Consider the following 55,904-nt stretch of genomic DNA (forward strand, 5'->3'; position numbering starts at 1 on the left):
CCGGCGCCGGGGCCGCTGCCGAAGCCGCCGCTCTGGCGGCCGGGCTGGCGGCTGCTCCACTGGCTGCCCCAGGCCGGGGGCTGCTGCCGCTGATCGTCCTGGGAGCCCCGCCCGGCGCCGTTGTCCTCGCCGTCTCCGCTCCTGCCGTCATTGCCGTCGTCGGGCCGGTGCCGGGGCTGCCAGGGCTGGTCCGGCCTGCCCTCGGGCGGCGGCGCGAACGGATTGTCCTCGTGCCGTTCCTCGCCGTGCCGGTCCCCGGGGCCGTGCTGGTCCCCGGGCGAGGCGGAGGAGGACGAGGGGGACGAGGAGGACGACGGTGACTGCTGCTCGCGCAGCAGCGGCGTCGTACGCGACGTGCGGGCGCGCCTCATCGCCGCCCCCCGGTGCGAGTGGGGGTCGGAGTGAGGTGAGGTGCCGCGCGGCGGCGTCGGTCCGGCATCTGGAATGTGTCTTCCCCTTGTGTCGTCGTCCTGCACACCCGGTCCGGTTACGGCTCCTGCCGCACGGCTCGGCCGGGGCGGGCGCGACGGTCTTTCCCACGGCGTCAGTTGGATTCGCAGTCCAGACGCTACCTCCCGTGCCCGCCCCCGTCCCCCGGGGGCCGCTTCGTGTGCCGGTATCGTTGCTGACGGTCGGCGGCTTCGTAGAGTTCCCCGAATTCCACGGGCCATGACCTTGTACGACCACACAAACGGCAGCACCGCCCGCGAGAAAGAGCCCCGCCGTGGCCTCCCCGCCCCTCCCCGCCCGTTCCGGGTCCCCTGCCCGCCTCGTCGTTCTCGTCTCCGGCTCCGGTACGAACCTGCAGGCGCTCCTCGACGCCATCGCCGACGACGGCGCTGCGGCGTACGGCGCCCAGGTCGTGGCCGTCGGCGCCGACCGCGGCGACATCGCCGGTCTGGAGCGCGCCGAGCGCGCCGGCATCCCCACCTTCGTCTGCCGCGTCAAGGACTACGCGAGCCGCGCCGAGTGGGACGCGGCGCTGGCGCGGGAGACGGCCGCGTACGCACCGGACCTGGTGGTCTCGGCGGGGTTCATGAAGATCCTGGGCAAGGAGTTCCTGGCCCGTTTCGGCGGCCGGTGTGTCAACACCCACCCGGCCCTGCTGCCCAGCTTTCCCGGTGCCCACGGGGTGCGCGACGCGCTCGCGTACGGCGTGAAGGCGACCGGGTGCACCGTCCACTTCGTCGACGACGGAGTCGACACCGGCCCGATCATCGCCCAGGGCGTGGTCGAGGTACGGGACGAGGACGACGAGTCCGCTCTGCATGAGCGGATCAAGGAAGTCGAGCGCTCGCTGCTCGTCGAGGTCGTGGGGCGTCTGGCCCGTCACGGCTACCGCATTGAGGGACGAAAGGTAAGGATCCCGTGACCGCCGAAGGTACCAAGCGGCCCATCCGCCGCGCGCTGGTCAGCGTGTACGACAAGACGGGTCTTGAGGAGCTGGCCCAAGGGCTGCACGCGGCGGGTGTCCAGCTCGTCTCGACCGGCTCGACGGCCGCGAAGATCGCGGCGGCGGGCGTTCCGGTGACCAAGGTCGAGGAGCTGACCGGCTTCCCGGAGTGTCTGGACGGACGCGTCAAGACCCTGCACCCGCGCGTCCACGCGGGCATCCTCGCCGACCAGCGCCTCGACGCGCACCGCGATCAGCTCGCCGAGCTGGGCGTCGAGCCGTTCGAGCTGGTCGTCGTGAACCTCTACCCGTTCCGCGAGACGGTCGCCTCGGGCGCCTCGCCCGACGAGTGCGTCGAGCAGATCGACATCGGCGGCCCGTCGATGGTCCGCGCCGCCGCCAAGAACCACCCCTCCGTGGCGGTCGTCGTCAACCCGGCCGCCTACGGGGACGTCCTCAAGGCCGCCGCCGACGGCGGCTTCGACCTGGAGCGGCGCAAGCGCCTGGCGGCCGAGGCGTTCCAGCACACCGCGGCGTACGACGTGGCCGTGGCCAACTGGTTCGCGGAGGGCTACGCGGCCGACGAGGGCGACTGGCCGGACTTCACCGGCGCGACCTTCACCCGGAAGCAGGTCCTGCGCTACGGCGAGAACCCGCACCAGCCCGCCGCGCTCTACAGCGACGGCAGCGGCACGGGTCTCGCGCACGCGGAGCAGCTGCACGGCAAGGAGATGTCGTACAACAACTACGTCGACACCGAGGCCGCCCGGCGCGCCGCCCACGACCACACCGACCCGTGCGTCGCGATCATCAAGCACGCCAACCCCTGCGGGATCGCGACCGGCGCGGACGTCGCCGAAGCGCACCGCAAGGCGCACGCGTGCGATTCGCTGTCGGCGTTCGGCGGCGTGATCGCCGTCAACCGTCCCGTGACGGTCGCCATGGCGGAGCAGGTGGCCGAGATCTTCACCGAGGTCATCGTCGCCCCCGCGTACGAGGACGGCGCGGTCGAGGTGCTGGCCCGCAAGAAGAACATCCGCGTGCTGCGCTGCGCCGACGCCCCCGCGGCCGTCACCGAGCAGCGTCCCATCGAGGGCGGCACCCTGGTCCAGGCGAAGGACCGGTTCCAGGCCGAGGGCGACGACCCGGCCCACTGGACCCTGGCGACCGGTGAGGCGCTGGACGCCGACGGCCTCGCCGAGCTGGCCTTCGCCTGGCGCGCCTGCCGGGCGGTCAAGTCCAACGCGATCCTGCTCGCCAAGGACAACGCCACGGTCGGCGTCGGCATGGGCCAGGTCAACCGCGTCGACTCGGCGAAGCTGGCCGTGGCCCGGGCGGGCGAGGAGCGGGCGGCCGGTTCGTACGCCGCCTCCGACGCCTTCTTCCCGTTCCCGGACGGCTTCGAGGTGCTGGCCGAGGCGGGCGTCAGGGCCGTGGTGCAGCCGGGCGGCTCGGTCCGCGACGAGCAGGTGATCGAGGCGGCCGAGAAGGCGGGCGTGACCATGTACTTCACCGGTACGCGGCACTTCTTCCACTGACCCGCCCCGCGCGACGTACGACACCGGAGGCCGCACCCCGAGACCCTGGGGTGCGGCCTCCGCCGCCCACTCCCGCTCCGCGCCCCCGAAGGGCCCTGAGTGGAATCGATGTCCCCGCATCCGGGAGGATGAAGCCATGACCGCCCAGATTCTCGATGGCAAGGCAACCGCCGCCGCGATCAAGTCCGATCTCGTCAGCCGCGTGGAGGCGCTGAAGGCCAAGGGCGTCCATCCCGGCCTCGGAACCCTGCTCGTCGGCGACGACCCGGGCAGCAAGTGGTACGTCGCGGGCAAGCACCGCGACTGCGCGCAGGTGGGCATCGCCTCCATCCGCCGCGACCTGCCCGACACCGCCACCCAGGAGGAGATCGAGGCGGCGGTCCGCGAGCTGAACGAGGACCCGTCCTGCACGGGCTACATCGTCCAGCTGCCGCTGCCCAAGGGCATCGACACCAACCGGGTGCTGGAGCTGATCGACCCGGCCAAGGACGCCGACGGGCTGCACCCGATGAGCCTCGGCAAGCTGGTGCTGAACGAGACCGCGCCGCTGCCGTGCACCCCGCAGGGCATCATCCAGCTGCTGCGCCACCACGGCGTGGAGATCAACGGCGCGCATGTGGTGGTCGTCGGCCGCGGCATCACCGTGGGCCGGTCGATCGGGCTGCTGCTCACCCGCCGCTCCGAGAACGCGACGGTCACCCTGTGCCACACCGGCACCCGCGACCTGTCCGCGCAGCTGCGCCAGGCCGACATCATCGTGGCCGCCGCCGGGGTGCGGCACCTGGTGAAGGCGGAGGACGTCAAGCCGGGCGCCGCGGTGCTCGACGTGGGCGTCAGCCGGGACGAGCACGGCAAGATCGCCGGGGATGTGCACCCCGATGTGACCGAGGTCGCGGCCTGGATCTCGCCGAACCCGGGCGGCGTCGGCCCGATGACGCGCGCTCAGCTGCTGGTCAACGTCGTGGAGGCCGCGGAGCGGGACGCGAAGGCGGCCGCCGACGGCGGTGCCGGTCATGACGGCTGAGGCGAGCGGAGAGCCCGCGGCCGGCACGCCCGGGGCCGGTCACGAGACCGCTGATCAGAAGACGGCCGATCAGAAGACGGCTGATCAGAAGGCGGCCGATCAGGAGACCGCTGATCAGGCTCCGGCGGGCGGCCGGGCCCCGGCGGGCAAGCCGACGGTCGGGGAGCTGCCCGGGCTGCTGCTCCGCAAGTCCCGCCGCTTCCCGCTGATCACCCGGGACACCGCGCGTCCGCAGGGCGGCGGCCGGGCCGCGCCCGGCAGCGCCCCGGCGACCGCCCGGCAGTGGCCGTTCCTGGCGGTGGTGGGTGGCGTCGCGCTGGGGCTGCTGATCGTCGCGCTGGACGGATTCCGGCTGGGCACGGCGCTGATCGGGCTGTCCCTGCTGGCGGGCGCGGCGCTGCGGTGGGCGCTGCCGGAGGTCGGGATGCTGGCCGTACGGTCGCGCTTCACCGACCTGCTGACGTACGGCGGGCTCGGCGCGGTGATCGTGCTGCTGTCGCTGATGGTCCAGCCGGACCCCTGGATCAAGCTCCCGTTCCTCCAGGACGTGGTGCACTTCACGGTCCGCTAGGGGGCGTCTTTCGGATCAGGCCGGATCAGGGAGCGGGGTCAGGGGGCACCTCCCAGCGGTAGCTGGGGGCGCGTGCGATCGCAAGGCGGAGGAGGAGAGCGCAGCGGCGCTGCGTGCGACGACGACAACGCGGCGAGCGTGCGTGCCAGGGCCCGCGAGCCCGGCATGATCCGGAAGGCACCCCCTGGTCCGCGCCCTCCGCGCGGCCGCCAACCGAACGGCGGCCCGTCCTCACCCCCCGCGGGAGGACGGGCCGCCGTTGGCTTGTTCGCGTCCCTCCCGCGCCCCGGCGGCGGTCCGCCCTCTCCCCCGAAGAAGGACGGACCGCCTGGTGATCAGGGTTGTGTGTCAGCTGTGCGGGATCAATGGACGTCGACGGCCTGTGGCTCGGAAGTGACCGTTCCGCAACGAGGTATCGGCTGCGCAACGACGAACGGACGCGGCCGGGGTGCGCTCGTGGGTCCGAAATGCTCCGATGCGCCCCCGCCGGAGGAGCTGAGATCCTGGGGCAAGGCATCTCTTTGGGTAGTCAGATCGACGCCCGGGACGCCGGCAGAGGGACCGGAACAAGGGGAACCACCAGGTACGTACGGGGGGACAGGGGGAGGCACATGCCTCGTTGGAGGGACCTGCCCGAGGAACTCGACCCGCGGGTGCGGGAGTTCACCGGGCAGTTACGCGGGCTCGTCGACCACAGCGGGATGAGCGTCGTGGCCATCGCCGACCGCACGGGCTACAGCAAGACCTCCTGGGAGCGCTACCTCGGCGGCAGACTCCTGCCGCCGCAGGGCGCGGTGGAGGCGCTGGCCGAGGCGACGGGTGCGGACGCGGATCACCTCGGCACCCTGTGGGAGCTGGCGGAGCGGGCCTGGAGCCGCGCCGAGGCGCGGCACGACGTCACGATGGAGGCGATCAGGGTCGACCGGGCGCGGGCCGCGCTGGAGGCGTTCGCGCCGCCGCCGGCGGCGAAGAAGAACGGGCGCAAGCCGGAGAAGTCCCGCCCGGCCGCCTCCCCGGACGTCCGGAGCGGCCAGAGCGTCCAGGGCGTTGATGTGCCCGGACCCGAACACCCACTGGTGGAGTCCGCCCCGGCGGCGTCATCGCCCGCGTGGCCCACGCTGCCCGTACCGGACGCGACACCCACACCACCCGCCTCGCTCGCACCCCCGGCATCGAAAGCGCCGCCGGCGCCGCCCGCACAGCCCGCACCGCCCGTGGCCGACGAGCCGGGCTCGCCGCGTCCCGCCGGGCGGCCCCGGCGCCGTATCGCGCTGTTCGCCGCGGGCGTCGTCGGCACGCTGCTGATCGTGGCCGGCGCCGTGCTCCTGACCGGCCAGGGCGACGACGGCCGGAAGCGGGCCCAGCAGCCGGCCAAGGCCCCCGCCACCACCGCCTCCCGGCTCCCGGCCGGGGTGAAGTGCTCCGGGAACGGCTGCGCGGGCAAGGATCCGGAGGCCATGGGGTGCGGCGGCGAGCACGCCAGGACGACCGCGGACGCGATGGTCGGGACCGCGTACGTCGAGGTCCGCTACAGCAAGGTCTGCGGCGCCGTGTGGGCCCGCATCGCCCAGGCGGCCCCCGGTGACCTGCTGAAGGTCACCGCCTCCGCCGAGCGCGGCGGGCCGGACCGTACCGAGCGCGGCACGGTGGACGCGGACGGCGACGCGTACACCGGGATGGTCACGGCGGACGCCACCTCGCGGGCCACCGCGTGCGCGACCCTCACCGGCGGACAAAGCGGCTGCACGGCGCGCCAGGGCGCTCCGTAGGGCCACGGTCCCGGGCACGGCTCAGGGCGTGCCCAGGGCGCCCCTCAGGGGTGAACGGCCGGGGCGGCGGCCCCGCCGCGGACCCGTTCGGGGGAATTTTCGGACCGGAGGGAATGACCCCGGGGAATCGGGGCATGCGCACGCCGAGCCCCCCCACGGGTGCGGCACCGGGCGGCCGCCTGTACTCCCCCTCCTGGCAGGCGGCCGCCGGGGCGTGCCGGTGAGCAGCGACACAGAGACCCGGGGATGCGAGCGCGGCGCCGTCGGATAGCCTGACGCCGGTATCTCGACACCAAGAGATCTCGGACAACACAGCGCAGGAGACCGCCATGACCCGCACTCCCGTCAATGTCACCGTCACCGGCGCGGCCGGCCAGATCGGCTACGCGCTGCTCTTCCGCATCGCCTCCGGTCAGCTCCTCGGCGCGGATGTGCCGGTCAAACTGCGACTTCTGGAGATCCCCCAGGGGCTGAAGGCCGCCGAGGGCACCGCGATGGAGCTGGACGACTGCGCGTTCCCGCTGCTGCGCGGCGTGGACATCTCCGACGACCCGAACGTCGCCTTCGACGGTGCCAACGTCGCGCTGCTGGTCGGCGCCCGCCCGCGCACCAAGGGCATGGAGCGCGGCGACCTGCTGGAGGCCAACGGCGGCATCTTCAAGCCGCAGGGCAAGGCCATCAACGACCACGCGGCGGACGACATCAAGGTCCTGGTCGTGGGCAACCCGGCCAACACCAACGCCCTGATCGCCCAGGCCGCCGCCCCGGACGTACCGGGCGACCGCTTCACCGCGATGACGCGCCTGGACCACAACCGCGCCCTGTCGCAGCTCGCCCAGAAGACCGGGGTGCCGGTCGGCGAGATCAAGAAGCTCACGATCTGGGGCAACCACTCCGCCACCCAGTACCCGGACGTCTTCCACGCCGAGGTCGCGGGCAAGAACGCCGCCGAGGTCGTCAACGACGAGCAGTGGCTGGCCGACACCTTCATCCCGACCGTCGCCAAGCGCGGCGCCGCGATCATCGAGGCCCGGGGCGCGTCCTCGGCCGCCTCCGCCGCCAACGCCGCCATCGACCACGTCCACACCTGGGTCAACGGCACCGCGGCGGGCGACTGGACCTCCATGGGCATCCCGTCGGACGGCTCGTACGGCGTCCCGGAGGGCCTGATCTCGTCGTTCCCGGTCACCACCAAGGACGGCAAGTACGAGATCGTCCAGGGTCTGGAGATCAACGACTTCTCCCGCGCCCGCATCGACGCGTCGGTGAAGGAGCTGGAGGAGGAGCGCGAGGCCGTGCGCGGTCTGGGCCTCATCTGACGCGCCACCGCACCTTCCGAAGGGTCACCCTCCGTTATTCACTCCGGAGAGTGGCCCTTCGGCTATTCCCTGTCCTTGCGCCCCACCTTCTCCTACCGTTAGAGGGGTTGACGCCGGCCTCGGGGGGAGAGCATGGGCTCAGGCAGTCGCAGTGATCACGCTTCCAGTCACGCTTCCGGCCACGCAGCCAGTGAAGCCACGCGTTTGCTGTGCGCGGGTGCGTATCTGGACGACGATTTCCGGGACACGGTCGTGGACGAGCTGTTGGTCCACGAGGAGCGCGTGGTGGCGCCGTCGCTGGGCATCGACGCCGCCAGGGTGCTCGCCCACGCGCTGCGCGCCCGCCGTCTGGAGGCGGGCTGGATCCTGCTGTTGATCGGGCTCTGGCTGCTGCACGCGCTGCTGGCCAAGGGCTTCTTCCCCGTCTTCCTGCTGTCCTGCGGGCTGTTGCTGCTGGCGACGTGGGCCAGGGGCGGCGCCTCGGGCCCCTTCCGCGCCGACTATCCGGGCTCCGACGGGATCGCGCCCGGCCGGAGGCGGCTGGCCGCCGTCCTGCGGGTGGCCGGAGTGCTGCTGCTGATCGCCTATGTGATCTCCGCGCTGGAGCTGGTCCTCGGGGACGAGCCGGATCCGAGCGCCCTGGAGAGCGACGTGCTGCAGGGGCTGACGGCCGGGGCGGGCGCCGGTGCCGCCTGGGCCGCGCTGCTGATCCCCGCCGCGATGGCCGCGGCGGTCGCCCTGCACCGCGAGCACGTGGCCCGGGTGCTGTCCACCGACCTCGATCCGCGGACCTTCGCCGCTCCGGACGACGACCCGGCCGAGCGCTCCGGCAGCGCCCGCCTGCGGCGGGTGCGGGAGTTGATCCGGCGCGAGCAGCACGCGCCCGTGATCCTCTACCACGATCAGCACCCCTTTCTCGGGGCGGGCACCGCGCACGCCACCTGGACGCTCGCGGTCGAGCTGCGGCCGCGCGAGGGCCGCACGGCGGTGCCGCTGGACAACCGGGTGATCCTGGAGCGGATCCGGCCGCTGGTGGAGAATCTGCGCACCCCGTCCGCCCGGCCCCCGGCCCGGGACCCCGCCCGGAGCGCCTCGGTGCCGAGGCAGTCGGTCGAGGTCCGGGACCGGCTGCGCGGTCTGGAGCTGGACGAGTGCGTGTTCGTGAAGGCCACCGGGTTGCGCAGCCGCTCCCTCGCGCCGCACGGCGAGGCGCACTTCGAGCGGGAGCGGGCCGAGGCGGTCGAGGAGGGCGGCGAGGTCCGGCGGCACTTCCTGCGCATCCGGGTCGGTGCCTGGCGGGAGGAGGTCGTCACCACCGTCTTCGTCCGGGTGCACACCCAAGGCGGCATGCTGATGGTGGAGTTCGCACCCCATGTGCTGCGCCCGATCCGCCCGGACTTCCGCGCGATCGACCGGCTCACCGACTCCCACCGCCGCGGCGGGCTGCCGGGCAAGGTGCTGTGGGCGCTGGCCCGGACGCCCACGGCCGCGGGCCGCGTGCTGATCCACGGCTTCCGGATGATCGCCTTCTTCGTGCGGATGTACACGGGCGCCTATGCCGCGGCCATCCCCGACGGGCCCTGGAGGTCCGTGCGCGAGCTGGGCAGCGACGGCAGCGCCTCGCTCTTCCAGGAGATGGACGTCAGCCGCTATCTGAAGAGCGTCGAGGACCGGGTGGCCAACGGGGTGCGGCAGGCGCTGGACGAAGCCGGATGGGAGACCGGCGAGTTCGAGCAGAAGATCATCAACGTGAGCGGTGGCGGCATCTTCATCGAGTCCGCGCAGGACAGCGCCATCACCGTCGGCGACCACAACACGGTCAGCAATACCAGGGGCAACGGAGGGGGAGGCGGCCATGGCGAGGGCTGAGCGGGACGAGGCACGGGACGAGGAGCGGGACCAGGGAAGCGGCGCGGGTGCGGCCGGAGGCCAAGGCGGGCGGCGGTTCGGGGACATCCGCATCGGCAATGTGCGCGGCGGAGTCGTCGGCATCGGCGACCACAACCACATCGTGAACGGGTCGCAGGGCGGCACCGGCTGCGACCCGGCGTACGAGGAGTTGCTGAGCGCCGTCCGGCAGCTCTCCGCCGACCTGGAGCGGCTGGTGGCCGGCCCCGAGGTCAGCGCGCTGTCGGACGAACTGGCCGGCACCCAGGACGAGATCCAGCGCACCGGCCGGGCCGGGGCGGGCCGGCTCGCCCGGCTCCGGGTGCTGCTGCAGGACGCCGGTGCCGGTATCGGCATGCTGGCGTCGGGCGTTGCCGTCGGCCAGGCGGTCGGCGCGCTGCTGGGCGGCTGAGATGAGCGCGCCGAGCGACGAGCGCGGCCCGCACTGGGACGAGGCCGCGCAGCGCTGGGTGGGGGAGGGCGCCGAGCCGCCCGCCCCGGGCAGACGGCCGCCGAGCCCGCACCGGGGGCCGGTGCTGCTCGTGGTGCTGGCCGTCGTGCTCATCGGCGGCATAGGCGTCGGCACCTGGCATCTGCTGTCGGGCAGCGGTGACGACACGGCGCAGGGGGACGGCGGCCCCAGCGCGACCTCGTCCGGCTGGGACGGCGGCTCGCCGTCGCCGTCCGATGGTGTGCCGTCGTCGGCGGAGCCGTCCGCGTCGCCGTCCGATTCGGTCGCCGCGGGCAGCGGGCCACCGCAGGGGTATGAGCGCACCATCGATCCGGAGGGGTTCAGGCTGGACGTCCCGGTGGGCTGGCAGCGCGTCAAGCGCGATACGGGCGTCTTCTACGAGTCGTCCGACGCGAGCCGGCTGATCCAGGTCTTCGCGCTGACCAGCCCTCAGGTCACCCCGTACGAGGCGCTGAAGCAGGCCGAGACCAACCTCAAGAAGAACCCCGACTACAAGCGGTACGGGCTGAAGCGGCTCGGCCCGGGCGACGGCGCGGACGCGGAGCTGGAGTACGGCTATCGCAGCCCGAAGTACGGTCCGCGCCGCGTCATCGACCGTGCGTTCACCGGGCCGGACGGGGTGCAGTACGCGGTGCTGGTGGCGGGCCCGTCCAAGGAGTGGCCGCGTCAGGTGGAGGTGCAGCGCGTCGCGTTGGGCGCCTTCTGCCCCACCACGTACTGCCCGGCCACCTGAGCGGGGTCGGGATGGGCGTAGTGGGTACCCATATGTCGGCTAACGCGGTTAACTCTTCTTATCGGTAGAAGAATACGGTTTAGGGGGGCGGGCATGACTGACGGGGGCTCGGAGGGGCCGCGCGGGCCCGAGGAGCAGTGGGGCCCGGAGGAGTATCGGGGCCCGGAGGAGTATCGGGGGCCGGGGGAATATCGGGGGCCGGGGGACACGCAGCAGTGGGAGACCCGCCAGTGGGACCTCGGCGAAGGCCCGGCGGCGCAGCCGGGCGATGCACCCGGTACTGGATCCGGCACTGGACGGGGGGCCGGATCGGGGGCCGAGACGCGGCGGGTGCTGCAGGCCGTGGCGGTCACGGTGTTCCTGACCGCGGGGATCGCGTTCTCCGGCTGGGTGGCATTCGGCGGTGACGGGACGGCCCGGGACCAGGCGGGCCCGCTGCCCTGGGACCGCGGGACCCCCGTGCCCTCGGCGACCGCGAAGGCCACCGCGCCCAGCGATGTCTATCCCGCGCCTGAGACCGGGGCGCCCACGGATCTGCCGTCCGGAGTGCCGAGCGCCGCGCCGTCCGGTCTGCCCTCGGCGGACCCGTCCGGGGCGCCGTCCGCGTCCCCGTCGGCGTTCCCGTCCCTGACGGGCTCCGCACCGCCCTCGGGGTTCAGCACCGCGCGGGACCCGAAGGGCTTCGACCTCGCCGTCCCCGACGGATGGCGGCGGACGGTGGAGGGCCCGAGCGTCTTCTACACCTCGCCCGACGACTCCACCCGGATCCAGGTGTTCGAGCTGCACGGCCCCGAGGCCACGCCGTACGAGTCGGCGCAGGAGGCCGAGCGGCTGGCGTCCCGCAGCCGCGACTACGAGCAGATCACCCTCGCCCAGCTCGGCGCGGCCGCCATGGACCCGGCCCAGCTGGAGTACACGTACCAGAGCAAGCAGTCCGGCGCCCGCCGCATACTCGACCGCCGCTTCGCCGCGCAGAACGGCACCATGTACGCGGTGCTGATCATCGGTCCCGCCGGCGACCGGGCCGAGGAGCAGTCGCTCCACGACACCGTGCTGAAGACCTTCTGCCCCACCGCCTACTGCACCGCTTCGTAGCTCCCGTGCCCTCCCGCCTCGCGTGAGCCGGGCCACTTTCAACGAAAAATTGCGCATACGTTTGACGCTTCCGGTAAGGGGTCCTTGTTGCTGGCGTGGCCAGCGGGAACGTTCGCAATACGGGAAGGGCAGAGTAGACGTGTCGGCAGTCGAGACCATTCATGTGGACGGGGTGTGGCGGGCAGCCGCATCCAGCGCGCAGCGGGAGGTTCTCGACCCCGCGGACGCCAAGACGCTCGCGGTCGTGGCCGAGGGCGGCGCCGAGGACACCGACGCGGCCATCGCCGCCGCGCGCCGCGCCTTCGACAGCGGCCCCTGGCCGCACACCCCCGTCGCCGAGCGGGCGGCGCTGCTGCGGCGCGTCGCCGATCTGCTCCAGCGCGACCGTGAGGAGATCGCGCTCCTGGAGAGCCGCGACACCGGCAAGACCCTGGAGGAGGGCCGGGTCGACGTCGACGACGTGACCAACGCCTTCCGCTACTTCGCCGAGCTGGTCGCGGGCGAGTCCGCCGGCCGGGTGGTCGACGCGGGTAGCCCCGATGTGCACAGCGTCGTGGTGCACGAGCCGGTCGGCGTCTGCGCGATGATCACCCCCTGGAACTACCCGCTGCTGCAGGCCAGCTGGAAGGTGGCCCCGGCGCTCGCGGCGGGCAACACCTTCGTGATCAAGCCCAGCGAAGTGACCCCGCTGTCCACCGTCCACCTGGTGAAGCTGCTGGTCGAGGCGGGCCTGCCGAACGGTGTGGCCAACCTGGTGACCGGCGCCGGCGACCCGGTCGGCGCCCGGATGTCCGAGCACCCGGATGTGGACCTGGTGTCCTTCACCGGCGGCCTGATCAGCGGCACCAAGGTGGCCCAGGCCGCCGCGCCGAGCGTGAAGAAGGTCGCCCTGGAGCTGGGCGGCAAGAACCCGAACGTCGTCTTCGCCGACGCCTGCGCCACCGACGAGGGCTTCGACACCGCCGTCGACCAGGCGCTGAACGCCGCCTTCATCCACAGCGGACAGGTCTGCTCGGCCGGCGCCCGGCTGATCATCGAGGAGTCGGTGCGCGAGCGGTTCGTCGCCGAGCTGGTCAGCCGCGCCGAAAAGATCAAGCTGGGCCGCGGCACCGAAGAGGGCGTCGAGTGCGGTCCGCTCGTCTCGGCCCAGCAGCTCGCCAAGACCCAGGCGTACGTGGCGTCCGCCCTGGAGGAGGGCGCGGTGCTGCGCTGCGGGGGCAAGCAGCCCGAGCCGTCCGACGTCCGCCCCGCCACCGGCTACTTCTATCTGCCGACCGTGCTCGACCAGTGCCATCGCGAGATGCGCGTCGTGCGTGAAGAAACGTTCGGCCCGATCCTTTCGGTGGAGACGTTCAGCACCGAAGATGAGGCCGTGGCTCTCGCCAATGACACCGAGTACGGCCTGGCCGGCGCGGTCTGGTCGTCCGACACCGCGCGCGCCCGCCGGGTCGCCGCGCGGCTGCGCCACGGCACCGTATGGATCAACGACTTCCACCCCTACCTCCCGCAGGCCGAATGGGGCGGCTTCGGCAAGTCCGGCGTCGGACGTGAGCTGGGCCCGGCGGGCCTGGACGAGTACCGCGAGACCAAGCATGTCTACGAGAACCTGCGGCCCAGCCCGGTGCGCTGGTTCGGCGGCTGACGCCCCACCGCCGGCCCCCGCCCGGGGCGGCACGGCCGGGCCCGGACCTCCCGCCGGGCCCGGACCCCGTCGCGTCCGGTGACGGCGCCCGGCGTCTTCTCCCCCTTCGTCCGTAACCCCCATCCCCTCCGGGGACGGCCCCCGGCCCGCACCTGTGTGGGCCGCCCCGGAAGACCGGAAGACCGCGAGGAGTAACCCCCACCATGCCCGTACCTGACGCATACGATTACGTCGTCATCGGCGGAGGCACCGCAGGATCGGTGATCGCCTCCCGGCTCACCGAGGACCCCGATGTCCGCGTCGCCGTCATCGAAGGCGGCCCCACCGACATCGACCGCCCCGACGTCCTCACCCTGCGCCGCTGGCTGGGGCTGCTCGGCGGGGACCTGGACTACGACTACCCCACGGTCGAGCAGCCGCGCGGCAACTCGCACATCCGGCACAGCCGCGCCCGGGTGCTCGGCGGCTGCTCCTCGCACAACACGCTGATCTCGTTCAAACCGCTGCCGGGCGACTGGGACGAGTGGGCCGAGGCGGGCGCCGAGGGCTGGGACGCCGCCTCGATGGACCCGTACTTCCACAAGCTGCGCAACAACATCGTGGCGGTCGACGAGAAGGACCGGAACGCGATCGCCCGGGACTTCGTGGAGGCCGCCCAGGCCGCCGCCGACGTGCCGCGCGTCGAGGGCTTCAACAAGCAGCCGTTCCACGAGGGCGTCGGCTTCTTCGACCTCTCGTACCACCCGGAGAACAACAAGCGCTCCTCCGCTTCGGTCGCCTATCTGCACCCCTTCCTGGACCGGACGAACCTCCACATCATGCTGGAGACCTGGGCGTACAAGCTGGAGCTGGACGACGACGGCCGGGCCACCGGTGTGCACGTGCGCACCAAGGACGGCGAGGAGATCCTCGTCCGGGCCACGACCGAGGTGCTGGTCTGCGCGGGCGCGGTGGACACCCCGCGGCTGCTGATGCACTCCGGCATCGGCCCCAAGGCCGACCTGGAGGCGCTGGGCATACCGGTCAAGGTCGATCTGCCGGGCGTCGGTGAGAACCTGCTCGACCACCCGGAGTCGGTGATCGTGTGGGAGACGGACGGCCCGATCCCGGACAACTCCGCGATGGACTCGGACGCCGGCCTGTTCGTGCGCCGCGACCCGGAGTCCAAGGGTCCGGATCTGATGTTCCACTTCTACCAGATCCCGTTCACCGACAACCCGGAGCGGCTGGGCTACGAGAAGCCCGAGCACGGCGTGTCGATGACCCCCAACATCCCCAAGCCGCGCAGCCGCGGCCGGCTGTACCTGACGAGCGCCGACCCCGAGGTCAAGCCCGCCCTGGACTTCCGCTACTTCACGGACGAGGAGGACTACGACGGCCGCACCCTGGTCGACGGCATCCGGCTCGCCCGTGAGATCGCCAAGACCGAGCCGCTGGCCGGCTGGCTCAAGCGCGAGGTGTGCCCGGGCCCGGAGGTCACCTCGGACGAGGACATCAGCGAGTACGCCCGCAAGGTCGCGCACACCGTCTACCACCCCGCGGGCACCTGCAAGATGGGCGCCGCGAACGACGAGCTGGCCGTGGTCGGCCCCGATCTGCGCATCCGCGGCCTGTCCGGCATCCGGATCGCGGACGCGTCCGTCTTCCCGACCATGCCCGCGGTGAACCCCATGATCGGAGTGCTGATGGTCGGCGAGAAGTGCGCGGATCTGCTGGTCGGTGAGCGTGATCAGGTCCGGTACCGGTCGCGTGAACGAGCCGCCCAGCTCGCTCCGGGAGGTGAGGCGTGATGGCTACGACCCTGGTCCCCGAGACGCCCGACGCCCCCAAGACCCCCGAGACCGGCGACCGCACCCCGGTGTTCTCGGTCCGTGACATGTGGAAGGTGTTCGGCCCGAAGGCCGAGCGCGTCCCCGGCTCGCCCGAGGCCGAGCTGCCCGCCGCGGAGCTGCGGGCCCGCACCGGCTGCACGGCCGCCGTCCGGGACGTCTCCTTCGACGTCGAGCCGGGCGAGGTGTTCGTGGTGATGGGGCTGTCCGGCTCTGGCAAGTCCACGCTGGTGCGCTGCCTCACCCGTCTGATCGAGCCGACCTCCGGGACGCTGAAGATCGACGGCGAGGACGTCATGGCCATGGACAAGTCCCGGCTGCGTGATCTGCGCCGGCACCGCGCCGCCATGGTCTTCCAGCACTTCGGCCTGCTGCCGCACCGCTCCGTCCTCGACAACATCGCCTACGGCCTGGAGATCCAGGGCGTCGGGCGGGCCGAGCGCCGCGCCAAGGCCGCCGAGATGGTGGAGAAGGTCGGCCTGACCGGTCTGGAGCGCCGCCGCCCCGGCCAGCTCTCCGGTGGTCAGCAGCAGCGCGTGGGCCTGGCCCGGGCGCTCGCCGTCGACCCCGAGGTGCTGCTGTTCGACGAGCCGTTCAGCGCGCTCGACCCGCTGATCCGCCGCGACATGCAGGAGGAGGTCATCCGGCTGCACCACGACGAGGGCCGGACGATGGTGTTCATCACCCATGACCTCAGCGAGGCGCTGCGGCTCGGCGACCGCATCATGCTGATGCGCGACGGTGAGATCGTGCAGCTCGGCACCCCGGAGGAGATCGTCGGCTCCCCGGCCGACGACTACGTACGGGACTTCGTCCGCGATGTGCCGCGCGAGCAGGTGCTGACCGTGCGCCGCGCGATGCGGCCCGCGAAGTCCGACGAGAAGAACGACGGCCCCGCGCTGACCCCGGGCACCACCGTCGCCGACGCGATCGAGGCCGTGGCCCGTTCCGGCGGCCCCGCGCGCGTCGTCGACGGCGGCCGCTGCCTGGGCGTCGTCGACCACGCCTGCCTGCTCAGCGTCGTCGCGGGCCTGGACGGGAAGGAGGCGGCCGCCGCATGAGCACGCCCCCGACCTTCTTCCCGCCGGGCGGCACCGGGAGGCGCGTGTGAGCGCGACGACCACCCGCCCCCGTACCGACCCCGATACCGGGCCGTCCGCGGGCACGACCGCCGCGGACGAGGCGCGCCCGTCGCGCCTGCGCGCTGCCGTCGGCAGCCGGACCGTCCGCAAGCTCGCGGTGCTCGCCGTGATCGCCGCCGTGCTGATACCGCTCGCCCACGCCAAGTGGGCCGGCGCGAGCTGGCCGCACGCGCTGACCGTCGATGTGTCCGGGCCGCTGGGCAAGGCCAGCGACTGGATCCTCGACAACCGCGACAGCCACTGGATCTTCCTCTACTTCTTCGGCCACATCAGCCAGGCCATCATCATCGGCGTCCGGGCCGTCTACGTCGCCCTGCTCGCCCTCGGCTGGGCCGGTGTCACCGCCGGGCTGACCCTGCTCGCCTGGCGGGCGGCCGGGGTGCGGGTCGCGGTGACGACCCTCGTCTCCCTGGCCGTCTGCGGCGGCCTGGGCATGTGGGTGCCGACGATGCAGACGCTCGCGCTGATGGCGGTCGCCGTCACCGTCTCCGTCGTCGTCGGCGGGCTGCTGGGCCTGGCCGGCGGGCTCTCGGAACGGGCGTTCCGGGCGCTGCGGCCCATCCTCGACACCATGCAGGTGCTGCCCGCGTTCGCGTACCTGCTGCCCGTTGTGATGATCTTCGGCAACGGTGTGCCCGGCGCGGTGCTGGCCACCGTGATCTACGCGGCTCCGCCCATGGCCCGGCTCACCGCCCTCGGCCTGCGCGGCGCGGACGCCGGGGTGCTGGAGGCCGTGGCCTCGCTCGGCGCGACCTGGCGGCAGCGGCTGCTGTCCGCCCGGCTGCCGCTGGCCCGCAAGGAACTGCTGCTGGGCATCAACCAGACGATCATGATGGCGCTGTCCATGGCCGTGATCGCGTCCGTGATCGGCGGCGGCGGTCTCGGTGACCGCGTCTACCAGGCGCTGTCGACCGTCGACGTCGGCAAGGCGCTCGCCGCGGGGCTCCCGATCGTGCTCCTCGCCGTCGTGATGGACCGCACCATCGGGTCGGCGGGCGAGCGGCTCGGCGCGCCCCCGGCCGAGGGCGGGTCCCGGTGGCTGCGCGGCTGGCCCGCGTGGGCGGGCGTCGCGGTGATCACCGCGGTCATCGCCGTCGCCGGACGGCTGGCCGGCTCCCAGACCTGGCCGGGCGGCTGGACCGTCGCCATCGAGGGGCCCGTCAACCAGTTCAAGGAGTGGATGGTCGACCACCTCTACACGGGTGTGCCGGTCGTCGGTGGCACCGCCGAATGGGCCGCGAACTACCTCAAGTGGATCCTCGACCCGCTGCGCGAGGGGCTGCAGGGCATCCCGTGGTACGGAATCCTGCTGATCGTCGCGGCGCTGGCCTGGCTGATCGGCACCTGGGCCACCGCGCTGACCGCCACGGCCGCCATGGCCGCGATCGGTGTGCTCGGCGTGTGGCAGTCGTCCATGGACACCCTCTCCCAGGTGCTGGCGGCCGTCGTCGTCACGCTGGTGCTGGGCTTCGCGATCGGCATCTGGGCCGCGCGCAGCGCCCGGCTGGAGCGGCTGCTGCGACCGGTGCTGGACGTGTGCCAGACCATGCCGCAGTTCGTGTACCTGATCCCCGTGGTCGCGCTGTTCGGCGTCGGCCGCGCCCCGGCGGCGGCCGCGGCCATCGTCTACGCGCTGCCCGCCGTCATCCGCATCACCACCCAGGGGATCCGGAACGTCGACCCGTCCGCGCTGGAGTCGGCGCGCTCGCTCGGCGCCACCCAGGGGCAGCAGCTGCGCCAGGTCCAGCTTCCGCTGGCCCGCCCGGCGCTGCTGCTCGCCGTCAACCAGGGTGTGGTGCTGGTGCTGGCCGTGGTCGTCATCGGCGGCCTGGTCGGTTCGGGCGCGCTCGGCTACGACGTGCTGTTCGGCTTGGCGCAGGGCGACCTGGCGACCGGTCTGGTGGCGGGCGCGGCGATCGTCTGCCTGGGCCTGATGCTCGACCGGGTGACCCAGCCGACCGCACGCCGCGAGAAGAAGGGGGCCTGAGATGGCTACGGCCCGTAACGCGCGCCGCCGTCAGCTGCTGATGGCCGCCACCGGGGTCACGGCCCTGCTCACCGCGACCGGCTGCGGCGCGGCGGACATGTCCAAGCAGTCCTCGCCGTACGCCAATGTGGGCGGCGCGAAGAGCGTGACGCTCTCCGTCCAGTCCTGGGTCGGCGCCCAGGCCAACGTGGCCGTCGCCCAGTACCTGCTGGAGCACGAGCTGGGCTACCACGTCGACACCGTCCAGGTGGACGAGGTGCCGGCGTGGGACGCGCTCAGCCAGGGCCGGGTGGACGCGATCCTGGAGGACTGGGGCCACCCGGAGCAGGAACAGCGCTACGTCAAGGACAAGAAGACGATCGCCTCGGGCGGCGGCCTCGGCGTCACCGGCCACATCGGCTGGTGGGTGCCGAAGTACTTCGCCAAGAAGCATCCGGACGTCCTCAACTGGAAGAACCTCAACAAGTACGCCAAGACCTTCAAGACCGCGGAAAGCGGTGGGAAGGGCCAGCTGCTGGACGGTTCCCCGTCCTATGTCACCAACGACAAGGCGCTGGTGAAGAACCTGAAGCTGAACTATTCGATCGTCTTCGCCGGTTCGGAATCCGCCCAGATCACCCAGATCAAGCAGTTCGCCAAGCAGAAGAAGCCCTTCCTGACGTACTGGTACACGCCGCAGTGGCTGTTCAACCAGGTGCCGATGGTCGAGGTGAAGCTGCCCAAGTACACCGACAAGTGTGCCGCCGAGGGCGAGAAGAACCCCGACTCCATCGACTGCGCCTACCCGACCACGCCGCTGCAGAAGTACCTGAACGCGGACTTCGCGAAGCAGGGTGGCAAGGCCGCCGCCTTCCTGAAGAAGTTCCACTGGACCAAGAAGGACCAGAACCAGGTGTCCGAGCTGATCGCCTCGGACGGGCTGTCGGCGCAGGACGCGGCCAAGAAGTGGGTCACGGCGCATCCGGACGTCTGGAAGAAGTGGCTGCGCTAGCGGTCACCCCCTGAACGACGCATCCGGCCCGGGCCCCGTCTCGTCCCCCCTCATGGAGTGGACGGCGCGGGGCCCAGCCGTTGGGCGAGGTCCTTGGCGGCGGCCATCGTCTCGCGGAAGAGGCGGGGGCCGAAGGTGACCCGGGCGGCGCCGAGGCGGCCCAGCTCGGCGGGGGAGGGGCCGTCCGGGGCGAACGCCGACGCGTTGACCGGCACACCGACGGCGGCCGCGATCCGGGGCAGCAGCTCCGGGGGCGCAAAGATCGGGTAGACGCAGTCCGCGCCCGCCGCCGCATAGGCCCGCCCGCGCTCGATGGCCGCCTCGGCCGCGCGCTCGGCGTCGCCGGCCCCGCCCTGGGCGAACTCCCCGCGGGCGAAGGTGTCGATCCTCGCGTTGATCACCAGACCGTCGCCCGCCTCGGCCCGCACCGCCGCCAGCCGGTCCGCCTGTTCCCGCGGGTCGGCCAGCTGCTTGGTCCGCGCGTCGGAGTCCTCCAGGTTGCAGCCCACCGCCCCGGTCTCCAGCAGCCGCTCGACCAGCTCCTTGGCGTCGAGGCCGTAGCCGCTCTCCAGGTCCGCCGACACCGGCACCTCCACGGCCCGGACGATGCGGGCCACCGCGGCGAACATCTCCTCGGCCGGTGTCCGGCCGTCCTGGTAGCCCAGCGACGCCGCGATCCCGGCGCTCGGCGTCGCCAGCGCGGGGAAGCCCGCGTCCGCGAAGGCGCGGGCCGAACCGGCGTCCCAGGAGCCGGGCAGCACGAGCGGCGCCCCCGCCTCCCGGCCGTGGTGCATCGCCCGGAACGCCCTGGCCCCCCGCTCGTACGGGGTGGTCGTGGCACTGGTCGTCATCGGGACCCCCTTCGTCCTCGGCCTCGTCCTCAGCCTCGTGCTCAGCCCGCGGTCGGCTTGTAGGAGCCCGGGACCAGGCGGGTGGTCACCCCGATCCGGTTCCAGGCGTTGATGGTGAGGATCAGCGCGATGAGCTGGGCCAGCTCCTGCTCCTCGAAGTGCTTGGCCGCCCGCTCGTACACCTCGTCCGGGACGAAGCCGTCGGTCAGGACGGTGACGGCCTCGGTCAGGGCGAGCGCGGCCTGCTCCTTCTCGGTGTAGACGCCGACCGCCTCCTCCCAGGCGTTGAGCAGGTAGATCCGCTCCTCGGACTCGCCCGCCGCCCGGGCGTCCTTGATGTGCATGTCGATGCAGAACGCACAGTGGTTGACCTGCGAAGCGCGGATCTTGACCAGCTCCGTCAGCGCGGGCTCCAGGCCCTTACGGGCCGCCGCGTCCAGCTGGATCATGGCCTTGTAGACCTCGGGGGCCGCCTGCGCGAACCGCATCCGGGGACCGTGCTGATGGGTGCTCTCATGCGTCGTCATGCGGTCCACGCTAGAACCTGACCAGCCCAGAGGTATGGTCCACTTCCATGGAGGATTCGTGGGCCAATTCCGACCGCGGAGAGGCGCGCTCCGCGACGGCGAACGGCCTCGGCGCCGATCTGCATCTGGACCTGCCGAGGGGCGGGACCAGCGGGGTGCGGGCCGCGCTCATCCGCTCCCTGCGCGACGCCGTACGCAGCGGCCGGCTCGCCCCCGGCACCCGGCTGCCCTCCTCCCGCTCGCTCGCCGCCGACCTCGGCATCGCCCGCAACACGGTGGCCGACGCCTACGGCGACCTCGTCGCCGAGGGCTGGCTCACCGCCCGGCAGGGCTCCGGCACCCGGGTCGCCCGGCGCGTCGTCCCGCCCGAGCCCGCGCCGCCGCGCACCCCGCCGGCCGCCGCCGTGGCCGCCACCCGCCCGGCGTACGACCTGCGGGCCGGGTCGCCCGACGTCTCCGCCTTCCCCCGCTCCGCCTGGCTGTCCGCCGCCCGGCGCGCCCTGACCGCCGCGCCCAGCGACGCCTTCAACTACGGCCACCCCAGCGGGCGGCCCGAACTGCGCCGGGTCCTGGCCGACTATCTCGCGCGCGCCCGCGGGGTGCGGGCCGCGCCCGAACGCATCGTGATCTGCGCCGGGTTCATCCAGGGGCTCGCCCTGCTCAGCCGGACACTGCACCGGGACGGCCACCGCGCGCTGGCCGTCGAGTCCTGTGGCCTCGACATCCACTGGAACGTGCTGCGCCGCGGCGGACTGCGCACCGTGCCGCTGCCGGTCGACGGGCGCGGCGCCCGCACCGGCGAACTGGACCGCCTCACCGACGTACGGGCCGCGCTGCTCACCCCGGCGCACCAGTTCCCCACCGGCGTGGCCCTGGACCCCGACCGGCGGGCCGCCGTGGTGGAGTGGGCGTCCCGGACCGACGGGCTGGTGCTGGAGGACGACTACGACGGCGAATTCCGCTACGACCGCCAGCCGGTGGGCGCGCTGCAGGGCCTGGACCCCGAGCGGGTGGTCTATCTGGGCACGGCGAGCAAGAGCCTGGCGCCCGCGCTGCGGCTGGCCTGGATGGTGGTGCCGGACCATCTGCTGGACCGGCTGCTGGCGGTCAAGCGGACGGGGGAGTGGCAGTCGGGCGCGCTGGACCAGCTGACGCTCGCGGAGTTCATCGCCTCCGGCGCGTACGACCGCCATGTGCGCGGGATGCGGCTGCGCTACCAGCGGCGCCGCGACCAGCTGGTGGCGGCGCTGGCCGAACGCGCCCCGCAGGTGCGGGTCACGGGCATCGCGGCCGGGCTGCACGCGGTGCTCGAACTGCCGCCGGGCACCGTGCGCTCCGTCCTCCAGGGCGCGGCCTGGCAGGGCCTGGCCATGGAGGGCCTGAACCGCTACCGCTACCGCGAGGAGGGCGCGCCCGCGGGCGGCGGATCCGAGCCGGACGCACTGGTCTTCGCCTATGGGACGCCGCCCGATCACGCCTTCGCGGGCGCCCTGGAGGCGCTGTGCCGGGTGCTGCCCTGAGCCGGCCGCTTCCCGCCCCCGGCGTTCACTTGTGCGATAACTCCCTCTAGGGTAGGCGGACCGACGAACGGGGGAGCAGAACCGATGGAACGGACCGGTCCACGACGACTGCGGTCGAGCACGGTGATCCTGGGCGGTATGGGCGCACTCGCGGCGGCGCTCACCTCCTGCGGATCGGAGCCCGACAAGCGCTGTGTCGACCCGGACAGCTACGACGCGGTCAGGGGCTACCGCATCGTCGACTCCAGCGCCTGCAAAAGCTCTTCGAGCTCCACGGGCGGCAAGAAGAAGAGCAGCCGCGGCACCACCAAACGGGCCGACGGCGACTGGTACTACGACCCGGACGTCGACGGCCGCTGGGCCGACGAGGGCACCTTCAGCAAGAGCCAGGCGGCCGACCGCGGCGGGTTCGGCTGCTCGGGATCCGGCGGCGGCTGACCGGACGGCGACCCGATGAAGCGTCACACCATCGACCCCCGCCCCGACTGGCAGACAACGGTCGAGGAGCAGGGGGTCATCTACCCCCTGACCCGCTACCCGGACGGCTCGCTGCGCCCCTACTGGGACGAGAGCGCCTACTACGCCTTCACGCTGCCCGAGGTCGAGGCGCTGGAGGAGGTCGTCGAGGAGCTGCACCGGATGTGTCTGGAGGCGGCCGCCCACATCGTCGACGCCGACCGCTTCGCCGACCTCGGCATCGAGGATCCGCGGGTGGCCGAGCTGGTCGCCGAGTCCTGGCGCCGGAGGGCCGAACAACCCAGCGTCTACGGCCGGTTCGACCTGCGGTACGACGGAGGTCCGGGCCCGGCGAAGCTGCTGGAGTACAACGCGGACACGCCCACCTCGCTGGTGGAGGCCGCGAGCGCCCAGTGGTTCTGGATGGAGGACCGCTTCCCCGGCGCCGACCAGTGGAACTCGCTGCACGAGCGGCTGGTCGACGCCTGGCGGCACCAGGCCGCCCTGCTGCCGCCGGGCGTGCCCCTGTACTTCGCCCACTCGGCCGGGGACGAGCTGGGCGAGGACCTGATGACCGTCGCCTACCTGCGGGAGACGGCCGAACAGGCGGGGCTGCGGACCGAGGCGATCTCCATGGAGGACATCGGCTGGGAACGGCTCTCCGGGCGCTTCGTGGACCTGCGGCACCGCTTCATCCGCGGCTGCTTCAAGCTCTACCCCTGGGAGTGGCTGGTCACCGACGAATTCGGCCCCCATGTGCTGGACACGATCGACAACGGCGGGGGCACCGGCTCCACCCTGTGGATCGAGCCCGCCTGGAAGATGCTGCTGTCCAACAAGGCACTGCTGGCCATCCTGTGGGAGCTGTACCCCGGCCACCCCAACCTGCTGCCCGCCTACCTCGACGGGCCCCGCGAACTGGCCCGCACCACCGGCTACGTGGCCAAGCCGCTGCTCGGCCGGGAGGGCGCGGGCGTCACCGTGCACGAGCCGGGCGCGGAGCCCGTCGTCCGGGACGAGGCCTGCTGCTACCAGGAGTTGGCCCCGCTGCCCGACATCGACGGCAACCGCGTCGTGCTCGGGGCGTGGGTGGTGGAGGACGAGCCCGCGGGGCTCGGCATCCGGGAGTCGGCCGGGCTGATCACGGACGAGTACGCGCGCTTTGTGCCACACGTGATCCTTTAAGCGGCGCCACAGCGATGTGCGGCCTCGGGCCGCTCCGTCAGCACGCCTCATTCCGTCAGTACGCCTCATTCCGCCAGCACCGCCCTGAGCTGGTCCAGGCCCCAGTCCAGATCCTCCTTGCCGATCACCAGGGGCGGTGCGATCCGGATGGTGGACCCATGGGTGTCCTTGACCAGCACCCCGCGGTCCATCAGCCGCTCGGAGATCTGCCGCCCGGTGCCGCGCGACGGCTCGATGTCCACACCGGCCCACAGCCCGCGCCCCCGCACCTCCTCCACCGCCCCACCGCGGGCCATCCGCGCCAGCTCCCGGTGCAGATGCTCGCCCAGCTCGGCCGCGCGCCCCTGGAACTCCCCGGTCCGCAGCATGGCGATCACTTCCAGCGCGACCGCGCAGGCGAGCGGATTGCCGCCGAAGGTCGAGCCGTGCTCACCGGGGCGGTGGACGCCCAGCACCTCGGCGGAGGACACCACCGCCGACACCGGCACCACCCCGCCACCCAGCGCCTTGCCCAGCACATAGACATCCGGAACGACGCCCTCGTCCTCGCAGGCGAAGGTCTTCCCGGTGCGGCCCAGGCCCGACTGGATCTCATCGGCGATGAACAGCACGCCCCGCACCCGGGTCAGCTCGCGCACCCCGGCCAGATATCCGGGTGGCGGCACCAGCACCCCCGCCTCGCCCTGGATGGGCTCCAGCAGCACGGCGACCGTCTCCCCGGCCCCGGCGTCGAGCGCCGCCTCCATCGCCGCCAGATCGCCGTACGGCACGATGTCGAACCCCGGGGTGTACGGGCCGTGGTCCGCGCGGGCCTCCGGGTCGGTGGAGAAGCTGATGATCGTGGTCGTACGGCCGTGGAAGTTGTTGTCCGCGACGATGATCCTGGCCCGCCCGTCCGGCACGCCCTTGACGCGGTAGCCCCATTTGCGGGCGGTCTTGATCGCCGTTTCGATCGCCTCCGCGCCCGTGTTCATGGGCAGCACCGTCTCCATCCCGCACAGCGCCGCCAGCTCCGCGCAGAAGGCGGCGAACCGGTCGTGGTGGAACGCGCGCGAGGTGAGCGTGACCCGCTCCAGCTGCGCCTTGGCGGCGTCGATCAGCCGCCGGTTGCGGTGCCCGAAGTTGAGCGCGGAATATCCGGCGAGCAGGTCCAGATACCGGCGGCCCGCCACATCGGTCATCCACGCCCCCTCGGCGGAGGCGACGACGACCGGAAGCGGATGGTAGTTGTGCGCGCTGTGGGCCTCGGCGGCCGCGATGGCGCGCTCCGAGGGGCGGTCGGTCGAGGTCAAGACGTCCTCCGTTCCGGGACACCGTGCCGGGACACCGTGCTGGGGCACCGTGCTGGGGGCACTGCTCTGTGACACCGTGCTGGGACACCGCTCTGTGACTCCGCTCTGGGACGCCACCGAGAAGCTGCGACACCACCCAGGGTGGGGGTGTGCTCCGTGACCGGCGAGCCGAGCGTCGAACCGCCGGGGTCAGGCTTGAGGCGGACGGGGCGAGGGCGGCGCGTCGCGCCGCCGGTCCGCCGACCGGCCGGGGGCGCTTGTGGGCCCCTGCCCGGCCTCGAGCCCGGGCAGCTCCTGCCACCACTGCTCCTCATGGATGCGGTCACCGGGCGCCGCCCGATCCGGCATGCCCACGATCCGGGCCAGCACCCGCTCGGCCATCGTCTCGCCGCTCGCCGACGGCACGCTGTTTGCCAGGGGGCCGCCCGCCTGGGGGCCGTCCTCCTGAGGGCCGCCCGCCGGTGGGTCGGCGGGCCGTGGCCCCTCCAGCGCGCGCCCGAGCGCCCGCAGCTCGCCGGGCAGCCCTTCCCCGTCCATCCCCTATGCCTCCCTGCCGTGCCCGCCCCGGCCCCTCACCGGGCGGGGTCACCTCGTCCGCTTCCAGCAGCAGCTCCAGCCGCCGCAGCGCGCGGCTCAGCCGCGACTTCACCGTGCCGCGCGGCCAGCCCAGGGCCGCCGCCGTCTCCGCCTCGTCCAGATCCAGCAGATAGCGGTAGGTGACCACCCACCGCTGTGGCTCGCTCAGCTCTTCCAGCGCGGCCATCAGCCGCGCCCGCCGCTCGTCCGCGAGCGCCACGGCCGCCGGATCCGCGCTCTCCGGTATCGCCGGATCGGCTCCGGTCATCGCCCCCTCGCGGTCGACCGCGGTCTGCTGCCGACGCGCCGAGCGCACCGCGTTCCGCGTCTCATTGGCGACGATCCGCAGCAGCCACGGCCGGAAGGCCGCGTCACCCCGGAAGGTGCCCAGCGCGAGATACGCCTTCACGAAGGCGTCCTGCACCACATCCTCGGCATCCGCGCCCGCACCCATCAGCGCGGCGGTACGCAGCGCTATCGGCGCATGGGCACGCACCAGCTCGGCATACGCCTCGGTCTCCCCGGCCCGCACCCGAGCGATCACGGCCGCATCCGGCCCCGCCGCCTCCTGCCCTGATTCCTGCCCTGCGTCTTGCCCTGCGTCTTGCCTTGCGTCTTGCGCGACGAGGTCCCCCTCCCGCGCCCCCTCACGAGTCCTCACACCTTTGATACACCGGCGGACCGACTCTGGTTCCACACCTGAGAGAATGGGTGGCATGGCCCTTGATCGTCCCCGTGCGCTCTCCGGTATCCAGCCCACCGCAGGCTCGTTCCACCTCGGGAACTACCTCGGTGCGATCCGGCAGTACGTCGCGCTGCAGGAGACCCACGACGCGTTCTACACCGTCGTCGACCTGCACGCGATCACCGTGCCGCAGGATCCGGCGGAGCTGCGAGCCAACAGTCGGCTCGCCGCAGCCCAGCTGCTCGCCTCCGGCCTCGACCCGGACCGCTGCACGCTCTTCATCCAGAGCCATGTGCCCGAGCACGCCCAGCTCGGCTGGGTGATGAACTGCCTCACCGGCTTCGGCGAGGCCTCCCGCATGACCCAGTTCAAGGACAAGTCGGCCAAGCAGGGTGCCGACCGGTCGACCGTCGGCCTCTTCACGTACCCGATCCTCCAGGTCGCGGACATCCTGCTCTACCAGGCCAACCACGTCCCGGTCGGCGAGGACCAGCGCCAGCACATCGAGCTGACCCGCGACCTCGCGGACCGGTTCAACGGCCGCTTCGGCGAGACCTTCACCGTCCCCGCTCCGTTCATCGTCAAGGAGACCGGGAAGATCTATGATCTCCAGGACCCGACGATCAAGATGAGCAAGTCGGCCTCCACCCCCAAGGGCATCATCAACCTCCTCGACGAGCCGAAGGTCTCCGCGAAGAAGATCAAGAGCGCGGTCACCGACCTGGAGACCGAGATCCGCTTCGACGAGGAGAAGAAGCCCGGCGTCAGCAATCTGCTGACCGTCTACTCCACCCTCACCGGCAGCTCCATCGCGGAGTTGGAGACCCGGTACGAGGGCAAGGGGTACGGCGCGCTCAAGACCGACCTGGCCGAGGTGCTGGTCGAGTGGGTGACGCCGTTCCGCGAGCGGACCCAGGAATACCTGGCGGACCCGGGGACGTTGGACGGAATCCTGGCCAAGGGGGCGGACAAGGCCCGTGCCGTCGCCGCCGAGACGCTGGCGCTCGCCTACGACAAGGTGGGATTCCTGCCCGCGACGCGCTGAGCGTCCGGGCGGGTGCCGACCGGGGCGTCGAACGGGGCGTCGAACGGGGGGCGCCAAGGGCGGGCGTCCACCGTGGGCGCCGCCTCGGCGGCCGCCGACGGAGTGTACCGCTTTCCGCCCCTGACCAGGGGGTTCTTCGGCCCGTGCGCCGAAGAATCGAGGAATCCAGCCGCGAAGGCGGCACAGCCGCCACACTGGCATCGGTGCAGCGGACTGAAGCCCAGCAGCCCGGGAGGGCCAGGAGGGAGAACGCAGTGGGGACCGTAACGCTCGGCGTTTCGATCGCGGTCCCGGAGCCGTACGGCAGCTTCCTCCAGGAGCGGCGCGCGGGCTTCGGGGACCCGGCCGCTCATGGCATCCCCACGCATGTCACCCTCCTCCCGCCGACCGAGGTCGAGGCCGCGGCGCTGCCCGCCGTCGAGGACCATCTGGCCCAGGTCGCGGCCGAGGGACGGGCTTTCCCGATGCGGCTGGCGGGGACGGGCACCTTCCGTCCGCTCTCGCCCGTCGTCTTCGTCCAGGTCGTCGAAGGCGCGGACGAGTGCATGGTGCTGCAGGAGCGGATCCGGGCTGCGCACGGGCCGTGCGCCCGTGAGCTGCAGTTCCCGTACCACCCGCACGTCACCGTCGCGCACGGCATCGACGAGGACGCGATGGACCGGGCGTTCGCGGAGCTGCAGGACTTCGAGGCGGCCTGGACGATCAACGGCTTCGCGCTGTACGAGCAGGGGGCGGACGGGGTGTGGCGGCTCGACCGCGAATACCCCTTCGGTTCGGGCGAACCGTCGGAGGGGGGCTCCCCCCTGGTGCCCCGTCAGGTCGATCTCACCCGCCCGGCCACCCCCTCCCCCTGGTGAGCCCCGCTGAGCCCTGGCAGCTCCGGGCGTGCGCCTCGGCCGAAAGGGCGCTCGGCGAAGTGGAGTAACGGAGTCGTGGAGTAGCGGAGAAACGGGAACCCGCCGCCGAGGAGTAAAAATCGGCGGAAGGGTAGTTGTTGATCATGGATTGGCTGACCCGGTTGCCGCTCATCGGCCCCGCCCTCGCCCGGGTGATGCGCACCCACGCCTGGCGTTCCTACGAACGGCTGGAACGCGTCCACTGGACCCGCCTGGCCGCCGCGATCACCTTCATCAGCTTTCTGGCCTTCTTCCCCCTCGTCACCGTGGGAGCGGCCGTCGGCGCCGCGACGCTCACCGACTCGCAGATGCATCAGCTGCAGCGGAAGCTCGCCCAGCAGATCCCCGGCATCTCCGGTCAGCTCGATCTGAGCGGTCTCATCCAGAACGCCGGGACCATCGGGATCGTCGCGGGTGCCCTGTTGCTGTTCACCGGCATCGGGTGGGTGGGCTCGCTGCGCGAATGCCTGCGCGCCGTCTGGGAGCTGGACGAGGACCCCGGCAGCAATCCCGTGGTGCGCAAGCTCAAGGACGGGCTGGTGCTCATCGGCCTGGGCGGCGTCGCCGTCGGCTCGTTCGCCATCTCGACGCTCGCCGTCACCGTCGTCAACCGGGTGACGCAGCTCCTCCACATCCCCGAGTACGGGGTGGGCGGCTGGCTGCTGCGCATCGCCGCGTTCCTGATCGCTGTCGCGGCCGACTTCCTGCTGCTGTGCTACGTCCTGACCTGGCTGCCCAGGGTCGAGCCGTCGCGCCGGAGGGTCGTGGTCGCGGCGCTCATCGGCGCGATCGGCTTCGAACTGCTGAAGCTGCTGCTGAGCAGTTATCTGCAAGGGGTGGCGGCCAAGAGCATGTACGGGGCGTTCGGCGTGCCCATCGCGCTGCTGCTGTGGATCAACTTCACCGCGAAGCTCACGCTCTACTGCGCCGCCTGGACCGCCACCGGATCGGCTGCCGAAGAGCTGGGCGAGGAGAAGGAGCCGGAGAAGGAGCCGGAGAAGGGGAAGGGGCCGGAGAAGGAGCCGGAGAAGGGGAAGGGGAAGGAAAAGGGGGCCGGTGAGAAGACCGCCGAATCCGATACGGACACGCTCGGGCCGAACGGCCGGGCCGAAGGGCCCGGCCGCTCGGCGGCCTGACGACTCGTCCGTCGTACGGCGCCCGGGGCGGGCGCCCTCCGTCAGCCCCGGCGCGGCCAGCGGCGGTGCACCGCGTACGCCACCGCGCCCAGCACGGCCAGCGAACCGGCCGCGATCCCGGCCGCCGTCCACATGCCGCCGGAGGCAGCGCCGCCCGAGACGGCCGCCTGGGCGTGCTCGTGCCCCTTCTTCGCGCCGCCCGCCGAGGCATTGCTCTGGTCCAGGCCCGCCGGACCGGGGCGGACGAGGGTGCCGACCGGATTCACCGAGTCCGCCGCCTTGAATCCCCAGTCGAGCAGCTTCGCCGTCTCCTTGTAGACCCCGTAGGGCTCCGCCTTCTGCGGGTTCATGACCGTGACCAACAGCACCCGCTTGCCGCGCTGGGCCACACCGGTGAAGGTGGAGCCCGCCTTGCTCGTATAGCCGTTCTTGACCCCCGCCAGCCCCTTGTAGGGCTTGACGTCGATGCCGGTCAGCAGGCGGTCGGTGTTCTGGATCCCGAAGCTCATGCGGACCTTCTTGCCCTTTTTGTCCTTTTTGTATTCCCCCGGGAACTGAGCGGTCGCCGTCGAGCAGTACTCCCGGAAGTCCGCCTTCTGCAGCCCGGACCGGGCGAACAGCGTGAGGTCGTACGCGCTGCTGTACTGGCCGTCCTCGTCATAACCGTCCGGCGTGACGACGTGCGTGTCCAGCGCGTTCAGCTGCTTGGCGTGCGCCTGCATGTCCCGCACGGTCGCCGGGACGCCGCCGTTCATCGCGGACAGCACGTGCACCGCGTCGTTGCCCGAGCGCAGGAAGACGCCCAGCCACAGGTCGTGCACCGTGTAGCTCAGGTTCTCCTTCACGCCGACCAGGCTGCTGCCCGCGCCCATCCCGGCCAGGTCGGACATCCGCACCGTGTGCTTCTGCGTCTTGGGGAACTTCGGCAGCACCGTGTCCGCGAACAGCATCTTCAGCGTGCTCGCGGGAGGCAGCTGCCAGTGGGCGTTGTGCGAGGCCAGCACAGCGCCCGACTCGGCGTCGGCCACCATCCAGGACTTACCGCTCAGGTCCCTCGGCAGCGCGGGCGCGCCCCGCTTCGGATCCACCTGGGTGCCGGGGCGGCCGAGCCGCGCCCCGCCCACCGTGGACATCCGGGCGGGAGGCTGCGCTGCCTCGGCTCCCTGGGCGCTGCCCGGGTCGTCGGCGGCGAGCGCGGGGGAGGTGGACAGCAGGGTGGACAGCAACAGTGCGGCGGTGATGGCCAGCGGCGCGGCGGCGCCTCGCGACGGGAAGGTGTTCGAAGAGATCGGCACGTCTGTGAACGTACCCGCAGCCGCGCCGGACGGCGAAAGCACCGCCGTCTTCCGGGTGGTGGACCCCCGCGTGGAGGTACGGGCGGGGGTATCCATACTGGAGACCATGAAGCTCAGCCGCCCCGTGTCCTGGTTCCTGCTCGCCTTCGGGGTCTGGAGCTGGGTCATCTGGTTCACCTTTGTCAAGAACTTGTGGAAGGACGCCAGCGGACTCGCTTTCGACGACGCCGGCGACCCCACCGCGTACTTTTGGGTGCACCTGCTCCTCGCGATTACGTCCTTTCTCCTGGGGACGGCCATCGGGGTGATCGGGTTGCGCGGACTGCGCGCTCTGCGCCGAGATGACGCCGAAGAGTAGCCGTCCAGATCGCCGCACAGCCGCAAGCCGCACAGAGCCGCAAGCCGCACGCAAGCCGCACAGTCGCATAGCCGCATAGCCGCATAGGGGAGGACCGGGGATGGTCGTGCTCTTCGTCCTGATCGCACTGGCCGTCGTCGGTCTGCTCGTCGGCGTGCACTGGTACGTGTGGCGGCGGCTGGTCCGCGACACCACGGCGCCCGGCGGACGGGCACGCCGTACGGGCACGGCGGCGGCCTTCGCGCTCCCGCTGATCAGCGTCGGGGCCCTGGTCGCGGGGCGTACGGGGGGTGCCCTTCCCGGTCCAGCGGGTGCTCGCCTGGCCGGGGTATCTGTGGCTCGCGCTGCTGCTGTATCTGACCCTGGCCCTGCTGGTCGGCGAGGCGGTACGCCCCCTCCTGAGCGCCTGGCTGAAGCGCCGCGCCACCGCCGGAACCGCCCCCGCCCCGGCCCCCGCGCCCGCCTCCCCTCCCGCGCCCGCCCCGGCCCCGGTGCCCGCGGCCGCGCCGGGAGGTGCGGCCGCCATGACGATGGAGGCGCCCGAGGCGCCCGAGACACCCGAGGCGCCCGAGACACCCGAGAGCCCCGAACCGGTCCGTACGCCGTCGCGGCGGCTGTTCGTCGCACGGACCGTGGCCGCGGGCGCCACCGCGGCGGCCGCCGGGACGGTCGGGTACGGGACGTACACCGTGCTGCGCGGCCCGCGGGTCAGGCGGGTCACCGTGCCGCTCGCCAAGCTGCCGCGCCGCGCGCACGGCTTCCGGATCGCCGTCGTCAGCGACATCCACCTCGGCCCGGTCCTCGGCCGCTCGCACACCCGGCGCGTCGTCGAGACGATCAACCGCACGAACCCCGACCTCATCGCCGTCGTCGGCGACCTCGTGGACGGCAGCGTCGCGGACCTCGGCCCGGCCGCCGAGCCGCTGCGCGGGCTGCGCGGCCGGCTCGGGAGCTTCTTCGTCACCGGGAACCACGAGTACTTCTCCGGCGCCCGGGAGTGGGTCGACCACGTCCGCGAACTCGGCGTCCGTCCCCTGGAGAACGAGCGCGTCGAGCTGCCCTGGTTCGACCTCGCCGGGGTCGACGACGTGGCGGGCGAGGACGAGGGGCAGGGGCCCGACTTCGAGCGGGCGCTCGGCGGCCGCGACCGGGCGCGGGCGTCCGTCCTGCTCGCCCATCAGCCGGTGGTGATCGACGACGCGGTCGAGCGCGGCGTCGACCTCCAGCTGTCCGGCCACACGCACGGCGGGCAGCTGTGGCCCGGCAACTACGTCGCGGAGCTGGCCAACCCCACCGTGGCGGGGCTGGAGCGGTACGGCGACACCCAGCTCTACGTCACCCGCGGCGCGGGCGCCTGGGGCCCGCCGGTGCGGGTCGGCGCGCCGCCGGACGTCACCGTCGTCGAGCTGGCCTCGACCCGCGCCTGATCAGTAGCGAGCTGGCCGTACGAGCGGGCCTTCTACGAGCCCTCCTTCGTGTCCTTCGAGCCCTTGGTCTGCTCGAACGAACCGAGGAAGATCCCGAGGGCCTGCTTGTTCTCCTTGGCGTTCCAGTCGTCCGCCGGTGTCGTCCACCGGATGGAGAAGCCCCGGCCGTCGCCGACCAGGAAGCCGCGGCCGAAGGTGCGCAGGTGCTCCTTCCCGACCGCGGTGGTCCACTGCATGTCGGCGGCCTTCCAGCCGCGGTAGTCGACCCGGCGGATGTCGTCGATCCGCTGGAAGCCGGGGTAGAGCTTCTCGATCGTCGGGATCAGGCGCTTCCAGCCGTCGACGGGGTCCTGTTCGGGGCCCTTCCCGAAGGTCACCACCAGATTGCGGTCGTCGCCCTCGGCGGTGAACTTGATGTGGAAGCGGGAGCCGCTCTCGACCTGCTTCCAGCCCTTGGGGAGGTCGATGGAGAACCCGCCCGAATCGCTGGTGTAGCGGTAGTAGCCGGACGGCGGCGGGTCGTCGGGGCCGGGGTAGGCGCCGCCGCCGGAGCCGGCGGGCGGGGGAGCGGACGAGGAAGGCGGGGGCTGGCCGGGGGCGGACGACCCGGGCGGGGCCGAGTCCCCCGGGGTGGAGGGCGGCGGGTCCTCGCGCGGCAGGCTCGGGGCGGCCCCGCCCGGTGGTGGGGCGGAGGGGGAGGTGTCGGAGGCGCGGTCGTCGCCTCCGGTCAGGCCGCTGGTGGTGACCAGGGCCAGCACGGAGGCCGCCGTTCCGAGGACCAGGGTCGCGATGGCCAGCGCGAGCGGGCCGGCTCTGCGGCCCCCGCGCCCGTCGCCGCGCCTGTCGCCGTTCCCGCTCCCGCGCCCGTCGCCGTTCCCGCCACCGCGCCGCGCAGAGGGGAACCACGCCTCGTAGGTGTTGCGCAGCCACGGCATGCGCGGCGCGGCACGGATCGCTACGGGCTCGCCCTCGTTGAGGATGCGCTCCAGTGCGCGCCGTACGACCGGTGCGGTCAGCCGCTCCCGCGGATCGTCGCGCAGCAGCCCGTGGATCACCTGGACCAGCGGTCCGGCGTGCGGCGGGGGCGGCACGGGCTCCTCGCGGATGACCCGCAGCGTCTCCTCCGGTGAGTCCCGGCCCCGGTGCGGCGGGCGGCCCTCGACCATGGCGAACAGGACCGCGCCCAGCGCCCACAGGTCGGACGCGGCGCAGGCGCCGGTGCCGCGCGCCTGCTCGGGGGAGGCGTACGCGGGGTCGGTGACCTGCCGCGACGGCTCGGCGCCGACATGGCCGAAACCGGAGAGGACGACCTCGCCGTCCGAGCGCAGCAGGACCCGCGCGGGGCTGATGTCACCGTGCACGATGCCCGCGCGATGGGCGGAGTCGAGGACGGCGAGCAGTTGCAGCCCGATGCGGGTGGCGCGCACCGGATCCAGCCCGCCGCGCCATGCGAGTTCATCACTTAACGGGCGGCTGTCGCTCATGGGCCGGCCGATTCGTTCCTCAGCGCCGCGCTCCTGCGTGCCGGTCACGCTTTCACCCCTTGATGAACGTGCCCCATCCACCCTCTTCCCCAGGAGGTACGTCGGGGTCGCGGCGGGCGTTCAACGGGCGTGAAAACGCGGCGGGCCCGCCCCCGGGCAAAGGGGGCGGGCCCGTCACGAGCAGACCTGCGGGCGGCTCAGAAGCGACGCGTGATCAGCGCGCGCTTCACCTCCTGGATGGCCTTGGTGACCTCGATGCCACGCGGGCACGCGTCGGTGCAGTTGAAGGTGGTGCGGCAGCGCCAGACGCCGTCCTTGTCGTTCAGGATCTCCAGCCGCTGCTCACCGCCCTCGTCGCGCGAGTCGAAGATGAAGCGGTGCGCGTTGACGATCGCCGCCGGGCCGAAGTACTGGCCGTCGTTCCAGAACACCGGGCACGAGGAGGTGCACGCGGCGCACAGGATGCACTTGGTGGTGTCGTCGAAGCGCTCGCGGTCCTCGGCGGACTGCAGGCGCTCCCGCGTCGGCTCGTTGCCCGTCGTGATCAGGAAGGGCATCACATCGCGGTAGGCCTGGAAGAACGGGTCCATGTCCACGACCAGGTCCTTGAGGACCGTGAGGCCCTTGATGGCCTCGACCGTGATGGGCTTCTCCGGGTTGATGTCCTTGATCAGCGTCTTGCAGGCCAGCCGGTTGCGGCCGTTGATCCGCATGGCGTCGGAGCCGCAGATGCCGTGGGCGCAGGAACGGCGGAAGGTCAGGGTGCCGTCGTGGTCCCACTTGATCTTGTGGAGGCCGTCGAGGACGCGCTCCTTGGGATCGATGTCGAGCTGGAAGTCCTCCCAGTACGACTCGGCCGCGACCTCCGGGTTGAAGCGCCGGATCCGGAAGGTGACCGTGATCGTGTGCGCGGCGGTGGCGTCGGCCGGCTCCGGGGCCTTGTCGGACTTCTCAAGCGTGGGGGTGCTCATCAGTACTTACGCTCCATCGGCTGGTAGCGGGTCTGCACGACCGGCTTGTAGTCGAGGCGGATGGACTCGGAGCCGTCCGCGCCCACCTCTCGGTACGCCATGGTGTGCCGCATGAAGTTGACGTCGTCGCGGTTCGGGTAGTCCTCGCGGTAGTGGCCGCCGCGCGACTCCTTGCGGGCCAGCGCGGAGATGGCCATGACCTCGGCCAGGTCGAGCAGGTTGCCCAGCTCGATGGCCTCCAGCAGGTCGGTGTTGAACCGCTTGCCCTTGTCCTGGACGGAGCAGTTCTTGTAGCGCTCGCGCAGGCTGCCGATCTCCTCGACGGCCTCCTTGAGCGTCTGCTCGGTGCGGAAGACCATGACGTTCTTGTCCATGGTCTCCTGCAGCGCCCGGCGCACCTCGGTGACCCGCTCGGTGCCGGTGGCGTCGCGCAGGTTCTCGACCTGGTCGCGGACGAACCCGGCCGGGTCCTCGGGGAGCTCGACGAAGTCGGCCGTGGCGGCGTACTCGGCGGCGGCGATGCCCGCGCGGCGGCCGAACACGTTGATGTCGAGCAGCGAGTTGGTGCCCAGCCGGTTGGCGCCGTGCACGGACACGCACGCGACCTCGCCCGCGGCGTAGAGCCCCGGCACGACGGTGTCGTTGTCGGAGAGCACCTCGCCCTCGACGTTGGTCGGGATGCCGCCCATCGTGTAGTGCGCGGTCGGCTGGATCGGGATCGGGTCGGTGTACGGCTCGATGCCCAGGTAGGTGCGCGCGAACTCGGTGATGTCCGGCAGCTTGGCGTCCAGCTGCTCCGGCGGCAGGTGGGTCAGGTCGAGGAAGACGTGGTCGCCCTCGGGACCGCAGCCGCGGCCTTCGCGGATCTCCGTGTAGATGGAGCGGGAGACCACGTCGCGGGAGGCGAGGTCCTTCATGACCGGCGCGTACTTCTCCATGAAGCGCTCGCCGTCCTTGTTGCGGAGGATGCCGCCCTCACCGCGGGCGCCCTCCGTCAGCAGGATGCCCATGCGCCAGATGCCGGTCGGGTGGAACTGGAAGAACTCCATGTCCTCCAGCGGCAGCCCGCGCCGGTAGGCGACCGCCTGGCCGTCACCGGTGAGGGTGTGGGCGTTGGAGGTCACCTTGAAGAACTTGCCGCAGCCGCCGGAGGCGAAGACGACGGCCTTCGCCTGGAAGACGTGCAGCTCGCCGGTGGCCAGCTCGTACGCCACGACACCCGCGGTGCGCTTGACCCCGTCGACCTCGGTCATCAGGAGGTCCAGGACGTAGAACTCGTTGTAGAACTCCACGCCCTCCTTGACGCAGTTCTGGTACAGCGTCTGGAGGATCATGTGGCCGGTGCGGTCCGAGGCGTAGCAGGACCGGCGGACCGGGGCCTCGCCGTGGTTACGACTGTGGCCGCCGAAGCGGCGCTGGTCGATCGTGCCGTCCGGGGTCCGGTTGAACGGCAGGCCCATCTTCTCCAGGTCGAGGACCGAGTCGATGGCCTCCTTCGCCAGGATCTCGGCGGCGTCCTGGTCGACCAGGTAGTCGCCGCCCTTGATCGTGTCGAAGGTGTGCCACTCCCAGTTGTCCTCCTCGACGTTCGCGAGGGCGGCGGCCATGCCGCCCTGGGCGGCGCCGGTGTGGGAGCGGGTGGGGTACAGCTTGGTGAGCACCGCCGTACGGCTGCGCTTGGTCGACTCGATGGCCGCGCGCATGCCGGCGCCGCCGGCGCCCACGATGACGGTGTCGTACTTGTGGATCTTCATGAGTGGATACCTCAGCCCCGGGGCCTAGCGGATGTTCGGGTCGAAGGTGAAGATCACCAGAGTGCCGAGCACGATGGTGAATCCGGCCGCCGTGTACAGCAGCCCCTTCAGCCACAGGCGGGTGTTGTCCCGCTCCGCGTAGTCGTTGATGATCGTGCGCAGGCCGTTCGCGCCGTGCAGCGTGGCGAGCCACAGCATGATCAGATCCCATGCCTGCCAGAACGGGGAGGCCCACCGGCCGGCCACGAAGGCGAAGCCGATCTTGGTGACACCGCCGTCCAGCACCAGCTGGATCAGCAGATGGCCCAGGACGAGGACGACCAGCACGATGCCGGACAGGCGCATGAAGAGCCAGCCGTACATCTCGAAGTTGGTACGGGTCGTCTTGGGCGTCTTACGGGTACGGGCCCGCGGCGGCTCGATGACCGGGGCCGGGTGGTCCACGTCGTACGCGCTGACCGCGTCGGTCGACGGGTTGGTGGTCTCGGCGGACATGTGCGTCAGCTCCCGAACAGTGTGCGCAGCGTGTGCTGCAGGACCGGGTAGAAGGCACCGGCCATGAGCACGACCCAGATACCGACGACGGACCACAGCATCTGCCGCTGGTACTTCGGGCCCTTCGACCAGAAGTCCACGGCGATGACGCGCAGGCCGTTGAGGGCGTGGAACAGGATGGCGGCCACCAGGCCGTACTCCATCACGTTCACGATGGGCGTCTTGTACGTGGCGACCACGTCGTCGTAGGCCTCGGGGGACACACGGACGAGCGAAGTGTCCAGGACATGCACGAACAGGAAGAAGAAGATGAGGACGCCGGTGACTCGATGAGCCACCCAGGACCACATTCCTTCCCGGCCGCGGTACAGCGTTCCAGCCGGCACGGAAAACCCTCCGGAAGCGGGGACTGGGGCCTGCCGGCTTGACTGTCGGTCGGGCCCGGCCGGGTACGGTCCACCGGCCCTGGCCATCGTAGCGACGTGCTGTCGGAGGGTTCGCGCGGGGGGCTCAGGTGTGATCAAAGAAGCACGGGTGGGCAGCTCACGCCGGGCGGAACCGGGCGATATCCGGCATGGGCGCGCCCGGCGCCGCCAGCCGGGTGAGCCGCCCACGGGCGATGCGGCGCAGCTCCTCGGCGGCGTTGATCCGCTCCTCCTCGGGCTCGTTCCCCAGTCGGTCCCGGATTCCGGTCAGCAGCCGGTCCAGTGTCTCGTCGGGGGCCAGCCCGTCCAGGCAGATCACGAAGGCGTGACCGAAGCGCTGCTCGTACGCGGCGTGCGCGGCGCGTAACGCGGTGTGCGCGGCCAGTGAGCCGACGCCGGGCTCGGCGGGCAGCGGATGGCCGGTCATGGACTCGTCGGCCAGCGCCTCGGCGAGATCGGCGGGGTTGAGGTCGTAGCTCGCCTCGTCCCCGGCGGCCAGCAGTGCGCCGAGATCGGGATACGGGCGGTGGTCCGCGATCAGCCGGGCCCAGCGGCGGCTGCCGCAGCAGCAGAGCAGCGCCGCCTCGGCGGCGCCGGCGGTCATGCGGTTGAGCCGGTCGAGGCCGTCGGTGCCGCTGGGCCTGGGACGGGGTCCGGGGCCGGACCGGGGGCTGGACCCGGGGCTGGACCGTGGGCTGGACCTGGACAGCGTGGACTCCTTGGGCGCGCGGGGACACACGGGGCGTGCGGGACGCACAGGGCGCGTGGGGGAGGTGTGCTGGGGTTGCGAGCAGTACACGGTAACGATGTGAAGAGGCCAGTGTGGCGGAGAGAGCGTAAATTCACTCGTAGGGGGACGTTTTGTGGCGTGAAGTAGACAGGAGCGTGACAGACAGGAGCGTGACGGAGACAGCAGTGCCGCCCCGACCCAGGAGGTGCGCGCCATGGGGTTGCCCGTCAGAGCCGCCAAGGCGGCCATCCTCCGCGGCGGCGTCGCCGGTGCCGCCGCGACCGTCGTCCTGATCGGCCTCGGCTGCCAGCAGACGCAGTCCACGCACCACGGCACGGCCTCCCCCAGGGCGCCGACCCTCCCCACGCGGCAGCACACCACCGGCTCCCCGGCGGCCACCCGCACCACCGCGGCGCCCACCACCACCCCGCCGCCCTCCGCCGCGCCCCGCACGATCCCCTCCGTCCGCGCGTTCACGCCGCGGTCCGGACCCGGCTGGAAGCCCGGCACAAACAGCCGGGTGGTCGCCGATCTCAGGGGCCCGCTGGCCGACGAGGCCCGCATGATCGCCGGGGAGCTGGGGCTGCACACCGCCTCCGGCGCCCCGCACCGCGGTGATCTGTCCCTCGCCGTCGTGGCCGGTCAGGGCGGCGGCACCGAGGGGTACACGCTCACCGTCCGCAAGGGCAGCGCCCGCGTGACCGGCCCGTCCACCGCGGGTGTCTTCTACGGCACCCGGACCGTGAAACAGGCCCTGGCTTCCGGCGGCAAGCTCCCCGAGGGCGTCATCCACGACCGCCCCGACCGCCCCCAGCGCGGGCTGAACCTGGACATCGCGCGCAAGTTCTACACCGCCGGATGGATCGAGGCGCGGCTGCGCGAGATGGCCGACCTCAAGCTCAACCAGCTGGGCCTGCACTTCTCGGACGACCAGGCATTTCGTATCCAAAGCGATACCCACCCCGAGATCGTCTCCGCGCGGCACCTCACCAAGGCCCAGGTCCGGCAGATCGTCGCGCTCGCACAGCGGCTGCACATCACCGTCGTGCCCGAGATCGACTCGCCCGGCCACCTCGGCGCGGTGATCCGGCAGCACCCGGAGCTGCAGCTGCGCAACGCGGGCGGCACCTCCTTCCAGGGCGACGTGGACATCTCCAAGCCGGCTTCCGCCCGGATCGTGGACCAGCTGATGCGCGAATACGCTCCCCTCTTCCCCGGCCGCTACTGGCATCTGGGCGCCGACGAGTACCTGGCGCTCACCGTCAAGAACCCCGAGGCCTCGTTCCCGCAGCTCGTCGCCGCAGCGCAGCGCAAGTACGGCTCGAAGGCCACGGTCCAGGACCTGGCCACCGGCTGGCTGAACGACCGGGCGGCGGTCGCCCGCTCGCTCGGCAAGGAGCCCAAGGCGTGGAACGACGGCTTCTTCACCGGCGGCGTGATCTCCCCCGACAAGAACATCCAGGTCGAGTACTGGACCGGCCGCACCAAATGGCCCGCCCGGCCGCCCGTGGAGTATCTGCGCGAGGGCCGGAACGTGGTGAACCTCAACTCCGAGTACCTCTACTACGTGCTCGGCGAGCCCAACGGCTTCTCTTACCCCACCGGCAAGCGCATCTACGACGAATGGACTCCCGGCACCCTGCGCGGGACCCAGCCCATCTCCGACAAAAAGCTGACCGGCCCGAGCCGCGTCCTCGGCGCCCGCTTCGCGGTCTGGTCCGATCAGCCCGGCGCCCAGACCGAGCAGCAGGTCGCCAAGGGCATCCGGCTGCCGCTCGCCGCGCTCTCCCAGCGCCTGTGGAACCCCGGAAACCCCCCGCTGACCTGGTCCGCCTTCACCCGTCTCGCCGACCGGCTGGGGGTCTGAGCAGCACGGGAGCGGTCGGGAAGGCACGCGAGAAAGCGGCGTGAGGGGGTGGGCGCGGAGGGACGGCCGGGGCCGCCACCCCCCACAGGAGAGGCCCCGACCGCCGTCCAGCGTGGGCCGGTGAAGGCCCTTGCTCCTTATAGCGTCGCACGCTTCGGATACGTCACACCCGCCGTGGACCCGAAACCTGACCGTTACGGGCGCGCCGGGCGGGTCCATGCCCTGGGCCGACTCTGGACGGGACCGGTCGGATGCCCGTAACGTGCAGGTCCGCGCTGTGGGCGCGGTCAGATTATTTTCTCGCGTGGTTCCGATCGGGCCACGTCCCCAGGGGGATCAAGAAATGTATCCGTGCGGGAACTGCCGCGCCGTCGCCGTCGGTCCCGACGGTCGCTGCGCGGCGTGCGGCACCTATCAGCAGCAGCTGCAGCAGCATCCGGCCCCGGCCGCCGGGCCCGGGGGCTATCCCGCCGCCCCGCCGATGGGCATGCCGACCGGCGGCGTCGACCTGCGCCGCGGGCTGTCCACCACGCTCACCGTGCTGTTCGCCCTGATGATCCCCACGCTGATCCTGGTCACGATCGGGCGCGGGGGCCAGTACGGGGTCGTCTCGGACATGCTCGACAACACCAGCGACGTGACCGTCGACGACGCCAACGACGCCGACAACTTCTATCTGGGCATGTCGGTCCTCAACGCCCTGGTCACCATCCCGGCCACGATCGTGTGGGCCATCTGGTTCCGGCGGCTGCGGCTGAACGCCGAGGCGTTCGCGCCCGGCCAGCACCGGATGAGCCCCGGCTGGGCCGCCGGGTCCTGGTTCACCCCCGTGGTGAACCTCTGGTTCCCCAAGCAGATCGCCAACGACATCTGGCGTGCCAGCTCCCCCCAGGGACCGCACCGGGTCAACCGTGCGCTGCTCAACGGCTGGTGGGTGACGCTGCTGGTCTCGATCGGCGTCGGCCTGGTGGGAAGCATGCAGTACACGGCCGCCGACACGAGGCTGACGCAGATGGAGCACGGCGACATCAGCGGCATCGGCGAGGTGCGCGACGTGATCGAGGACATGAAGTCGGCCCTCGGCATCAGCATCTTCGCGATGGTGATCACGATCGCCGCCGCGATCCTCGCCCTGCTGCTGGTCCGTCAGATCACCGCCATGCAGGAGCAGCGCGCCGCGCTGCCGCCGCAGATGGCACCGATGGGCCCGATGGGCGGTGGCCCGATGGGCGGTGCGCCCGGCACCCCGGGCGGCCCGTCGCCGTACGGCGCGCCCGGCCCGTCCCCGTACGGCGGGTCCCCGTACGGCGGCGCCCCGCAGACGCCCCCGGCCATGCCGCAGAACCCGCCCGGGACGTACCCTCCCTACGGTCAGGGCTAGCCCACCGCGACGCCATCGCGGACCTCAGATCTCCGAGTGGGGCAGGAAGAGAGCGTGCAGGGGGACGACGCGGAACTCACCGCCGCCGTGTGTGCGGCACAAGGTGGGGACGAGACCGCCTTCCGGACCGTGTACCGGTGCGTCCACCCCCGCCTGCTCGGATACGTGCGCACCCTGGTCGGCGACGCCGACGCGGAGGACATCACCTCCGAGGCGTGGCTGCAGATAGCCCGCGACCTCGGGCGGTTCGACGGGGACGCCGACCGGTTCCGCGGCTGGGCCGCCCGCATCGCCCGCAACCGCGCCCTCGACCACATACGGATGCGCGGCCGGCGCCCGGTCATCGGCGGTGACGAGACCGAGCTGGAGACCCGGGCGTCCGAGGCCGACACCGCCGGAGAGGCACTGGAAGCCCTCGGCACCGGCCGCGCGCTCAACCTCATCGCCCAGCTCCCGCAGGACCAGGCGGAGGCGGTGGTGCTGCGCGTGGTCCTCGGCCTGGACGCCAAGAGCGCGGCCGCGGTGCTCGGCAAGCGCCCGGGCGCGGTACGGACCGCCGCCCACCGCGGTCTGCGGCGGCTGGCCGATCTGCTCGGTGACACGCCCGTGCTCGACGGGATACCCGGGCAGCGCGAGACGGGGGTGGCCAGGTCCGCGGGTGTGACGGAATCAGGCGCGCCAACGCAGAAAGACATGTGATGGCCGACGACCACCGCTACAGCTGGCTGGATGACAAGGCCGCGGAGCGGCTGCTTCGCGGTGAACCGGTCGAGGGGCGGCACGGCACCCCCGACGACCGGAGCGATCGGCCGCACGCCGAAGCGGAACGGCTGGCGGCCGTGCTCGGCGCCGTGGCCCAGATGGCCCGCCGCCCGGACGGCGCGGCCCCCGATGACACGGCCCCGCTCCCCGGCGAGGAGGCGGCGGTGGCCGCGTTCCGCGCCGCGCGGGCCAAGCCGACGGTGGTTCCGATGTCGGCGGAAGGCCAGGTCGGCGCCGAGTCGACGCGCATAGCGCGATCGGACGAGGCCGCCGCTGCCCCCGCCGCGCGCCGGACCGGATGGCGCGGGCTGCGCCGTCCGCTGCGCGCGGGCATGGTGGCCGCGGTGGCGGCCTGCACGCTCAGCGGCTTCGCGGTCGCGGCGGCGGCCGGTGTGCTGCCGTTCGGGCACGGCGACGGCACCCCCGGCCCCGGCGCGAGCGTGTCGGACACCGGCCCCGGCGCCGGGGAGTCGGCGCGGCCGGAGATCTCCGGGGGCGGCGGTTCGTCCACGGCGCCCGACGACACCGGCGGCGGCACCTCGGAGGGCCCCCAGGGCCGGGGCGTACCGGGCGGCGACGAGGGCCACGGCAAGGACAAGCACGGCAAGCACAAGGGGCATGGCAAGCACGGCAAGGGGGAGAAGGGCGCCCCCGGGGCCCGGAAGACCGGCACCGGGCGGGGCAACGGCGAGGGTCAGCGGGCCATGGGCGCCTGCCGCCGCTACCTCGCGGCGGAGGCCGGTACCGGACCGGCCGTCGGCAAGAACGCGCTGAACAAGCTCACGCGAGCGGCGGGCAGCCGCTCCGGCATCCATGACTACTGCGTGCGGCTCGTCGGCGCCGACACCGTTCCGCGCAGCGGCACCAACGGCACGGACGATTCCGGGGGCGGCGACGACGGGTCCTCCCACCCCGCGCCCCCACCGCCCTCCGGCACGCCCTCCGGAGACGACGGCGGCACGCCGAGCCCGGAACCCACCACATCCGGCACCTCGTCGCACACCCTGTCCGGCACCCCGTCCGGCAGCGCGTCCGGCAGCGCCACCGGCAGCCACGCCGGCAGTGCTTCCGGCAGCCCCTCCGCGCAGCAGTCCGAGCCCACGAAACCCGCGAAATCCGGCGCTCCCTGAGGGGTCCCGGATCCAGGTGTGACGTTTTTTTCAGGGGGGACGCAGTAAGAAACGGGCCGACTGGTCATCGGCCGCGCGAGAGCCGAGGTTCCCCCCGTACCGACGGCTCCGCGCATCGGCGCGGGCAGAGCACGTTCCCCCGGCTCTGCCCGCGCCACTTTCTTCGCTTTCTTCGCGGCGGCGTACAGCGGCGCCTACTTGTAGACCACGACCTTGTCGCCCGCCTTCACCTGATCGAAGACCGCGGCGATCTTCTTCTTGTCGCGGACGTTCACACATCCGTGCGACGCGCCGCTGTAGCCCCGGGCGGCGAAGTCGGCCGAGTAGTGCACGGCCTGGCCGCCGCTGAAGAACATCGCGTACGGCATCGGCGTGTGATAGATCGTCGAGACGTGGTTCCGGCTCTTGAAGTTGACCTGGAACAGCCCCTCCCGGGTCGGCGTGTACTGCGAGCCGAACCGCACGTCCATGGCCGACACGACCCGGCCGTCGATCATCCACGCCAGCGTCCGGCTGCCCTTGCTGATGCACAGCACCCGCCCGGTCAGGCACCGCGAGTCCGGCTTGGCCAGGGGGTTGGTGGTCGGCGGGTACAGCTCGTCGCGGGTGGGCGCGGTGGTGCGGGACCGCAGGGACGTCCAGGTGCGGCCGTCCACCGAGCCGGTGGCCGCCAGGCCGCGGGCGCGCTGGTACGAGGCGACCGACGCGCGGGTCACCGTGCCGAAGTAGCCGGTCGGGTTGCGGCCGAAGTGCCCGAGCCGGTGCAGCCGCGCCTGGAGTTCGCGCACCCGCTCGCCGCTGCTACCGAAGGCGACGACGGGCGGGGCCACCCGCGGCGCGGTGCGCGGCTTCGCCGCCACCCGGGTGCGCGGCGGGGCGGCCCGGTGCGGCGTGGCCCGCGGGGTGTGGGTGAACGTGCGGTGCGGGCGCGGCGCGGCTGCCGGGGCGCGGGGTGCCGCGCCCGCCGTGCTCGCGCCCGCCCGTGGCTCCGCTCTGGTATGTCGCTGTCCGTCCAGGGTCACCGCCTCGCCCCGGCAGCCCGCCACGAGGGCCGCCGCGGCGGCCGTGGCGAGCGCGGTGCGGACGACCGATCTTCCGTGCATACATCCCCCTCTTCGCCGGTTCGTCGCCCGGAATGTTGCCCGGGGCTGCCGTGCGGTGAACATCGGCGCATGCTGTGAAGAAGGCCCTGAATGGGTACAAGGGCAGATATAAGCCACCAGAAGACAGGGGCGCATGGTGCGCGAGTCGGAGTCGGGATTCCCGATCGAGCCGGTGTACGGACCCGGTCGTGACCATGGCGAACGGGGCCGTGTGGGGGAGCCCGGCGCGTACCCCTTCACCCGTGGCGTCTATCCGTCGATGTACACCGGCCGTCCGTGGACGATGCGTCAGTACGCCGGGTTCGGCACCGCCGCCGAGTCCAACGCCCGCTACCGGCAGCTGATCGAGCACGGCACCACCGGGCTGTCGGTCGCGTTCGACCTGCCCACCCAGATGGGCTACGACTCCGACGCGGCGCTCGCGCACGGCGAGGTCGGCAAGGTGGGCGTCGCCATCGACTCGGTCGAGGACATGCGGATCCTGTTCGACGGCATCCCGCTCGACCAGGTCTCGACCTCGATGACGATCAACGCGCCCGCCGCGCTGCTGCTGCTCCTGTACCAACTCGTCGCCGAGGAGCAGGGGGTGCCGGGGGACCGGCTCACCGGCACCATCCAGAACGACGTCCTCAAGGAGTACATCGCGCGCGGCACGTACATCTTCCCGCCCGCGCCGTCGCTGCGGCTCACCGCGGACATCTTCCAGTACTGCCGGGCCGAGCTGCCCAGGTGGAACACGATCTCGATCTCCGGCTATCACATGGCCGAGGCCGGTGCCTCGCCCGCGCAGGAGATCGCCTTCACGCTCGCGGACGGCATCGCGTACGTCCGCACCGCCCTCGCGGCGGGCATGGGCGTGGACGACTTCGCGCCGCGCCTGTCCTTCTTCTTCGTCTCCCGTACGACGCTCCTCGAAGAGGTCGCCAAGTTCCGCGCCGCGCGCCGGATCTGGGCGCGGGTGATGCGCGAGGAGTTCGGAGCGCGCGATCCGAAGTCGCAGATGCTGCGCTTCCACACCCAGACCGCGGGCGTCCAGCTCACCGCCCAGCAGCCCGAGGTGAACCTGGTCCGGGTCGCCGTCCAGGGGCTGGCGGCGGTCCTCGGCGGCACCCAGTCGCTGCACACCAACGCCTTCGACGAGGCCATCGCCCTGCCCACCGCCACCTCGGCCCGGCTCGCGCTGCGCACCCAGCAGGTGCTGGCGTACGAGACGGATGTGACGGCGACCGTCGATCCGTTCGCGGGCTCGTACGCGGTGGAGGCGCTGACCGACGCCGTCGAGGAGGCGGCGGTGGACCTGATGCGCCGGGTCGAGGACCTGGGCGGCGCCGTGGCCGCCATCGAACGGGGCTTCCAGAAGGACGAGATCGAGCGCAACGCGTACCGCGTCGCCCGCGAACAGGAGGCGGGGGAGCGGGTGGTGGTCGGCGTGAACCGGTTCCGGATCGACGCGGAGGAGCCGTACGAACCGCTGCGCGTGGACCCGGCCATCGAGGAGCGCCAGCGCGACCGGCTCGCCCGGCTGCGCGCCGACCGGGACCGGGCGGGCGTGGGGGCGGCGCTGTCGGCGCTGAAGAAGGCGGCCGGGAGCGAGCCGGGGACGGCCAATGTGCTCTACCCGATGAAGGACGCGCTCGCGGCGCGGGCCACGCTCGGCGAGGTGTGCGACGCGCTGCGGGAGGTGTGGGGCACGTACGTCCCGGCTGACGCGCGCTGAGGCCTTCGGGGTGGTCGTGGCGCCGGGCGGGTGAGCGACACTGGGGTCATGTCTGCTCCCCGCCGCACCTGTCCGGTCTGCACCCGTGAGATCGCGGTGGTCGGTGGGCGCTTCGCCCGCCACGACCCGCCGGGCCGCCGCTCCGACTACGAGCTGGTCTCGTGCCCGGGGTCGCGGCGGATCGCGCCGCTGCTGACCACGCCGCCGAAGCTGTTCGGCGGGGACGAGCCGCCGACGCCGGGACAGCAGCCGCTGTTCTGAGCGCTCCCGGCGCGGGTCAGCTCACCAGCCGGGAGGCGATCTCCACCCCGGGGCTGGACTCCGCCAGCGCCTCGCCGAGCCGGTCGCCGGCCGCCGTCAGCGCGGCGTCGTCCATAGGCCCGAGCGCGTCGAGGACGAACATGGCCCGGGTGGTGGTGTGGGTGAGCCGGGTGCGGACGCACTGCCGCCAGTTCCAGCGGCGGCAGGTGACGCCCGCGTCGTCCCGCCACACCACCTCACCCGGCGCGGGGTGCTCCACGGCGGGCTCGCCGCTCGCCGTCGTCTCGAACACCTCGTCCCCCGTGGCGCGCACCAGCCGGGCCGCGCCGGTGTAGTGGTCGAGGTCCTCGCCGCCCAGCGGGAGCACATGGCCGACCGAGATCGCGTTGTAGAGGTCGGTCAGCCGGTCCACCCGGGGCAGTCCGGCGTCCAGCCGGCGCAGCAGCGCCTCCGCGCTGGGCCGGGTGCGCTTGGGCTTCGCCCCGAAGGCGCGGAACGCCTCGTGCCAGGCGGCCAGATGCGGATGCTCCTGCACCGGCCCGTCCCCGAACCGCTCCCGGGCCTCCGTCTCGGCGGCGGACAGCCACTTCTCGCTCAGCTCGTCGCTGGGCCCGGGGCGCAGGCCGTCGGCGGTGATGAGCAGCGCGCGGTAATCGGGGCGCAGGGCGTGTACGGCGGGGTCGATGGTGGCGGATGCGAGCCAGTGGGATGCGGTGGACGTCGTCATGGAGTCTACTATGGCATACGGGCCAGTTCAGCTCTTTGTACCGGGTGACCGGCTAGAACAGGCCGAGCTGTACGGCGAACATCGCCATGGCGATGGCGAGGGCCCACCCCATGGCGTGCTCCATCAGCTTGTCGTGTCCGGAGCCGGAGGGGCCGCCGGTGCGGGCGCGGCGGACGGCGATGTCGGTCATGCGGGTCGTCCTTGCTGCTCGGAGGGGATCAGGTGCTTGGAGAGGATCGGGCTGCTTGGAGATGCTCGGGAGGATGGTGATGATGGTGAGGAAACGGGCAGCCACTGTTGCCCAGGGTGCGCGGGTTCTCCTCTCCGGGTAAAGAGGGAGTGGGCTAACTCACCCAGGTGTTCGAGCGAGTCCGGGCGGGTCCGAGCGAGGAGGTCCATCGTTGACCAGCGTCATTCCCAAGGGGCTGGGCCAGCAGGTCAGGGCGCTGGCCGACGGTGAGGTGACCTCGCAGGCGCTGGTCGAGCAGGCGCTGCGGCGCATCGCCGGGACCCAGGCCACCCTCAACGCCTTCCGGCGCGTGCGGGCCGAGGCCGCGCTGCGCGAGGCCGCCGACGCCGACCGGCGGCTGGCGGACGGCGAGCGGCTGCCGCTCCTCGGGGTGCCCATCGCGGTGAAGGACGATACGGATGTGGCGGGCGAGCCGACCGCCTTCGGCTGCTGCGGCGACTTTCCGGCCAAGACGGAGGACGGCGAGGCGGTGCGGCGGCTGCGGGCGGCCGGGGCCGTGATCGTCGGCAAGACGAACACGCCCGAGCTGGGCCAGTGGCCCTTCACCGAGGGCCCCGCCTTCGGCGACACCCGTAACCCCTGGAGCCTCGCCCACACCCCCGGCGGCTCCTCCGGTGGCGCCGCGGCCGCCGTCGCCGCCGGGCTGGTCCCCGCCGCGCTCGGCTCGGACGGCGCGGGGTCGGTCCGTATCCCGGCCGCCTGGACCCATCTCGTCGGCATCAAACCGCAGCGCGGCCGGATCTCCACCTGGCCGGACGCCGAGTCGTTCAACGGCATCACCTGCAACGGCCCCCTCGCCCGCACCGTCGCCGACGCCGCCCTGCTGCTGCACGCGGCCAGCGGCAACCGCGACGGGGACCTGCACTGCCCGGATCCGGTCGACGTGCTGGCCGCCCCGGGCCGCGACCCGGGGCGGATGCGGATCGCCCTGTCGTTCAAGTCCGCCTTCACGGGCACGCCGAAAAGCCTGGACCCGGCCGTCCGCGCCGCCGTGACCGCCCTCGCCGAACGGCTCGCCGCCCTCGGCCACGAGGTCGAGGAGGCCGAGCCGCGCTACGGCGCCGTCGGGCTCTCCTTCCTGCCCCGCGCCACGGGGGGCCTGTGCGAATGGGCGGGTCGCGTTCCCGATCCGCTGCTGCTGGACGTGCGCACCCGCGCCGCCGCCCGCAACGGCCGCCTCCTGCGCGGCACCCTGCGGCTGGCCCGCGCCGCCGAGGAACCCCTGCGGCGCCGGGTCGGCGCCATCTTCCGGCGGTACGACGTCGTCCTCTCCCCGACGACCGCCGCCCCGCCCCTGGCGATCGGCGCCATGGCCCGGCTGTCCGGCTGGCACACCGACCGGGCCATGATCGCGGCCTGCCCGTACGCCTGGCCCTGGAACGTGCTGGGCTGGCCCGCCGTCAACGTCCCGGCGGGCTTCGCCGACCCCGCCGCCACCCTCCCCCTGGGCGCCCAGCTCCTGGGCCCGGCCTGCAGCGAGCCGCAGCTGATCTCCCTGGCCGCGCAGTTGGAGGCCGACCAGCGGTGGTACGAGCGCTGGCCCTCGGCCTTCTCGTCGTAAGCCTTCCCCCTAAAACTGAAACGCATTGTATCTTTGCCATGCGGTTCAGTTTCGGGGAGGGGAGGGGCGGATGGTGGACGGCGCGGGCGGGGCAGCGCACGCGCTGCGCGAGGTGACGGCCGTCCGGTACGTCACCCCGCTGCGCACCGGCGGCTCCGTGCCCGGCGTGGTGGAGGCCGACGACCTGGGCACGTACGTCGTCAAGTTCACCGGCTCGGCGCAGGGACGCAAGGCGCTCGTCGCCGAGGTCATCGTCGGCGAGCTGGCCCGGCGGCTGGGCCTGCGCGTACCGGAACTGGTCCTCGTCCACTTCGATCCCGTGGTCGCGGCGGAGGAGCCGCACCAGGAGATCCAGGACCTGCTGCGCGCCAGCGCGGGCCTCAACCTCGGCATGGACTACCTGCCGGGCGCCGCCGACTTCACACCGCACGCCCCGGACGCGCCCGACCCCGGCCCCCTGGAGTGCGCCCGGATCCTGTGGCTGGACGCGCTCACCGCCAACGTGGACCGCACACCGCACAGCACCAACCTCATGACCTGGCCCACCTCCGGCCACCAGCCACCCCGGCTGTGGCTCATCGACCACGGCGCCTCGCTCGTCTTCCACCACCGCTGGCAGACCGCGGCGGCCGCGGTGACCAGGCCGTACGACCTCCGCGGCCACGTCCTCGTACGCGGCGCACCCGCCCTCCCGGAGGCCGACGCCGAACTCGCCCCCCGGGTCACGCCACGGCTGCTCCGCGAGATCGTGGCCGCGGTCCCCGACGCCTGGCTGACCGCCGAGCCGGGCTTTCCGTCACCCGCCGGCCTCCGTGAGGCCTACGTCACCCACCTGGCCACCCGCGCCCGCCGCTCCGCCGAATGGCTCCCGGGCGGCGATCCCGCCGTACGCGGCTGACGGCCCGCCCGCGCCCTCACCCCGCCGGCCGTGCCGCGCCCGCCGCCGCCGTGATCGCGGCCAGCCAGCCGTCCACCGGACCGGCCGTGAGCAGGCCGCTGCCCGCGCCCGCGAGCTGGCCCGCCGCCGGGAGCAGGCGGGCGTGGGCCCGCTCCAGGACGTCCCGGTCGCCGACGTCACGGGCGACCGCCGCCTCCAGGCAGCACAGCGCCTCGTACAGCAGATCCGCCGGCGGCTCCGGCAGGGCGCGCAGCGCCGCCCGCGCCCCGGCGGCGTCACCCCCGCCGAGCAGCGCGAACGGCTCGGCCCAGGGGCGGTACGGGCCCCAGTCCGCGCCCGGGTCGACACCCCGGGCCGCCTCCCGCGCGGACTCCCCGCGCGACAGCCGCAGGCACAGCAGCGCCAGCGGCAGCAGCCCCCGCTCCACGCCCGGCATCCCGGCCCCCTCCAGCCGCCCGGCCGCCGCCCGGTACGCGGCCTCGGCCCGCGCCGCGCGCCCGGCGGTGGCGAGCCGCAGCGCCCCGTACCACTCGGTGAACACGCCCACCAGCGGCAGCTCATGGCGCGCGGCCAGCCGGTCCGCGGCGGCGGCGTGCCCGTCCGCGGCCGGGAAGTCGCCGAGCGCGCCGCGCGCCTGGAGCCGGACCAGGTGGCCCAGCACCTCGTACGTCACCAGCCCGTGCCGGGCGGCCACCGCGATCAGCTCCGCGCCGATCGCGTCCCGCCGCGGCGCGAGCCCGGCCCGGGTGCAGGACTGCATGAACGCGCCGTTCAGCGCGAAGACCAGCAGCGCCGGATCGTCCAGCCGCCGGGCGATCTCCTCGGCCTCGCGCGCCGCCTCGGGCCCGCGCGGGGAGCGGGTGCCGCGCATCTCCAGCGCGATGGTGGCCAGCAGACGGCAGCGTGCCGCGTCGCGCCCCGGGGGCAGCGCGGCCAGGGTGCGTTCGGCCGCGGCGACGATCCGCCCCGCCAGCTCCGGATCGTCCCCCCGGGGCCAGATCGCGGGGACGTCGTAGGCGCCGATCACTCGCGCCGTCAGCTCCGGATCGCCGCACTCCTCGGCGGCGGCGATGGCCGCCGACCGGTGTTGGCGGGCCGCCTCCAGGCCGCCGCCCCCGGTCACCGCGAGGTTCCGGATCAGCCCCACCGTGGCCTCCAGCCGGGCCCGCGCCGCGCCGCCGACCGTACGGTCGTAGTCCGCGGCCGCCTCCGACCACACGCGAGCGGCGACGGCCGCCGCCTCCGCCGGCCCGGGTCCCGCCTCCAGCCCGGGGTCCTGGGCCAGGATGTCCGCCTGGAGGCGGCGGAGGCGGGGGCCCGGGTCCAGGCCCAGCTGGCCGACCAGCGTGGTGCGGGCCCGGCGCAGGACGGCCAGCGCGTCCCCCTGGCGGCCCGAGCGGTACAGCGCGAGGGCCAGCAGACGCCAGGCGTCCTCGCGCCAGGGGTGATCGGTCAGATGGGCGTCGAGGTCGGGCACCGCCTCGGCGGCGCGGCCCAGCGCGAGCAGGGCCTCGGCGCGCCGCTCGACGGCCCGGAGCCGCAGCTCGGCCAGGCGGGTGCGTTCGCCACGCGTCCACGCCTCCCCCTCGAACCCGGCGTACGCCGGACCGCGCCACAGCTCCAGCGCGTCCCCGAGCCGTCGCAGCGCCGCCTCGGGCGGCAGGGTCGCGGCCGCGCCGACGGCGGTCTCGAAGCGCCACGCGTCCACGGCGTCGGGCGCCGCCCGCAGCGCGTACCCGGGCCCCTCGGTGACCAGCAGCCGGGACGGGGCGCGCGGCGGACGGTCCGGTTCCAGGGCGCGGCGCAGGGCGCCGACGAAGGTCTGTACGGCACCGACGGCCCCCGCCGGGGGCTCGTCCCACAAGTCCTCGACGAGCCGCGCCACCGGTACGACCCGGCGGCGGGCCACGATCAGCCGCGCCAGCACCGCCCGGTGCCGGGGCCCCTTCAACGCGAGCGCGCCGCCGTCGCCCTCGGCCACCACCGGCCCGAGCACCCCGAACGCGACCCGTTCCCACGCCACCAGATCACCGTAGCCGGGCCCCGGTGGGGCGCACGCGCCGACCGGCTGCTGACCGGCTGCTGATTGGGGCGCGGCAGCCTCGACCTGTCCACCGGAAGATCCGGCGGACGGATCACCGAATGAGAGCGGCCCCCCATGCCAGAGATCCCCGGCTTCGCCCACCACCGCGTCCCCGTCGCCGACGACGGCACCGCCCTCCACGTGGCCGTCGGCGGCACCGGCAGCCCGATCGTCCTGCTGCACGGCTTCCCGCAGACCCACCTGATGTGGCGGCACGTCGCGGCCGACCTGGCCGCCGACCACACCGTCATCTGCCCCGACCTGCGCGGCTACGGCGCGAGCGACAAACCGGCCGAGGCCCACCCCACCACGTACGCCAAGCGCACCATGGCCGCCGACATCGTGGCCCTGGCCCGCGCCCTCGGCCACGACCGGTTCGCCCTGGCCGGGCACGACCGCGGCGCCCTGGTCGCCTTCCGCGCCGGGCTCGACCACCCGGACACCGTCACCCACCTCGCCGCCCTCGACGTGCTGCCCACGCTCGACATGTGGCAGGCGATGCACGGCACCACCGCGGCCGTCGGCTTCCACCTCTATCTGATGGCGCAGCCCCCGGGCCTGCCGGAGCGGTTGATCGCCGCCGCCCCGGACGACTTCTTCGGCCACTTCCTCGACCTCTGGGGCACGGACCCGGCCGCGATCCCCGCCGCCGTCCGCACCGCGTACCTGGACGCCTGCCGCGCCGCCGTCCCCTCGATCGTCGCCGACTACCGGGCCTCCGCCGGTATCGACGTCGCCCACGACCAGGCCGACCGCGACGCGGGCCACCGGCTGCGGATGCCGGTCACCGTCCTCCAGCAGGACTGGGGCGCCGCCCTCGGCTTCGACGCGGAGGCGCTGTGGCGCGCCTGGGCACCCGATCTGCACCACAGGACCGTCTCGTACGGCCACTTCATGGCCGAGGAGGCGCCCGCCGACGTCACGAAGGCCCTCCGCGCGCTCCTCGCCCGACGTCCCTGACGCTTCAGGGACGGCGCGCCAGCACGTGGACGTCGAGGAAGCCCCGCTCGGAGGCCGGATCGTGGAGCAGCCGGGCGAACGGGACGAGCCCGGCCCCGGTCAGCAACTCGGCGAACCGGTCCGCCGGCCAGCTGTACGCGGGCGTCACCTTGTGGTCGAAGCGGACCGGCTCCGGCCCGTCGGTCCCGAAGAACGAGACCAGGAGCAGGCCCCCCGGCGCCAGGACACGTACCTGCTCGGCGAGCAGCGCGGGCAATTCCCCGGGCGGGGTATGGATCATCGAGTAGTGGGCCAGCACGCCACCGAGCGCACGGTCCTCGACCGGCAGGGCCTCCATCCGCGCCTCGTCGAAGCGCAGCGCCGGATGGGCCCGCCGGGCGTGGTCGATCATGGCCGGGGAGAGGTCGAGCCCGAAGGCGTCCAGCCCCAGTTCGTGCAGCATGGCCGTCAAATGCCCAGGCCCGCACCCCACATCGGCTGCCCGCGGGTTCCCCGTGCCGCGCACCAGCTCGGCGAAGGTGCCGATCATGTTCCGCGAGAACGGATGCGTCTCCAGCCGATCAGCGAACAGCGACGCGTACAGCTCGACGACCCCGTCGTAGGCCGCCCTGGTCTCGTCCTGGTGCCCCATCACGGGCAAGCAAGCTAGCACCCGCGCCCGTCCGCGGCCCCGCGCCCGTGACACCCGCGCTGTTGTCGCCAAAGTTTCGGCCAATGATCAGGCGGGCAGTGCCTGCGACCAAATCCGGCTTTCCAGTCGACCAGGTGCATCAGTTCGCTGGTTGCCGCGAACAGCTCGCGGCCGACCTTGTAGGTGCGCCGGGCTATCCCCAATCTTTTCCAGTACCGCAAGGGTCGGCGCACGGGTGGTTCAACGCGTACACCGGGAACGGCACGGTGGTTCCGTCCCCGATGCGCCGATCGGATGTGCCGGTGCGGGTGAACCCGATCTTCGCCAGGACGCAACCGGAGGCCAGGTTGGCGGGGTGATGCGCGGCCTCCAAGAAGTCCAGGTCGGCGGTGGTGAAGGCGAATTGGACAACGCGCTTCGCGGCTTCGGTGGTGTAGCCGTTGCCCCAGGTGTCCTCGCGGAGGATGTAACTGAGGCTGGCCATGGCCGGGGTCCTTCGGCGCAGGGCGATCCGGCCGATCAGCTCGCCTTCGACGACGATCCCCCACGTCCATTGTCGTCGGGGCTTCTCGGCCGCTCTTGCGAGGGCCGCACGAATCTTGTCTTGCGCCTCTCGGAGCGTGAATGCCCTGCCGGTCGTGTAGCGGACCGAGGCGCCGCTGTAGATGCGCTGGAGGGCCGGGGCATCATCGGGGGTCAGGGCTCGCAGGGTCACCATGTGGCGGCCAGCTCCTCGGCGGTGGGCCTGTCCGCGGGGTCCGCGGACAGGCAGGCGGTGATGGCTTCTTCGAGGACGGGGAACGGCCACGGCCGGACGTCGCTGATTGCCGTGGTGCTGCCCTTGGCGATGGCACGCAGCTTCTCCAGCCGGTCGATGCCATCGTCGTAGTCGACGGGGCGGCGGCCGGTCCAGCACCAGAACAGGGAGGCGCCCAGGCTCCAGATGTCGGCGGTCGACTGCGCCTGGATGTGGGTGTCCGAGGGGGTGCCGAGGATCGCGGTGGCGATCTCGGGGGCGGTGGTGTGGGTGAGCGCGCCGCGATACGGGATGCGGGGGCCGTTGTGCGGGCCGCATGCGAGGGCGTAGTCGATGACTGCCGCGCGGCCGTTTCGCGTCACGAGGGTGTTGGTGGGCTGGACGTCGGCGTGGGCCCAGTCGGCGCCGTGCATCCGAGCGAGATGCTCCGCCCAGGTGCGGGCGATCCCCAGGAGCCAGGGGCGTGCCGAAGCGCGGTCTTCTTCGGGTCCTCGGGCGAGGGCCAGGGCCCGCCACAGCGGCGTGCCGTCGACCCAGCGCACGGCGAGCCACCGGCCGCCCTGCCATTCCCCGGCATCGACTCTGTAGCCGGGGTTCAGGGCGCCCGCCTCGGTGAGTCGGAGCAGGTGGTCGTCTTCCTGGGCCATCTCTGCGGCCTTGTCGCGGGCGTCGTCGCTGTCGGGGCTGTTGGCCTTCAGCGCGACTGCGCCCAGGGGCCCTTGGATTTTCCAGGCCCGCGAGCCGCGCCGGTCGCTCATCAACCGCGTCGAGGTGGGCTCACCGATTTGTGCGGTGAGGAGGTCGATGGCTTCGCCGGGGGGAGAAGGCGTCCGGCCCATGTGCGAATCTCCTTCCACTGCGGGGGAATGTGCTCGAACACGTCGCGGCCGTCGTCCTTGGCCGCGGCGAGCGCAGCGGCCAACTCTGGGGTCGCCCGCAGGAAGTGCGGATCGCGGCGACGGATGGCGGCCCTCACAGGGAGGAACGAGGCGGGGGCGGCAGGGATTCGGGCGCCGGTCTCGGTGGCTTCCTCTTCTCCTGCGTGGAACTTGCCGAACATGACCCCGACCGGTCCGTACAGGTTCTTCAGGGCCCAGTGCGGCCATGCCATCAACTCGCGGTGCCTGGCGCCGGGAATCTCGCCCAGAAGGACGATGTTCTCGCATCGCAGGAAACCATGTGGCCGGTTCAGCAAGGGTCGCAGCCACTCCGCGGCCTGGACACCTGCGTGGAAGAGTTCCGCCTCCACCGCTTCGGCGTCGCCCTCGGCGCGGTAAACCGTCCAGGTCGTCATGTTCTGGCGGAGTGACGGGGCA

50 protein-coding genes and 2 pseudogenes (2 of these 52 only partly in view) are annotated in these 55,904 nt (G+C 72.6%); 32 read left to right on the plus strand and 20 right to left on the minus strand.

Features of this window, described 5'->3' with window-relative positions:
• A protein-coding gene (locus ABZ562_RS08885) for a hypothetical protein (protein ID WP_361475737.1) crosses the window boundary here: on the minus strand, positions 1–371 show its start. 541 nt of this gene lie to the left of the window's left edge; only the first 371 of its 912 coding nucleotides appear in the window; its start codon is at positions 369–371; its stop codon lies off the left edge, out of view.
• A gap of 353 nt (positions 372–724) precedes the next feature.
• Between ABZ562_RS08885 and purN the strand changes: the two genes are divergently transcribed.
• The 15 genes from purN to ABZ562_RS08960 all read left to right on the plus strand — a co-directional run bounded on the left by purN (position 725) and on the right by ABZ562_RS08960 (position 19,392).
• Positions 725–1,372, plus strand: a complete 648-nt coding sequence (gene purN / locus ABZ562_RS08890) for a phosphoribosylglycinamide formyltransferase (RefSeq protein WP_361475739.1) — start codon at positions 725–727, stop codon at positions 1,370–1,372.
• On the plus strand, positions 1,369–2,931 hold the full coding sequence (gene purH, locus ABZ562_RS08895) for a bifunctional phosphoribosylaminoimidazolecarboxamide formyltransferase/IMP cyclohydrolase (RefSeq protein WP_361475741.1): 1,563 nt from the start codon (positions 1,369–1,371) through the stop codon (positions 2,929–2,931). The genes purN and purH overlap by 4 nt, the downstream gene beginning before the upstream one ends.
• 136 nt (positions 2,932–3,067) lie before the next feature.
• Entirely contained in the window at positions 3,068–3,955 is an 888-nt protein-coding gene (locus ABZ562_RS08900) for a bifunctional methylenetetrahydrofolate dehydrogenase/methenyltetrahydrofolate cyclohydrolase (protein WP_361475743.1), read from the plus strand.
• The gene (locus tag ABZ562_RS08905) at positions 3,945–4,526 is read left to right on the plus strand and encodes a DUF3017 domain-containing protein (RefSeq protein WP_361475745.1); all 582 of its coding nucleotides are present in this window, start codon (positions 3,945–3,947) and stop codon (positions 4,524–4,526) included. The genes ABZ562_RS08900 and ABZ562_RS08905 overlap by 11 nt, the downstream gene beginning before the upstream one ends.
• A 611-nt stretch (positions 4,527–5,137) precedes the next feature.
• On the plus strand, positions 5,138–6,295 hold the full coding sequence (locus tag ABZ562_RS08910) for a DUF2690 domain-containing protein (RefSeq protein ID WP_361475747.1): 1,158 nt from the start codon (positions 5,138–5,140) through the stop codon (positions 6,293–6,295).
• Between the two features lie 329 nt (positions 6,296–6,624).
• The gene (locus ABZ562_RS08915; RefSeq protein WP_361475749.1) at positions 6,625–7,614 is read left to right on the plus strand and encodes a malate dehydrogenase; all 990 of its coding nucleotides are present in this window, start codon (positions 6,625–6,627) and stop codon (positions 7,612–7,614) included.
• Positions 7,615–7,866: 252 nt separating this feature from the next.
• Positions 7,867–9,483, plus strand: a complete 1,617-nt coding sequence (locus ABZ562_RS08920; RefSeq protein ID WP_361475751.1) for a hypothetical protein — start codon at positions 7,867–7,869, stop codon at positions 9,481–9,483.
• Positions 9,470–9,913: a hypothetical protein gene (locus ABZ562_RS08925; RefSeq protein ID WP_361475753.1), complete on the plus strand. Its 444-nt coding sequence runs from the start codon at positions 9,470–9,472 to the stop codon at positions 9,911–9,913. Before ABZ562_RS08920 ends, ABZ562_RS08925 begins: the two co-directional genes overlap by 14 nt.
• Position 9,914: 1 nt before the next feature.
• A complete protein-coding gene (locus ABZ562_RS08930) occupies positions 9,915–10,706 on the plus strand; it encodes a hypothetical protein (RefSeq protein WP_361475755.1) in 792 nt (263 codons plus the stop codon).
• Positions 10,707–11,036: 330 nt separating this feature from the next.
• Positions 11,037–11,801 carry a serine/arginine repetitive matrix protein 2 gene (locus tag ABZ562_RS08935; RefSeq protein WP_361475757.1) on the plus strand — a complete coding sequence of 255 codons (765 nt, stop codon included), beginning with the start codon at positions 11,037–11,039 and terminating at the stop codon, positions 11,799–11,801.
• A 139-nt stretch (positions 11,802–11,940) separates the two neighbouring features.
• On the plus strand, positions 11,941–13,443 hold the full coding sequence (locus tag ABZ562_RS08940) for an aldehyde dehydrogenase family protein (RefSeq protein ID WP_361475759.1): 1,503 nt from the start codon (positions 11,941–11,943) through the stop codon (positions 13,441–13,443).
• A gap of 203 nt (positions 13,444–13,646) precedes the next feature.
• Positions 13,647–15,233: a GMC oxidoreductase gene (locus ABZ562_RS08945; protein ID WP_361475761.1), complete on the plus strand. Its 1,587-nt coding sequence runs from the start codon at positions 13,647–13,649 to the stop codon at positions 15,231–15,233.
• A gap of 86 nt (positions 15,234–15,319) precedes the next feature.
• A complete protein-coding gene (locus ABZ562_RS08950) occupies positions 15,320–16,333 on the plus strand; it encodes a glycine betaine/L-proline ABC transporter ATP-binding protein (protein ID WP_361476013.1) in 1,014 nt (337 codons plus the stop codon).
• Between the two features lie 136 nt (positions 16,334–16,469).
• Positions 16,470–18,401 carry an ABC transporter permease subunit gene (locus tag ABZ562_RS08955; RefSeq protein ID WP_361476015.1) on the plus strand — a complete coding sequence of 644 codons (1,932 nt, stop codon included), beginning with the start codon at positions 16,470–16,472 and terminating at the stop codon, positions 18,399–18,401.
• 1 nt (position 18,402) lies between these two features.
• Positions 18,403–19,392 carry an ABC transporter substrate-binding protein gene (locus ABZ562_RS08960; RefSeq protein WP_361475763.1) on the plus strand — a complete coding sequence of 330 codons (990 nt, stop codon included), beginning with the start codon at positions 18,403–18,405 and terminating at the stop codon, positions 19,390–19,392.
• 50 nt (positions 19,393–19,442) lie between these two features.
• Here ABZ562_RS08960 and ABZ562_RS08965 read toward each other — a convergent pair whose 3' ends face one another.
• Together ABZ562_RS08965 and ABZ562_RS08970 are read right to left on the minus strand one after the other, a co-directional pair.
• Positions 19,443–20,243 carry an isocitrate lyase/phosphoenolpyruvate mutase family protein gene (locus ABZ562_RS08965; RefSeq protein WP_361475765.1) on the minus strand — a complete coding sequence of 267 codons (801 nt, stop codon included), beginning with the start codon at positions 20,241–20,243 and terminating at the stop codon, positions 19,443–19,445.
• A 41-nt stretch (positions 20,244–20,284) separates the two neighbouring features.
• The gene (locus ABZ562_RS08970) at positions 20,285–20,770 is read right to left on the minus strand and encodes a carboxymuconolactone decarboxylase family protein (RefSeq protein ID WP_055547265.1); all 486 of its coding nucleotides are present in this window, start codon (positions 20,768–20,770) and stop codon (positions 20,285–20,287) included.
• A 47-nt stretch (positions 20,771–20,817) separates the two neighbouring features.
• Here ABZ562_RS08970 and ABZ562_RS08975 point away from each other — a divergent pair, with 47 nt between their 5' ends.
• The 3 genes from ABZ562_RS08975 to ABZ562_RS08985 all read left to right on the plus strand — a co-directional run bounded on the left by ABZ562_RS08975 (position 20,818) and on the right by ABZ562_RS08985 (position 23,931).
• A complete protein-coding gene (locus ABZ562_RS08975; protein WP_361475768.1) occupies positions 20,818–22,290 on the plus strand; it encodes a PLP-dependent aminotransferase family protein in 1,473 nt (490 codons plus the stop codon).
• A gap of 84 nt (positions 22,291–22,374) precedes the next feature.
• Positions 22,375–22,728, plus strand: a complete 354-nt coding sequence (locus ABZ562_RS08980) for a hypothetical protein (RefSeq protein WP_361475770.1) — start codon at positions 22,375–22,377, stop codon at positions 22,726–22,728.
• 15 nt (positions 22,729–22,743) lie between these two features.
• Positions 22,744–23,931, plus strand: coding sequence for a glutathionylspermidine synthase family protein (locus tag ABZ562_RS08985; RefSeq protein ID WP_361475772.1), 1,188 nt, complete (start codon positions 22,744–22,746; stop codon positions 23,929–23,931).
• A 65-nt stretch (positions 23,932–23,996) separates the two neighbouring features.
• Here ABZ562_RS08985 and rocD read toward each other — a convergent pair whose 3' ends face one another.
• Entirely contained in the window at positions 23,997–25,223 is a 1,227-nt protein-coding gene (gene rocD / locus ABZ562_RS08990; protein WP_361475774.1) for an ornithine--oxo-acid transaminase, read from the minus strand.
• 601 nt (positions 25,224–25,824) lie between these two features.
• A pseudogene (locus ABZ562_RS08995) lies at positions 25,825–26,343 on the minus strand (sigma-70 family RNA polymerase sigma factor); the annotation flags it as partial.
• 172 nt (positions 26,344–26,515) lie between these two features.
• Between ABZ562_RS08995 and trpS the strand changes: the two are divergent.
• The 3 genes from trpS (at position 26,516) to ABZ562_RS09010 (ending at position 29,561) form a co-directional block, all read left to right on the plus strand.
• Positions 26,516–27,529 (plus strand): tryptophan--tRNA ligase, encoded by a 1,014-nt coding sequence (gene trpS / locus ABZ562_RS09000; RefSeq protein WP_361475776.1) that lies wholly within the window; start codon positions 26,516–26,518, stop codon positions 27,527–27,529.
• A 254-nt stretch (positions 27,530–27,783) separates the two neighbouring features.
• Entirely contained in the window at positions 27,784–28,386 is a 603-nt protein-coding gene (locus tag ABZ562_RS09005) for a 2'-5' RNA ligase family protein (RefSeq protein WP_361475778.1), read from the plus strand.
• Between the two features lie 143 nt (positions 28,387–28,529).
• Positions 28,530–29,561, plus strand: coding sequence for a YihY/virulence factor BrkB family protein (locus ABZ562_RS09010; protein ID WP_361475780.1), 1,032 nt, complete (start codon positions 28,530–28,532; stop codon positions 29,559–29,561).
• 41 nt (positions 29,562–29,602) lie between these two features.
• On the opposite strand, the gene ABZ562_RS09015 is transcribed toward ABZ562_RS09010, so the two are convergent.
• Positions 29,603–31,024, minus strand: a complete 1,422-nt coding sequence (locus tag ABZ562_RS09015) for a D-alanyl-D-alanine carboxypeptidase (protein ID WP_361475782.1) — start codon at positions 31,022–31,024, stop codon at positions 29,603–29,605.
• On the opposite strand from ABZ562_RS09015, the gene ABZ562_RS09020 reads away from it, so the two are divergent.
• Both ABZ562_RS09020 and ABZ562_RS09025 read left to right on the plus strand, forming a co-directional pair.
• On the plus strand, positions 30,963–31,214 hold the full coding sequence (locus tag ABZ562_RS09020; RefSeq protein ID WP_361475784.1) for a hypothetical protein: 252 nt from the start codon (positions 30,963–30,965) through the stop codon (positions 31,212–31,214). The genes ABZ562_RS09015 and ABZ562_RS09020 overlap by 62 nt on opposite strands.
• A gap of 100 nt (positions 31,215–31,314) precedes the next feature.
• A pseudogene (locus ABZ562_RS09025) lies at positions 31,315–32,641 on the plus strand (metallophosphoesterase).
• Positions 32,642–32,673: 32 nt separating this feature from the next.
• Here ABZ562_RS09025 and ABZ562_RS09030 read toward each other — a convergent pair.
• From ABZ562_RS09030 to ABZ562_RS09055, 6 genes are all read right to left on the minus strand, one after another.
• Positions 32,674–34,125: a serine/threonine-protein kinase gene (locus ABZ562_RS09030; protein ID WP_361475786.1), complete on the minus strand. Its 1,452-nt coding sequence runs from the start codon at positions 34,123–34,125 to the stop codon at positions 32,674–32,676.
• A gap of 197 nt (positions 34,126–34,322) precedes the next feature.
• A complete protein-coding gene (locus tag ABZ562_RS09035; RefSeq protein WP_361475788.1) occupies positions 34,323–35,096 on the minus strand; it encodes a succinate dehydrogenase iron-sulfur subunit in 774 nt (257 codons plus the stop codon).
• Positions 35,096–36,850 carry a succinate dehydrogenase flavoprotein subunit gene (gene sdhA / locus ABZ562_RS09040; RefSeq protein ID WP_361475790.1) on the minus strand — a complete coding sequence of 585 codons (1,755 nt, stop codon included), beginning with the start codon at positions 36,848–36,850 and terminating at the stop codon, positions 35,096–35,098. The genes ABZ562_RS09035 and sdhA overlap by 1 nt, the downstream gene beginning before the upstream one ends.
• Before the next feature lie 24 nt (positions 36,851–36,874).
• Positions 36,875–37,345 (minus strand): succinate dehydrogenase hydrophobic membrane anchor subunit, encoded by a 471-nt coding sequence (locus ABZ562_RS09045; RefSeq protein WP_055546828.1) that lies wholly within the window; start codon positions 37,343–37,345, stop codon positions 36,875–36,877.
• Between the two features lie 5 nt (positions 37,346–37,350).
• Entirely contained in the window at positions 37,351–37,731 is a 381-nt protein-coding gene (sdhC, locus tag ABZ562_RS09050) for a succinate dehydrogenase, cytochrome b556 subunit (RefSeq protein ID WP_079038149.1), read from the minus strand.
• A gap of 157 nt (positions 37,732–37,888) precedes the next feature.
• Positions 37,889–38,509 (minus strand): 2-oxo-4-hydroxy-4-carboxy-5-ureidoimidazoline decarboxylase, encoded by a 621-nt coding sequence (locus ABZ562_RS09055; protein ID WP_361475792.1) that lies wholly within the window; start codon positions 38,507–38,509, stop codon positions 37,889–37,891.
• A 205-nt stretch (positions 38,510–38,714) separates the two neighbouring features.
• Here ABZ562_RS09055 and ABZ562_RS09060 point away from each other — a divergent pair, with 205 nt between their 5' ends.
• From ABZ562_RS09060 to ABZ562_RS09075, 4 genes are all read left to right on the plus strand, one after another.
• Positions 38,715–40,367 carry a glycoside hydrolase family 20 protein gene (locus ABZ562_RS09060; RefSeq protein ID WP_361475794.1) on the plus strand — a complete coding sequence of 551 codons (1,653 nt, stop codon included), beginning with the start codon at positions 38,715–38,717 and terminating at the stop codon, positions 40,365–40,367.
• Positions 40,368–40,710: 343 nt separating this feature from the next.
• The gene (locus ABZ562_RS09065) at positions 40,711–41,748 is read left to right on the plus strand and encodes a DUF4328 domain-containing protein (RefSeq protein ID WP_361475796.1); all 1,038 of its coding nucleotides are present in this window, start codon (positions 40,711–40,713) and stop codon (positions 41,746–41,748) included.
• A 54-nt stretch (positions 41,749–41,802) separates the two neighbouring features.
• Positions 41,803–42,447: an RNA polymerase sigma factor gene (locus tag ABZ562_RS09070; protein WP_361476017.1), complete on the plus strand. Its 645-nt coding sequence runs from the start codon at positions 41,803–41,805 to the stop codon at positions 42,445–42,447.
• Positions 42,447–43,640: a hypothetical protein gene (locus ABZ562_RS09075; protein ID WP_361475798.1), complete on the plus strand. Its 1,194-nt coding sequence runs from the start codon at positions 42,447–42,449 to the stop codon at positions 43,638–43,640. Before ABZ562_RS09070 ends, ABZ562_RS09075 begins: the two co-directional genes overlap by 1 nt.
• 194 nt (positions 43,641–43,834) lie before the next feature.
• On the opposite strand, the gene ABZ562_RS09080 is transcribed toward ABZ562_RS09075, so the two are convergent.
• A complete protein-coding gene (locus ABZ562_RS09080) occupies positions 43,835–44,743 on the minus strand; it encodes a L,D-transpeptidase family protein (RefSeq protein ID WP_361475800.1) in 909 nt (302 codons plus the stop codon).
• A 133-nt stretch (positions 44,744–44,876) separates the two neighbouring features.
• Here ABZ562_RS09080 and ABZ562_RS09085 point away from each other — a divergent pair, with 133 nt between their 5' ends.
• Entirely contained in the window at positions 44,877–46,460 is a 1,584-nt protein-coding gene (locus ABZ562_RS09085) for a methylmalonyl-CoA mutase family protein (RefSeq protein ID WP_361475802.1), read from the plus strand.
• A gap of 48 nt (positions 46,461–46,508) precedes the next feature.
• Positions 46,509–46,721: a hypothetical protein gene (locus tag ABZ562_RS09090; protein WP_055546847.1), complete on the plus strand. Its 213-nt coding sequence runs from the start codon at positions 46,509–46,511 to the stop codon at positions 46,719–46,721.
• 16 nt (positions 46,722–46,737) lie between these two features.
• On the opposite strand, the gene ABZ562_RS09095 is transcribed toward ABZ562_RS09090, so the two are convergent.
• The gene (locus ABZ562_RS09095) at positions 46,738–47,448 is read right to left on the minus strand and encodes a phenylalanine--tRNA ligase beta subunit-related protein (protein ID WP_361475804.1); all 711 of its coding nucleotides are present in this window, start codon (positions 47,446–47,448) and stop codon (positions 46,738–46,740) included.
• 52 nt (positions 47,449–47,500) lie between these two features.
• Positions 47,501–47,638 (minus strand): SCO1431 family membrane protein, encoded by a 138-nt coding sequence (locus ABZ562_RS09100; protein ID WP_361475806.1) that lies wholly within the window; start codon positions 47,636–47,638, stop codon positions 47,501–47,503.
• 211 nt (positions 47,639–47,849) lie between these two features.
• Here ABZ562_RS09100 and ABZ562_RS09105 point away from each other — a divergent pair, with 211 nt between their 5' ends.
• Together ABZ562_RS09105 and ABZ562_RS09110 are read left to right on the plus strand one after the other, a co-directional pair.
• Positions 47,850–49,259 carry an amidase gene (locus ABZ562_RS09105; RefSeq protein WP_361475808.1) on the plus strand — a complete coding sequence of 470 codons (1,410 nt, stop codon included), beginning with the start codon at positions 47,850–47,852 and terminating at the stop codon, positions 49,257–49,259.
• 70 nt (positions 49,260–49,329) lie between these two features.
• Positions 49,330–50,157 carry a HipA family kinase gene (locus ABZ562_RS09110; RefSeq protein ID WP_361475810.1) on the plus strand — a complete coding sequence of 276 codons (828 nt, stop codon included), beginning with the start codon at positions 49,330–49,332 and terminating at the stop codon, positions 50,155–50,157.
• A 16-nt stretch (positions 50,158–50,173) separates the two neighbouring features.
• On the opposite strand, the gene ABZ562_RS09115 is transcribed toward ABZ562_RS09110, so the two are convergent.
• Complete coding sequence (locus ABZ562_RS09115; RefSeq protein WP_361475812.1) at positions 50,174–52,180, minus strand: BTAD domain-containing putative transcriptional regulator; 2,007 nt, start codon at positions 52,178–52,180, stop codon at positions 50,174–50,176.
• A 135-nt stretch (positions 52,181–52,315) separates the two neighbouring features.
• On the opposite strand from ABZ562_RS09115, the gene ABZ562_RS09120 reads away from it, so the two are divergent.
• On the plus strand, positions 52,316–53,200 hold the full coding sequence (locus ABZ562_RS09120; protein ID WP_361475814.1) for an alpha/beta hydrolase: 885 nt from the start codon (positions 52,316–52,318) through the stop codon (positions 53,198–53,200).
• Positions 53,201–53,204: 4 nt separating this feature from the next.
• On the opposite strand, the gene ABZ562_RS09125 is transcribed toward ABZ562_RS09120, so the two are convergent.
• The 4 genes from ABZ562_RS09125 to ABZ562_RS09140 form a co-directional block, all read right to left on the minus strand.
• Positions 53,205–53,834: a class I SAM-dependent methyltransferase gene (locus tag ABZ562_RS09125; RefSeq protein WP_361475816.1), complete on the minus strand. Its 630-nt coding sequence runs from the start codon at positions 53,832–53,834 to the stop codon at positions 53,205–53,207.
• A gap of 190 nt (positions 53,835–54,024) precedes the next feature.
• Positions 54,025–54,549, minus strand: coding sequence for a GNAT family N-acetyltransferase (locus ABZ562_RS09130; RefSeq protein ID WP_361475818.1), 525 nt, complete (start codon positions 54,547–54,549; stop codon positions 54,025–54,027).
• Positions 54,543–55,427, minus strand: a complete 885-nt coding sequence (locus ABZ562_RS09135; RefSeq protein WP_361475820.1) for a protein kinase — start codon at positions 55,425–55,427, stop codon at positions 54,543–54,545. The genes ABZ562_RS09130 and ABZ562_RS09135 overlap by 7 nt, the downstream gene beginning before the upstream one ends.
• A protein-coding gene (locus ABZ562_RS09140; RefSeq protein ID WP_361475822.1) for a DUF6875 domain-containing protein crosses the window boundary here: on the minus strand, positions 55,346–55,904 show its 3' portion. Its footprint extends 137 nt past the window's final position; 559 of the gene's 696 nt are visible here — the last part of the coding sequence; its start codon lies beyond the right edge, outside the window; the stop codon is at positions 55,346–55,348. The genes ABZ562_RS09135 and ABZ562_RS09140 overlap by 82 nt, the downstream gene beginning before the upstream one ends.

Origin of the sequence: Streptomyces sp. NPDC019937, assembly GCF_040631655.1 — a bacterium.
Taxonomy (GTDB): Bacteria; Actinomycetota; Actinomycetes; order Streptomycetales; family Streptomycetaceae; genus Streptomyces.

Excerpts from the sequence above, each read along its gene's own strand:
- ABZ562_RS08900 (WP_361475743.1), top strand. The coding sequence starts at position 3,068 with ATGACCGCCCAGATTCTCGATGGCAAGGCAACCGCCGCCGCGATCAAG.
- ABZ562_RS08905 (WP_361475745.1), top strand. The coding sequence starts at position 3,945 with ATGACGGCTGAGGCGAGCGGAGAGCCCGCGGCCGGCACGCCCGGGGCC.
- ABZ562_RS08910 (WP_361475747.1), top strand. The coding sequence starts at position 5,138 with ATGCCTCGTTGGAGGGACCTGCCCGAGGAACTCGACCCGCGGGTGCGG.
- ABZ562_RS08915 (WP_361475749.1), top strand. The coding sequence starts at position 6,625 with ATGACCCGCACTCCCGTCAATGTCACCGTCACCGGCGCGGCCGGCCAG.
- ABZ562_RS08925 (WP_361475753.1), top strand. The coding sequence starts at position 9,470 with ATGGCGAGGGCTGAGCGGGACGAGGCACGGGACGAGGAGCGGGACCAG.
- ABZ562_RS08930 (WP_361475755.1), top strand. The coding sequence starts at position 9,915 with ATGAGCGCGCCGAGCGACGAGCGCGGCCCGCACTGGGACGAGGCCGCG.
- ABZ562_RS08945 (WP_361475761.1), top strand. The coding sequence starts at position 13,647 with ATGCCCGTACCTGACGCATACGATTACGTCGTCATCGGCGGAGGCACC.
- ABZ562_RS08950 (WP_361476013.1), top strand. The coding sequence starts at position 15,320 with ATGTGGAAGGTGTTCGGCCCGAAGGCCGAGCGCGTCCCCGGCTCGCCC.
- ABZ562_RS08960 (WP_361475763.1), top strand. The coding sequence starts at position 18,403 with ATGGCTACGGCCCGTAACGCGCGCCGCCGTCAGCTGCTGATGGCCGCC.
- ABZ562_RS08965 (WP_361475765.1), bottom strand. The coding sequence starts at position 20,243 with ATGACGACCAGTGCCACGACCACCCCGTACGAGCGGGGGGCCAGGGCG.
- ABZ562_RS08970 (WP_055547265.1), bottom strand. The coding sequence starts at position 20,770 with ATGACGACGCATGAGAGCACCCATCAGCACGGTCCCCGGATGCGGTTC.
- ABZ562_RS08975 (WP_361475768.1), top strand. The coding sequence starts at position 20,818 with ATGGAGGATTCGTGGGCCAATTCCGACCGCGGAGAGGCGCGCTCCGCG.
- ABZ562_RS08980 (WP_361475770.1), top strand. The coding sequence starts at position 22,375 with ATGGAACGGACCGGTCCACGACGACTGCGGTCGAGCACGGTGATCCTG.
- ABZ562_RS08985 (WP_361475772.1), top strand. The coding sequence starts at position 22,744 with ATGAAGCGTCACACCATCGACCCCCGCCCCGACTGGCAGACAACGGTC.
- trpS (WP_361475776.1), top strand. The coding sequence starts at position 26,516 with ATGGCCCTTGATCGTCCCCGTGCGCTCTCCGGTATCCAGCCCACCGCA.
- ABZ562_RS09010 (WP_361475780.1), top strand. The coding sequence starts at position 28,530 with ATGGATTGGCTGACCCGGTTGCCGCTCATCGGCCCCGCCCTCGCCCGG.
- ABZ562_RS09020 (WP_361475784.1), top strand. The coding sequence starts at position 30,963 with ATGAAGCTCAGCCGCCCCGTGTCCTGGTTCCTGCTCGCCTTCGGGGTC.
- ABZ562_RS09015 (WP_361475782.1), bottom strand. The coding sequence starts at position 31,024 with ATGACCCAGCTCCAGACCCCGAAGGCGAGCAGGAACCAGGACACGGGG.
- ABZ562_RS09030 (WP_361475786.1), bottom strand. The coding sequence starts at position 34,125 with ATGAGCGACAGCCGCCCGTTAAGTGATGAACTCGCATGGCGCGGCGGG.
- ABZ562_RS09035 (WP_361475788.1), bottom strand. The coding sequence starts at position 35,096 with ATGAGCACCCCCACGCTTGAGAAGTCCGACAAGGCCCCGGAGCCGGCC.
- sdhA (WP_361475790.1), bottom strand. The coding sequence starts at position 36,850 with ATGAAGATCCACAAGTACGACACCGTCATCGTGGGCGCCGGCGGCGCC.
- ABZ562_RS09045 (WP_055546828.1), bottom strand. The coding sequence starts at position 37,345 with ATGTCCGCCGAGACCACCAACCCGTCGACCGACGCGGTCAGCGCGTAC.
- ABZ562_RS09060 (WP_361475794.1), top strand. The coding sequence starts at position 38,715 with ATGGGGTTGCCCGTCAGAGCCGCCAAGGCGGCCATCCTCCGCGGCGGC.
- ABZ562_RS09065 (WP_361475796.1), top strand. The coding sequence starts at position 40,711 with ATGTATCCGTGCGGGAACTGCCGCGCCGTCGCCGTCGGTCCCGACGGT.
- ABZ562_RS09075 (WP_361475798.1), top strand. The coding sequence starts at position 42,447 with ATGGCCGACGACCACCGCTACAGCTGGCTGGATGACAAGGCCGCGGAG.
- ABZ562_RS09080 (WP_361475800.1), bottom strand. The coding sequence starts at position 44,743 with ATGCACGGAAGATCGGTCGTCCGCACCGCGCTCGCCACGGCCGCCGCG.
- ABZ562_RS09085 (WP_361475802.1), top strand. The coding sequence starts at position 44,877 with ATGGTGCGCGAGTCGGAGTCGGGATTCCCGATCGAGCCGGTGTACGGA.
- ABZ562_RS09090 (WP_055546847.1), top strand. The coding sequence starts at position 46,509 with ATGTCTGCTCCCCGCCGCACCTGTCCGGTCTGCACCCGTGAGATCGCG.
- ABZ562_RS09095 (WP_361475804.1), bottom strand. The coding sequence starts at position 47,448 with ATGACGACGTCCACCGCATCCCACTGGCTCGCATCCGCCACCATCGAC.
- ABZ562_RS09100 (WP_361475806.1), bottom strand. The coding sequence starts at position 47,638 with ATGACCGACATCGCCGTCCGCCGCGCCCGCACCGGCGGCCCCTCCGGC.
- ABZ562_RS09110 (WP_361475810.1), top strand. The coding sequence starts at position 49,330 with ATGGTGGACGGCGCGGGCGGGGCAGCGCACGCGCTGCGCGAGGTGACG.
- ABZ562_RS09120 (WP_361475814.1), top strand. The coding sequence starts at position 52,316 with ATGCCAGAGATCCCCGGCTTCGCCCACCACCGCGTCCCCGTCGCCGAC.
- ABZ562_RS09130 (WP_361475818.1), bottom strand. The coding sequence starts at position 54,549 with ATGGTGACCCTGCGAGCCCTGACCCCCGATGATGCCCCGGCCCTCCAG.
- ABZ562_RS09135 (WP_361475820.1), bottom strand. The coding sequence starts at position 55,427 with ATGGGCCGGACGCCTTCTCCCCCCGGCGAAGCCATCGACCTCCTCACC.